Source organism: Streptomyces misionensis, assembly GCF_007896895.1.
GTDB lineage: Bacteria > Actinomycetota > Actinomycetes > Streptomycetales > Streptomycetaceae > Streptomyces > Streptomyces misionensis_A.
Map to the genome: position 1 here is coordinate 1 of NZ_VOGW01000161.1, position 55,383 is coordinate 55,383.

The 55,383-nt window shown below is 72.5% G+C and carries 57 protein-coding genes and 1 pseudogene (1 of these 58 only partly in view); 41 read left to right on the top strand and 17 right to left on the bottom strand.

The window, feature by feature from the left end; all coding sequences use genetic code 11:
* Nucleotides 1-318: pseudogene (locus FRZ03_RS26505) on the bottom strand (DUF3761 domain-containing protein); the annotation flags it as partial.
* Nucleotides 319-576: 258 nt separating this feature from the next.
* On the opposite strand from FRZ03_RS26505, the gene FRZ03_RS26510 reads away from it, so the two are divergent.
* From FRZ03_RS26510 to holA, 3 genes are all read left to right on the top strand, one after another.
* Entirely contained in the window at nt 577-1,458 is an 882-nt protein-coding gene (locus tag FRZ03_RS26510) for a YceI family protein (RefSeq protein ID WP_146467652.1), read from the top strand.
* Between the two features lie 41 nt (nt 1,459-1,499).
* Entirely contained in the window at nt 1,500-1,745 is a 246-nt protein-coding gene (locus tag FRZ03_RS26515) for a hypothetical protein (protein WP_146467653.1), read from the top strand.
* A gap of 75 nt (nt 1,746-1,820) precedes the next feature.
* Nucleotides 1,821-2,810, top strand: coding sequence for a DNA polymerase III subunit delta (gene holA / locus FRZ03_RS26520; protein WP_186785622.1), 990 nt, complete (start codon nt 1,821-1,823; stop codon nt 2,808-2,810).
* Between the two features lie 240 nt (nt 2,811-3,050).
* On the opposite strand, the gene rpsT is transcribed toward holA, so the two are convergent.
* The gene (gene rpsT / locus FRZ03_RS26525) at nt 3,051-3,317 is read right to left on the bottom strand and encodes a 30S ribosomal protein S20 (protein ID WP_070027045.1); all 267 of its coding nucleotides are present in this window, start codon (nt 3,315-3,317) and stop codon (nt 3,051-3,053) included.
* Nucleotides 3,318-3,542: 225 nt separating this feature from the next.
* Between rpsT and lepA the strand changes: the two genes are divergently transcribed.
* The 4 genes from lepA to hemW all read left to right on the top strand — a co-directional run bounded on the left by lepA (nt 3,543) and on the right by hemW (nt 10,877).
* Entirely contained in the window at nt 3,543-5,417 is a 1,875-nt protein-coding gene (lepA, locus tag FRZ03_RS26535; protein ID WP_146467656.1) for a translation elongation factor 4, read from the top strand.
* A 270-nt stretch (nt 5,418-5,687) separates the two neighbouring features.
* A complete protein-coding gene (locus FRZ03_RS26540; RefSeq protein ID WP_146467657.1) occupies nt 5,688-7,562 on the top strand; it encodes an AMP-dependent synthetase/ligase in 1,875 nt (624 codons plus the stop codon).
* Between the two features lie 218 nt (nt 7,563-7,780).
* A complete protein-coding gene (locus tag FRZ03_RS26545) occupies nt 7,781-9,601 on the top strand; it encodes a SpoIIE family protein phosphatase (protein ID WP_186785626.1) in 1,821 nt (606 codons plus the stop codon).
* Nucleotides 9,602-9,644: 43 nt separating this feature from the next.
* Nucleotides 9,645-10,877 (top strand): radical SAM family heme chaperone HemW, encoded by a 1,233-nt coding sequence (gene hemW, locus FRZ03_RS26550; RefSeq protein WP_146467658.1) that lies wholly within the window; start codon nt 9,645-9,647, stop codon nt 10,875-10,877.
* A gap of 21 nt (nt 10,878-10,898) precedes the next feature.
* Here the strand turns inward: hemW and FRZ03_RS26555 are convergent, their stop codons facing one another.
* Nucleotides 10,899-11,708, bottom strand: a complete 810-nt coding sequence (locus FRZ03_RS26555) for a DUF3097 domain-containing protein (RefSeq protein WP_146467659.1) — start codon at nt 11,706-11,708, stop codon at nt 10,899-10,901.
* A gap of 34 nt (nt 11,709-11,742) precedes the next feature.
* Nucleotides 11,743-12,465 (bottom strand): MBL fold metallo-hydrolase, encoded by a 723-nt coding sequence (locus FRZ03_RS26560; RefSeq protein ID WP_146467660.1) that lies wholly within the window; start codon nt 12,463-12,465, stop codon nt 11,743-11,745.
* 162 nt (nt 12,466-12,627) lie between these two features.
* On the opposite strand from FRZ03_RS26560, the gene hrcA reads away from it, so the two are divergent.
* The 16 genes from hrcA (at nt 12,628) to FRZ03_RS26640 (ending at nt 29,334) form a co-directional block, all read left to right on the top strand.
* The gene (gene hrcA / locus FRZ03_RS26565; RefSeq protein WP_146467661.1) at nt 12,628-13,644 is read left to right on the top strand and encodes a heat-inducible transcriptional repressor HrcA; all 1,017 of its coding nucleotides are present in this window, start codon (nt 12,628-12,630) and stop codon (nt 13,642-13,644) included.
* The gene (dnaJ, locus tag FRZ03_RS26570; protein WP_146467662.1) at nt 13,645-14,781 is read left to right on the top strand and encodes a molecular chaperone DnaJ; all 1,137 of its coding nucleotides are present in this window, start codon (nt 13,645-13,647) and stop codon (nt 14,779-14,781) included.
* A 212-nt stretch (nt 14,782-14,993) separates the two neighbouring features.
* Nucleotides 14,994-16,067, top strand: a complete 1,074-nt coding sequence (locus FRZ03_RS26575) for a nitronate monooxygenase (RefSeq protein ID WP_146467663.1) — start codon at nt 14,994-14,996, stop codon at nt 16,065-16,067.
* Nucleotides 16,064-16,810: a 16S rRNA (uracil(1498)-N(3))-methyltransferase gene (locus FRZ03_RS26580; protein ID WP_146467664.1), complete on the top strand. Its 747-nt coding sequence runs from the start codon at nt 16,064-16,066 to the stop codon at nt 16,808-16,810. Before FRZ03_RS26575 ends, FRZ03_RS26580 begins: the two co-directional genes overlap by 4 nt.
* A 19-nt stretch (nt 16,811-16,829) precedes the next feature.
* On the top strand, nt 16,830-17,222 hold the full coding sequence (locus FRZ03_RS26585; protein WP_146467665.1) for a VOC family protein: 393 nt from the start codon (nt 16,830-16,832) through the stop codon (nt 17,220-17,222).
* Between the two features lie 81 nt (nt 17,223-17,303).
* Nucleotides 17,304-17,858, top strand: coding sequence for a hypothetical protein (locus FRZ03_RS26590; protein ID WP_146467666.1), 555 nt, complete (start codon nt 17,304-17,306; stop codon nt 17,856-17,858).
* Nucleotides 17,859-17,903: 45 nt separating this feature from the next.
* Nucleotides 17,904-21,113, top strand: coding sequence for a S41 family peptidase (locus tag FRZ03_RS26595; RefSeq protein ID WP_146467667.1), 3,210 nt, complete (start codon nt 17,904-17,906; stop codon nt 21,111-21,113).
* A 73-nt stretch (nt 21,114-21,186) separates the two neighbouring features.
* Nucleotides 21,187-21,540: a histidine triad nucleotide-binding protein gene (locus FRZ03_RS26600; protein ID WP_146467668.1), complete on the top strand. Its 354-nt coding sequence runs from the start codon at nt 21,187-21,189 to the stop codon at nt 21,538-21,540.
* 6 nt (nt 21,541-21,546) lie between these two features.
* Nucleotides 21,547-22,452: a ribonuclease Z gene (locus FRZ03_RS26605; RefSeq protein WP_146467669.1), complete on the top strand. Its 906-nt coding sequence runs from the start codon at nt 21,547-21,549 to the stop codon at nt 22,450-22,452.
* 20 nt (nt 22,453-22,472) lie between these two features.
* Complete coding sequence (locus FRZ03_RS26610; RefSeq protein WP_146467670.1) at nt 22,473-23,462, top strand: adenosine deaminase; 990 nt, start codon at nt 22,473-22,475, stop codon at nt 23,460-23,462.
* Nucleotides 23,463-23,726: 264 nt separating this feature from the next.
* The gene (locus FRZ03_RS26615; protein ID WP_146467671.1) at nt 23,727-24,869 is read left to right on the top strand and encodes a carbohydrate kinase family protein; all 1,143 of its coding nucleotides are present in this window, start codon (nt 23,727-23,729) and stop codon (nt 24,867-24,869) included.
* A gap of 154 nt (nt 24,870-25,023) precedes the next feature.
* Nucleotides 25,024-26,103 carry a PhoH family protein gene (locus tag FRZ03_RS26620; RefSeq protein ID WP_146467672.1) on the top strand — a complete coding sequence of 360 codons (1,080 nt, stop codon included), beginning with the start codon at nt 25,024-25,026 and terminating at the stop codon, nt 26,101-26,103.
* 12 nt (nt 26,104-26,115) lie between these two features.
* Nucleotides 26,116-26,613, top strand: a complete 498-nt coding sequence (gene ybeY, locus FRZ03_RS26625; RefSeq protein WP_146467673.1) for an rRNA maturation RNase YbeY — start codon at nt 26,116-26,118, stop codon at nt 26,611-26,613.
* Between the two features lie 9 nt (nt 26,614-26,622).
* Nucleotides 26,623-27,918, top strand: coding sequence for a hemolysin family protein (locus FRZ03_RS26630; RefSeq protein WP_146467674.1), 1,296 nt, complete (start codon nt 26,623-26,625; stop codon nt 27,916-27,918).
* The gene (locus FRZ03_RS26635; RefSeq protein WP_146467675.1) at nt 27,915-28,274 is read left to right on the top strand and encodes an MmcQ/YjbR family DNA-binding protein; all 360 of its coding nucleotides are present in this window, start codon (nt 27,915-27,917) and stop codon (nt 28,272-28,274) included. Before FRZ03_RS26630 ends, FRZ03_RS26635 begins: the two co-directional genes overlap by 4 nt.
* A 40-nt stretch (nt 28,275-28,314) precedes the next feature.
* A complete protein-coding gene (locus FRZ03_RS26640) occupies nt 28,315-29,334 on the top strand; it encodes a S66 family peptidase (protein ID WP_146467676.1) in 1,020 nt (339 codons plus the stop codon).
* On the opposite strand, the gene FRZ03_RS26645 is transcribed toward FRZ03_RS26640, so the two are convergent.
* Nucleotides 29,319-30,773, bottom strand: coding sequence for an MFS transporter (locus tag FRZ03_RS26645; protein WP_146467677.1), 1,455 nt, complete (start codon nt 30,771-30,773; stop codon nt 29,319-29,321). The two genes, FRZ03_RS26640 and FRZ03_RS26645, sit on opposite strands and share 16 nt — an antisense overlap.
* 95 nt (nt 30,774-30,868) lie before the next feature.
* On the opposite strand from FRZ03_RS26645, the gene FRZ03_RS26650 reads away from it, so the two are divergent.
* The 5 genes from FRZ03_RS26650 to FRZ03_RS26670 all read left to right on the top strand — a co-directional run bounded on the left by FRZ03_RS26650 (nt 30,869) and on the right by FRZ03_RS26670 (nt 34,302).
* Nucleotides 30,869-31,747: a helix-turn-helix transcriptional regulator gene (locus tag FRZ03_RS26650; protein ID WP_146467678.1), complete on the top strand. Its 879-nt coding sequence runs from the start codon at nt 30,869-30,871 to the stop codon at nt 31,745-31,747.
* A gap of 38 nt (nt 31,748-31,785) precedes the next feature.
* Complete coding sequence (locus FRZ03_RS26655; RefSeq protein ID WP_146467679.1) at nt 31,786-32,139, top strand: cytidine/deoxycytidylate deaminase family protein; 354 nt, start codon at nt 31,786-31,788, stop codon at nt 32,137-32,139.
* Between the two features lie 137 nt (nt 32,140-32,276).
* On the top strand, nt 32,277-33,230 hold the full coding sequence (gene era, locus FRZ03_RS26660) for a GTPase Era (RefSeq protein ID WP_186785623.1): 954 nt from the start codon (nt 32,277-32,279) through the stop codon (nt 33,228-33,230).
* Nucleotides 33,231-33,277: 47 nt separating this feature from the next.
* A complete protein-coding gene (locus FRZ03_RS26665) occupies nt 33,278-33,787 on the top strand; it encodes a nuclear transport factor 2 family protein (RefSeq protein ID WP_146467681.1) in 510 nt (169 codons plus the stop codon).
* Between the two features lie 5 nt (nt 33,788-33,792).
* Complete coding sequence (locus tag FRZ03_RS26670; protein WP_146467682.1) at nt 33,793-34,302, top strand: hypothetical protein; 510 nt, start codon at nt 33,793-33,795, stop codon at nt 34,300-34,302.
* A gap of 28 nt (nt 34,303-34,330) precedes the next feature.
* Here FRZ03_RS26670 and FRZ03_RS26675 read toward each other — a convergent pair whose 3' ends face one another.
* Complete coding sequence (locus FRZ03_RS26675; protein WP_146467683.1) at nt 34,331-35,644, bottom strand: GH1 family beta-glucosidase; 1,314 nt, start codon at nt 35,642-35,644, stop codon at nt 34,331-34,333.
* 130 nt (nt 35,645-35,774) lie between these two features.
* Between FRZ03_RS26675 and FRZ03_RS26680 the strand changes: the two genes are divergently transcribed.
* Entirely contained in the window at nt 35,775-36,788 is a 1,014-nt protein-coding gene (locus FRZ03_RS26680) for a hypothetical protein (protein WP_146467684.1), read from the top strand.
* A gap of 49 nt (nt 36,789-36,837) precedes the next feature.
* Here the strand turns inward: FRZ03_RS26680 and FRZ03_RS26685 are convergent, their stop codons facing one another.
* Nucleotides 36,838-37,104, bottom strand: a complete 267-nt coding sequence (locus FRZ03_RS26685) for a protealysin inhibitor emfourin (RefSeq protein WP_146467685.1) — start codon at nt 37,102-37,104, stop codon at nt 36,838-36,840.
* Nucleotides 37,105-37,129: 25 nt separating this feature from the next.
* The gene (locus FRZ03_RS26690) at nt 37,130-38,200 is read right to left on the bottom strand and encodes a M4 family metallopeptidase (RefSeq protein WP_146467686.1); all 1,071 of its coding nucleotides are present in this window, start codon (nt 38,198-38,200) and stop codon (nt 37,130-37,132) included.
* Between the two features lie 342 nt (nt 38,201-38,542).
* On the opposite strand from FRZ03_RS26690, the gene leuA reads away from it, so the two are divergent.
* The 3 genes from leuA to FRZ03_RS26710 all read left to right on the top strand — a co-directional run bounded on the left by leuA (nt 38,543) and on the right by FRZ03_RS26710 (nt 42,419).
* A complete protein-coding gene (gene leuA, locus FRZ03_RS26700) occupies nt 38,543-40,264 on the top strand; it encodes a 2-isopropylmalate synthase (RefSeq protein WP_146467687.1) in 1,722 nt (573 codons plus the stop codon).
* Between the two features lie 183 nt (nt 40,265-40,447).
* The gene (locus tag FRZ03_RS26705; protein ID WP_146467688.1) at nt 40,448-41,143 is read left to right on the top strand and encodes a TerB family tellurite resistance protein; all 696 of its coding nucleotides are present in this window, start codon (nt 40,448-40,450) and stop codon (nt 41,141-41,143) included.
* Nucleotides 41,144-41,213: 70 nt separating this feature from the next.
* Entirely contained in the window at nt 41,214-42,419 is a 1,206-nt protein-coding gene (locus tag FRZ03_RS26710; protein ID WP_146467689.1) for a sialidase family protein, read from the top strand.
* Here FRZ03_RS26710 and FRZ03_RS26715 read toward each other — a convergent pair.
* Nucleotides 42,398-43,006, bottom strand: coding sequence for a ScbR family autoregulator-binding transcription factor (locus tag FRZ03_RS26715; RefSeq protein WP_146467690.1), 609 nt, complete (start codon nt 43,004-43,006; stop codon nt 42,398-42,400). The two genes, FRZ03_RS26710 and FRZ03_RS26715, sit on opposite strands and share 22 nt — an antisense overlap.
* Nucleotides 43,007-43,400: 394 nt before the next feature.
* Between FRZ03_RS26715 and FRZ03_RS26720 the strand changes: the two genes are divergently transcribed.
* Complete coding sequence (locus FRZ03_RS26720) at nt 43,401-44,084, top strand: HAD family hydrolase (RefSeq protein WP_146467691.1); 684 nt, start codon at nt 43,401-43,403, stop codon at nt 44,082-44,084.
* A 7-nt stretch (nt 44,085-44,091) separates the two neighbouring features.
* Here the strand turns inward: FRZ03_RS26720 and FRZ03_RS26725 are convergent, their stop codons facing one another.
* Nucleotides 44,092-45,018 (bottom strand): dihydrodipicolinate synthase family protein, encoded by a 927-nt coding sequence (locus tag FRZ03_RS26725; RefSeq protein ID WP_146467692.1) that lies wholly within the window; start codon nt 45,016-45,018, stop codon nt 44,092-44,094.
* A 280-nt stretch (nt 45,019-45,298) separates the two neighbouring features.
* On the opposite strand from FRZ03_RS26725, the gene FRZ03_RS26730 reads away from it, so the two are divergent.
* Genes FRZ03_RS26730 through FRZ03_RS26740 form a run of 3 tightly spaced genes read left to right on the top strand, consistent with a single transcriptional unit; the run spans nt 45,299 to nt 47,242 of the window.
* The gene (locus FRZ03_RS26730) at nt 45,299-45,721 is read left to right on the top strand and encodes an RlpA-like double-psi beta-barrel domain-containing protein (RefSeq protein ID WP_146467693.1); all 423 of its coding nucleotides are present in this window, start codon (nt 45,299-45,301) and stop codon (nt 45,719-45,721) included.
* A gap of 14 nt (nt 45,722-45,735) precedes the next feature.
* Nucleotides 45,736-46,344, top strand: coding sequence for a cell wall protein (locus FRZ03_RS26735; protein ID WP_146467694.1), 609 nt, complete (start codon nt 45,736-45,738; stop codon nt 46,342-46,344).
* 16 nt (nt 46,345-46,360) lie between these two features.
* On the top strand, nt 46,361-47,242 hold the full coding sequence (locus tag FRZ03_RS26740) for a MauE/DoxX family redox-associated membrane protein (protein ID WP_186785624.1): 882 nt from the start codon (nt 46,361-46,363) through the stop codon (nt 47,240-47,242).
* Nucleotides 47,243-47,315: 73 nt separating this feature from the next.
* On the opposite strand, the gene FRZ03_RS26745 is transcribed toward FRZ03_RS26740, so the two are convergent.
* The 3 genes from FRZ03_RS26745 to FRZ03_RS26755 form a co-directional block, all read right to left on the bottom strand.
* Nucleotides 47,316-47,999, bottom strand: coding sequence for a TetR-like C-terminal domain-containing protein (locus tag FRZ03_RS26745; RefSeq protein ID WP_146467695.1), 684 nt, complete (start codon nt 47,997-47,999; stop codon nt 47,316-47,318).
* 123 nt (nt 48,000-48,122) lie between these two features.
* Nucleotides 48,123-49,151 (bottom strand): zinc-binding dehydrogenase, encoded by a 1,029-nt coding sequence (locus FRZ03_RS26750; RefSeq protein WP_186785625.1) that lies wholly within the window; start codon nt 49,149-49,151, stop codon nt 48,123-48,125.
* A gap of 49 nt (nt 49,152-49,200) precedes the next feature.
* A complete protein-coding gene (locus FRZ03_RS26755) occupies nt 49,201-50,178 on the bottom strand; it encodes an aldo/keto reductase (protein ID WP_146467696.1) in 978 nt (325 codons plus the stop codon).
* 217 nt (nt 50,179-50,395) lie between these two features.
* On the opposite strand from FRZ03_RS26755, the gene FRZ03_RS26760 reads away from it, so the two are divergent.
* Nucleotides 50,396-51,307, top strand: a complete 912-nt coding sequence (locus FRZ03_RS26760) for a helix-turn-helix transcriptional regulator (RefSeq protein ID WP_146467697.1) — start codon at nt 50,396-50,398, stop codon at nt 51,305-51,307.
* On the opposite strand, the gene FRZ03_RS26765 is transcribed toward FRZ03_RS26760, so the two are convergent.
* From FRZ03_RS26765 to FRZ03_RS26775, 3 genes are read right to left on the bottom strand one after another with little or no spacing between them, the layout of a single operon-like run.
* A complete protein-coding gene (locus FRZ03_RS26765) occupies nt 51,308-51,520 on the bottom strand; it encodes a DUF397 domain-containing protein (RefSeq protein ID WP_146467698.1) in 213 nt (70 codons plus the stop codon).
* A 28-nt stretch (nt 51,521-51,548) separates the two neighbouring features.
* On the bottom strand, nt 51,549-51,761 hold the full coding sequence (locus FRZ03_RS26770) for a DUF397 domain-containing protein (protein WP_146467699.1): 213 nt from the start codon (nt 51,759-51,761) through the stop codon (nt 51,549-51,551).
* Nucleotides 51,743-52,576: a helix-turn-helix domain-containing protein gene (locus FRZ03_RS26775; RefSeq protein ID WP_146467700.1), complete on the bottom strand. Its 834-nt coding sequence runs from the start codon at nt 52,574-52,576 to the stop codon at nt 51,743-51,745. The genes FRZ03_RS26770 and FRZ03_RS26775 overlap by 19 nt, the downstream gene beginning before the upstream one ends.
* Before the next feature lie 115 nt (nt 52,577-52,691).
* Between FRZ03_RS26775 and FRZ03_RS26780 the strand changes: the two genes are divergently transcribed.
* From FRZ03_RS26780 to FRZ03_RS26795, 4 genes are all read left to right on the top strand, one after another.
* A complete protein-coding gene (locus FRZ03_RS26780) occupies nt 52,692-52,907 on the top strand; it encodes a hypothetical protein (protein ID WP_070025171.1) in 216 nt (71 codons plus the stop codon).
* Nucleotides 52,904-53,122 (top strand): hypothetical protein, encoded by a 219-nt coding sequence (locus tag FRZ03_RS26785; protein WP_146467701.1) that lies wholly within the window; start codon nt 52,904-52,906, stop codon nt 53,120-53,122. The genes FRZ03_RS26780 and FRZ03_RS26785 overlap by 4 nt, the downstream gene beginning before the upstream one ends.
* 118 nt (nt 53,123-53,240) lie before the next feature.
* Nucleotides 53,241-53,990 (top strand): DNA repair protein RecO, encoded by a 750-nt coding sequence (recO, locus tag FRZ03_RS26790; protein ID WP_070025173.1) that lies wholly within the window; start codon nt 53,241-53,243, stop codon nt 53,988-53,990.
* A 41-nt stretch (nt 53,991-54,031) separates the two neighbouring features.
* Nucleotides 54,032-54,871 (top strand): isoprenyl transferase, encoded by an 840-nt coding sequence (locus FRZ03_RS26795; protein WP_146467702.1) that lies wholly within the window; start codon nt 54,032-54,034, stop codon nt 54,869-54,871.
* A 136-nt stretch (nt 54,872-55,007) separates the two neighbouring features.
* Here the strand turns inward: FRZ03_RS26795 and FRZ03_RS26800 are convergent, their stop codons facing one another.
* Nucleotides 55,008-55,383 carry the 3' portion of a Fur family transcriptional regulator gene (locus tag FRZ03_RS26800; RefSeq protein WP_070025175.1) on the bottom strand. Its footprint extends 41 nt past the window's final position, so the window shows 376 of its 417 coding nt (coding positions 42-417); the start codon falls outside the window, past its right edge; its stop codon occupies nt 55,008-55,010.

Here is a 55,383-nt window from a genome sequence, read left to right on the forward strand (position 1 = left end):
CGCATGCGCGGTGACGGTCACCTCGACCTTCACCGTCTTCGTCGCGGTGACCGTGGGCGCGGGCTCGGGCGCCGCCGTCTCCGTGGCCGTCGCGGTCACCGTGGCGGTGGCGGTGACCGTGGCGGTCGGCCGCACCTTGGCGGCCGCCGGCTGCGCGTCGGTCCCGCCGCCCTGGCCGCCGGCGCCGGCTCCGATGCCGAGGCAGAAGGCGAGTCCGATCGCCGGCAGCACGTACCGCTTCCGCGCCCATCGCGCAGACGTGCGCACGGGCGGCCGGGGCGGTTGTGGCGGCATGGCGTACGGATACGGACTGCTCATGCGTTCCCCCAAGGTGAGTAGAAGGTAAGACAGTAGCTCCGGTCGTGATGTTCATGTGAAGTTTCCGTGAAGCAGTCGCCTGTTCGTGATGGAGTGGGGGTGGCGCTGCGAAACAGGCGTCGAACGGCCAAAGAGCGCAGTTCCGGCGCATGCGCCGGATTCCCGCGATGTGGGCCCGTGTTGCCTCGAAAGCCGCAACAGTGATCGAATGAACCTTCGACAGCAGAAGATGTCGAGGCGTACAGGGGTGTGTCGTAGATGTTCGGCCGCTGGCTGGGTGATCGGACGAACCGGATGCAGCAGGCGGGCCCCCTGGGGGCGGTTCGGACACCGCCCGGCGCGGGGGTGCTCGGCTGCCGGGTGGTCGACCCGGTCGACCACCCGGTCGCCGGGGCCGAGTTCACGGTGAGCGACCCGATGGGCCGCAAGGTGGTGGCGGGCGGCACGGACCCGTACGGGACGTTCCTGACGACCGTGCCGGCCGGGGAGTACCGGCTCGCGGTGTCCGCCGAGGGGTACGCGCCCTACCGGGCCACCGCGCTGGTCGCCGAGGGCACCCTCGCCTCGCTGGGCGACGTCACCCTCCAGCTCGCCCCGCCGCCCGAGCCGCCGGCGCCGGGCGAGTGGGAGGTGGACCCCGCGCACTCCTCGATCGCCTTCACCGCCCGGCACATCGGACTGGCCCGCGTCCACGGCCGGTTCGACTCCTTCGCGGGAGCCGTGCGGATCGCCGAGCGGATCGAGCGGTCGGCGATGCACGTGGTGATCGACGCGGCGTCCATCGACACCGGGGTCCGGATGCGCGACGACCACCTGCGCTCGGGAGACTTCCTGGACGTACAGCGGTTCCCGACGCTGGAGTTCTACAGCGACCGGTTCGCGCACAAGGGCGGCAACCGCTGGGCGGTCACCGGGGCGCTGTCGCTGCACGGCGTGACCCGCACGGTGACGCTCGACACCGAGTACCTGGGGGTCGGCAACGGCATCGAGGGCGAGACCCGGGCCGCCTGCCGGGCCACCACCGAACTGCACCGCGACGACTTCACGGTCAGCTGGCAGTCGATGCTGGCCCGGGGGATCGCGGTGGTGGGCCCGAGCATCCGCGTCGACCTGGACGTGCAGATAGTGCCCAAGGGCTGACCTGGCGAATCGCTCCCGGACGGGTGCCGGACAATGGCGGCGTGAGCGATGTGAGACACGTGCTGGTGCTGCCCGACCGGGACGCCGCCGAGGAGGCGGCCGAGGCGCTCGGGGAGCGGTTCGGCCTGGACGAGGAGCCCCGGCTGCTCCGCGACGCCCTGGCCGGTGAGGACGACGCCGAGGACGCGCAGTGGCTGGTCGTACTGGCCGACGAGGAGGAGCGGCTGGACCCCCGGGAGCTGGACGCCTTCGCGGGGGAGTGGGACGGCTGGCGCGAGGAGCCGTAGGCCGCCGGGGCCCCGGGGGCGCGGTGCGGACCGTGGCCGGGGGCGTTGTCGGTGGGGCGTGGGATGCTTGGTGCGATGGCCAGGAAGACTGCGAATGACGACCCTCTCGCCCCGGTGACCGTTGCCGTGGGCCAGGAGGACCTGCTGCTCGACCGTGCGGTGCGGGAGGTGGTGGCCGCCGCCCGGGCCGCCGACCCCGACACGGACGTCCGGGATCTGACCCCGGACCAGTTGCAGCCCGGCACCCTCGCCGAGCTGACCAGCCCCTCGCTGTTCGCCGAGCGCAAGGTCGTCGTCGTGCGCGGCGCGCAGGACCTGTCGGCCGACACCGTCAAGGACGTGAAGGCGTACCTCGGCTCGCCCGCCGAGGAGATCACGCTCGTGCTGCTGCACGCGGGCGGCGCCAAGGGCAAGGGCCTGCTGGACGCCGCGCGCAAGGCGGGGGCGCGCGAGGTGGCCTGCCCGAAGATGACCAAGCCGGCGGACCGGCTGGCGTTCGTGCGCGGGGAGTTCCGCACGGCGGGGCGGTCGGCGACCCCCGAGGCGTGCCAGGCGCTGTGCGACGCCATCGGCAGCGATCTGCGCGAGCTGGCGTCCGCCGTGACCCAGCTGGTCGCGGACATCGAGGGCACGATCGACGAGGCCGTCGTCGGGCGCTACTACACCGGCCGGGCCGAGGCCTCCAGCTTCACGGTCGCGGACCGCGCGGTGGAGGGGCGTACCGCCGAGGCGCTGGAGGCGCTGCGCTGGTCGCTGGCGACGGGGGTGGCCCCGGTGATGATCACCAGTGTGCTGGCCCAGGGCGTGCGGGCGATCGGGAAGCTGTCCTCCGCGCGCGGGGGGCGCCCCGCGGACCTCGCCCGGGAGCTGGGGATGCCGCCGTGGAAGATCGACCGGGTGCGCCAGCAGATGCGGGGGTGGACGCCGGACGGCGTCTCGGTCGCCATGCGGGCGGTCGCCGAGGCGGACGCGGGCGTGAAGGGCGGAGGGGACGACCCCGAGTACGCGCTGGAGAAGGCGGTCGTGGTGATCGCGCGGGCCGCCCGCTCGCGCGGCCGGGGATAGCCGCTTCCCCGCTCCGGAGGCCGAAAGCCGAAAACACCGGGTCGGAAACCGAGGGCCGAACGCCGAAAACCCCGCCACCCGCCCTGGGGAAGGGAAGGGTGCCGGGGTTTTCGGTGCAAAGCTGTCGAGCCCGTTCCCGCGTGGCGAACGCAGGCCGCGAACAGGCTCTGGGTGCCGGTCGGGAGCGGATGAGAGAGGGCCCGCTCTGGGTCCTTCCGGCGGTCAGATCAAAGGGAGAACTCAGCCCTTGAGGGTCGCGACCTTGGAAGCAAGCGCCGACTTCTTGTTGGCGGCCTGGTTCTTGTGGATGACGCCCTTGGAGACGGCCTTGTCGAGGGCACGCGCGGCGGCGCGCTGCAGCTCGGTGGCCTTCTCGAGGTCACCCGCGGCAGCGGCCTCACGGGCCTTGCGGATCGCGGTCTTCAGGGAGGACTTGACGGCCTTGTTGCGCAGCCGAGCCTTCTCGTTGGTCTTGATCCGCTTGATCTGGGACTTGATGTTCGCCACGAAGGAGCCTTTTCAGGTTCAGGCACGGGGCCGCACGGGTCCCGCACCGGTGATCCAAAATTTCTCTGACGTGCCTCGGCCGAGAGGGCATGAGGCACAGCCATCTACAGTACCAGTGGCCCCGCGACCGGCCCAAAACGCCCCTCGGTCCCTCCGCGTGGGACCATGGAGACTACGTATCGATCCGACCCGAGGCATAAGGCGCCTCAAGAGACAGGACCCTGCGTGCCCGCGACCCCTAACCATGTGCCCGAGCCGAGCCGTACCGACCCGGCTCTGATCCGCAACTTCTGCATCATCGCGCACATCGACCACGGCAAGTCCACGCTCGCCGACCGGATGCTCCAGCTGACCGGTGTGGTCGAGCAGCGGCAGATGCGTGCTCAGTACCTCGACCGGATGGACATCGAGCGCGAGCGCGGCATCACGATCAAGTCCCAGGCGGTGCGTCTGCCCTGGGCCCCGACCGAGGGCCCGGACCAGGGCACGACGCACATCCTCAACATGATCGACACCCCGGGGCACGTCGACTTCACCTATGAGGTCTCGCGGTCGCTGGCCGCCTGCGAGGGGACCATCCTCCTCGTCGACGCCGCCCAGGGCATCGAGGCGCAGACCCTCGCCAACCTCTACCTGGCGATGGAGAACGACCTCACGATCATCCCCGTGCTCAACAAGATCGACCTGCCGGCCGCCCAGCCGGAGAAGTTCGCCGAGGAGCTGGCGAACCTGGTCGGCTGCGAGCCGGACGACGTGCTCAAGGTCTCCGCGAAGACCGGTCTCGGCGTCGACGCGCTGCTCGACAAGGTCGTCAAGGAGATCCCGGCCCCGGTCGGCGTCGCCGACGCGCCCGCCCGCGCGATGATCTTCGACTCGGTCTACGACTCCTACCGCGGCGTCGTGACGTACGTCCGTGTCATCGACGGCCAGCTCAACAAGCGCGAGCGCATCAAGATGATGTCGACCGGCGCCACCCACGAGCTGCTGGAGATCGGCGTCAGCTCGCCCGAGATGCTGCCGGCCGACGGCCTCGGCGTCGGCGAGGTGGGCTATCTGATCACCGGTGTGAAGGACGTCCGTCAGTCCAAGGTCGGTGACACCGTCACCAGCCAGCACAAGGGCGCCACCGAGGCCCTCGGCGGCTACAAGGACCCCAAGCCGATGGTGTTCTCGGGCCTGTACCCGCTGGACGGCTCGGACTACCCGGAGCTGCGCGAGGCCCTGGACAAGCTCCAGCTCAACGACGCGGCCCTGGTCTACGAGCCGGAGACCTCCGCCGCCCTCGGCTTCGGCTTCCGCGTCGGCTTCCTCGGCCTGCTGCACCTGGACGTGATCCGGGAGCGCCTGGAGCGCGAGTTCGGCCTCGACCTGATCGCCACCGCCCCCAACGTGGTCTACCGCGTGGTCATGGAGGACGGCAGCGAGCACACGGTCACCAACCCGAGCGAGTTCCCCGAGGGGAAGATCGACGAGGTCTTCGAGCCGGTCGTGCGGGCGACGATCCTCGCGCCCACCGAGTTCATCGGCGCGATCATGGAGCTGTGCCAGACCCGGCGCGGCACCCTGCTCGGCATGGACTACCTCTCCGAGGACCGCGTCGAGATCCGCTACACCCTCCCGCTCGCGGAGATCGTCTTCGACTTCTTCGACCAGCTGAAGTCCAAGACCCGCGGCTACGCCTCGCTCGACTACGAGCCCACCGGCGAGCAGGCCAGCAGCCTCGTCAAGGTCGACATCCTGCTGCACGGCGACAAGGTCGACGCCTTCTCGGCGATCACCCACAAGGACCAGGCGTACGCGTACGGCGTGCGGCTCGTCGCCAAGCTCAGGGAGCTGATCCCGCGGCAGAGCTTCGAGGTGCCGGTGCAGGCCGCCATCGGCTCCCGGGTCATCGCCCGCGAGACCATCCGCGCCATCCGCAAGGACGTCCTCGCCAAGTGCTACGGCGGTGACATCTCCCGTAAGCGGAAGCTGCTGGAGAAGCAGAAGGAAGGCAAGAAGCGGATGAAGATGGTGGGTTCGGTGGAGGTTCCGCAGGAGGCCTTCATCGCCGTCCTGTCCAGCGATGACAGCGCGGGGTCGGGCAAGGGCAAGAAGTAACCGGGGCCGGTATCCGGTCAGCCGCCCAAAACGGACACCAGGGGGCCCGTCGTGCGAAAGCGCGGCGGGCCCCCGCGTGTACACGGCGTCACCCGGCGGGGCGAGCGCGGGGAAAGAGACAGGCCGAAGCCCCTTACGCAGCGGGCACTCGCGCCTTACCCTGATGCCTGCTCGATAGTTACTCGCGAGTTAAACAAGCCCGAACACCACCGTGAGTTAACCCAGCCGCACCGAGTACCAGCCGCGCTGTCGCGGGCCCCGGAGGATGTCGTGAGCGACACACAGACCCTGATCGAGAACCGTCCGCCGTCCGTCGCGGCCCTCTTCCTGGAGCGCGTGGCGGCCACACCGGACGCCGAGGCCTACCGCTACCCGGTGCCCCCCGCGTCCGGCCAGGGCCCCGACGACTGGAAGTCGCTGAGCTGGGCGGAGGCGGCCGAGCGGGTCCACGCCATCGCGGCCGGCCTGATCGAGCTGGGCATCCGGCCCGAGCAGCGGGTGGCGCTCGCCTCCTCCACCCGTGTGGAGTGGATCCTCGCCGACCTCGGCATCATGTGCGCCGGCGGCGCCACCACCACGATCTACCCGCAGACCAACGCCGACGAATCCGCGTTCATCCTCTCCGACTCCGAGAGCCGGGTGCTGATCGCGGAGGACGCCGCCCAGGTCGCCAAGGCCGCCGAGAAGCGCGCCGAGCTGCCCGAGCTGACCAAGGTCGTCGTCATCGACCCGGCGGGCGTGGAGGGCGACGACTGGGTGATCACCCTGGACGAGCTGGAGAAGCGCGGCGCGGCCCATCTGGAGCAGCACCCGCAGCTGATCAAGGAGCGGGTCGGCGCCCTCACCAAGGACCAGCTCGCCACCCTCATCTACACCTCCGGCACCACCGGCCGCCCCAAGGGCGTGCGCCTGCCGCACGACAACTGGTCGTACATGGCCAGGGCCATCTCCGCGACCGGGCTGCTCGGGCCCGACGACGTGCAGTACCTGTGGCTGCCGCTCGCGCACGTCTTCGGCAAGGTGCTCACCTCCGGGCAGATCGAGATCGGGCACGTCACCGCCGTGGACGGGCGCGTCGACAAGATCATCGAGAACCTGCCGGTGGTGCAGCCGACGTACATGGCCGCGGTGCCGCGCATCTTCGAGAAGGTCTACAACGGCGTCGCCGCCAAGGCCCGCGAGGGCGGCGCGGCCAAGTACAAGATCTTCCAGTGGGCCGCCGAGGTCGCCCGCGAGTACGCCAGGACGGAGCAGGACAACTTCCGGCGCACCGGCAACCGCGCCGTGCCCTTCGGCCTCGCCGCCAAGCACAAGGTCGCCGACACCCTCGTCTTCGCCAAGATCCGCGAGGCCTTCGGCGGCCGGCTGCGCGCCTGTGTCTCCGGCGCCTCCGCGCTCGCCCCGGAGATCGGCTACTTCTTCGCCGGTGCCGGCATCCACGTCCTAGAGGGCTACGGCCTCACCGAGTCCTCCGCGGCCTCCTTCGTCAACCCCGGCGAGGCCTACCGCACCGGCACGGTCGGCAAGCCGCTGCCCGGCACCGAGGTGCGCATCGCCGACGACGGCGAGATCCTGCTGCGCGGCCCCGGCATCATGCAGGGCTATCACAAGCTGCCCGACAAGACCGCCGAGGTGCTGGAGTCCGACGGCTGGTTCCACACCGGCGACATCGGCGAACTCTCGCCCGACGGCTATCTGCGCATCACCGACCGCAAGAAGGACCTCATCAAGACCTCCGGCGGCAAGTACGTCGCCCCGGCGGAGGTGGAGGGCCAGTTCAAGGCGGTCTGCCCGTACGTCTCCAACATCCTCGTGCACGGCGCCGACCGGAACTACTGCACCGCCCTCATCGCCCTCGACGAGATCGCGATCATGGAGTGGGCGAAGGAGAACGGCCTGGAAGGCAAGGCGTACGCCGAGGTCGTGGCCGCGCCGGCGACGGTCGAGATGGTCGACGGCTACGTCCAGCAGCTCAACGCCGGGCTCCAGCGCTGGCAGACCATCAAGAAGTTCCGGCTGCTGCCGCGGGACCTCGACGTGGAGCACGGCGAGATCACGCCGAGCCTGAAGCTGAAGCGGCCGGTGGTGGAGCGGGAGTACAAGGGGCTCATCGACGAGATGTACGCGGGGGCGCGGGAGAAGTAGCGGGCGCGGGAGCCGCCGGCGAGCGCGGGAGACGCGACGCGGCATGGGAGAGCCGCGGGACCCCGGACGGCCGCGGGGTCCGGGAGGCGCGGGGGAAGGGAGTGCTCGAAAGGCGTCGCCTTTCAGTCCTGTCGTAGCACGGTTCTCGGCCAGGAGTGGGCAGTTCGGTGACTTCACGCTTATGCGTGACACCCGTCTGTCACCCTGGCCGCATGGACATGGCGGCCATACCCACGCAGTGGGAGACCGAGGGCCGGGGCGCCGGGGCGCGCGGCCACGTCACGCTGCCCGGCAGCCCGCTCGCGCCGGGTTCGGCGCGGGCCCTGGTGCGGGCCGCGCTGACCGAGGTGCCCGGGGTCGCGCCCCGGCTGCTGGACGACGCCCTGGCCGTCGTCAGCGAGCTGGTCACCAACTCCGTGGTGCACGCCGGCACGGAGATGGACCTGGACTGGTGCCTGGAGGAGAGCGGCGCGTTCGTGGTCGAGGTCGGCGACCGGCACCCGGCCCGGCCGCCGCGGGACGCGACCGCGGGCGAGCCGCCGTACGAGATCCCCGAGTACGGCCGGGGGCTGCGGCTGGTCGGCGCGCTCGCCGAGTCCTGGGGCGTCACCTACCGCACCGGTGCCAAGTCGGTGTGGGCCAGACTGCCGCCGGGCGGCAGCGAGACCCCGCCCGGCCCCCGGGCACCGGACGCCCTGGAGGTGGCCGAGGACCTGGCCCCCCAGCCGCGGCGCGCCGGCGGCGACCGGGACTGGCTCGGCCGGGGCGCGCTGTCCTTCCTCGCCGAGGCCTCCGACCTGCTCGCCGGGCAACTGGACGAGAACCTGGTCACGGCCCTCACCGGCCAGCTGATCGTGCCCCGGCTCGCCGACTGGTGCGCGGTCTGGCTGGAGGACGAGGCGTCCGCGCGCGGCGGGTCGTACGACGGCCCCGCCCGGGTCTGGCACGCCAGCGAGAACCGCATCGAGGAGCTGCGCGGCGTGCTGGAGAAGGAGCCGCCGCGGACGGGGGACGGGCTGGGCTTCGGCCCCGAGCCGTACCCGTGGCCCGGCGCCGCGCTCGGCCCGCGGGACGCCGACGGCACGGCGCTGGCGTACCGGCTGGTCGCGGGCGGCCGGCCGCTCGGCACGCTGGTCATCGGGCGGTGCGGGCTCGCGCGCTTCCCCGACGAGATCACCGGGCTGGTCGAGGACCTGGCCCGCCGGGTGGCGCTCGCGATCGGCGCGGCCCGGCAGTACGCCCGCCAGGCCACCATCAGCGCGGTGCTCCAGCGGGGCCTGCTGCCCGGCGCGGTCGCGCAGATCCCCGGGATGAGCAGCGCGCTGGTCTACGAGCCCTGCGACAAGAGCGGACCCAGCGGCGACTTCTACGACCTGTTCCCGGCGGGTGACGGCCGCTGGTGCTTCGCCATCGGCGATGTGCAGGGCAAGGGCCCGGAGGCGGCGGTCGTCATCGGCCTGGCCCGGCCCTGGCTGCGGCTGCTGGCCCGCGAGGGCTACCGGGTGGCCGACGTGCTGGACCGCCTCAACCAGCTCCTCCTGGACGACGCCACCGAGGCCGCCGACGCCGCGGCCCGCGCGCTGGTGGCCGCCGACGGCCTGGCCGTGACGCCCGGGGACGGCCCGCAGACCCGCTTCCTGTCCCTGCTCTACGGCGAGCTGACCCCGTACGACGGCGGGGTCGGCTGCACCCTCGCCTCCGCCGGGCACCCGCTCCCGCTGGTCCTCGGCCCCGACGGCACCGTGCGCACCGCGGCCCGACCGCAGACGCTGCTCGGCGTGGTCGAGGACGAGACGTACGTCAGCGAGACGCTGGACCTGCTGCCCGGAGACAGCCTGCTGTGCGTCACCGACGGGGTGACCGAGCGGCGCTGCGGCTCCCGCCAGTTCGACGACGCGGACGGTCTCGCCGAGGCCCTCGCCTCCTGCGCCGGCCTCACCGCCGAGGAGATCGCGGAAAGGATCCGCCACCTGGTGCACACCTTCGGCGAGGCCCCGCCGGAGGACGACCTGGCACTGCTGGTGCTCCAGGCGGAGTGAGAGGGCGGCCGGGGGAGCGCGGCGGTGCTGGACAATGGGTCGTATGCCTTCCGCACTCCCCGACGGCGAGCCCGTCCCCGACGACGGCGCGCTGCCCGCGCACGCGCTCGCCGGGGCGCTGGAGCGTCCGCTCGGTTTCTACCTGCACGTGCCGTACTGCGCGACCCGCTGCGGCTACTGCGACTTCAACACCTACACCGCGACCGAGCTGCGCGGCACCGGCGGTGTGCTCGCCTCCCGCGACAACTACGCGGACACCCTCACCGAGGAGATCCGGCTCGCCCGCAAGGTGCTAGGCGACGACCCGCGCCCGGTCCGCACGGTCTTCGTCGGCGGCGGTACGCCCACGCTGCTGGCCGCCGGCGACCTCGTACGGATGCTGGCCGCGATCCGCGACGAGTTCGGGCTGGCGCCGGACGCCGAGGTCACCACGGAGGCGAACCCCGAGTCCGTGGACCCGGCCTACCTCGCCACCCTCCGGGAGGGCGGCTTCAACCGGATCTCCTTCGGCATGCAGAGCGCGAAGCAGCACGTGCTGAGGATCCTGGACCGCACCCACACCCCCGGGCGCCCCGAGGAGTGCGTGGCGCAGGCGCGGGCGGCGGGCTTCGACCACGTCAACCTCGACCTGATCTACGGCACCCCGGGCGAGAGCGACGACGACTGGCGGGCCTCCCTGGACGCGGCGATCGGCGCCGGCCCCGACCACGTCAGCGCCTACGCGCTCATCGTGGAGGAGGGCACCCAGCTCGCCCGCCGCATCCGCCGGGGCGAGGTCCCGATGACCGACGACGACGTGCACGCCGACCGCTACCTGATCGCCGAGGAGACCCTCTCCGCGGCGGGCTTCGCCTGGTACGAGGTCTCCAACTGGGCCACCTCCGACGCCGGCCGCTGCCTGCACAACGAGCTGTACTGGCGCGGCGCGGACTGGTGGGGCGCGGGGCCGGGCGCCCACTCGCACATGGGCGGCGTCCGCTGGTGGAACGTCAAGCACCCCGGCGCCTACGCCGCCGCCCTGGCCGCGGGCCGCTCCCCGGGCGCGGGCCGCGAGCTGCTGTCCGCCGAGGACCGCCGCGTGGAGCGCATCCTGCTGGAGCTCCGCCTGCGCGAGGGCGCCCCGCTGGACCTGCTGAAGGAGGAGGGCCTCGCGGCCGCGCGCCGGGCCGTGGCGGACGGACTCCTCCAGGAGGGCCCCTACGCCGAGGGCCGCGCCGTGCTCACCCTGCGCGGCCGGCTGCTCGCGGACGCGGTGGTACGGGACCTGGTGGACTGATCCGCCCGGACCCGCGGCGGGTCAGGCCCCGCCGCCCGTGACGAAGTCGATCAGCTCCTCCACCCGCCCCAGCAGCTCCGGCTCCAGGTCCTTGTAGGAGCCGACCCGCTTGAGGATCGCCTGCCACACCGCGCCGGTGTTGTCCGACGGCCAGCCGAGGGCGCGGCACACGCCCGTCTTCCAGTCCTGGCCGCGGGGGACGGCCGGCCAGGCGGCGATGCCCAGGCAGGCGGGTTTCACCGCCTCCCAGATGTCGATGTAGGGGTGGCCCACGACCAGCGCGTGCTCGCTGGTCACCGACTGGGCGATGCGCCATTCCTTGCTGCCGGGCACCAGGTGGTCCACCAGGATGCCGAGCCGGGCGTCGGGGCCGGGCGCGAAGTCGGCGACGATCGAGGGCAGGTGGTCCACGCCCTCCAGGTACTCCACGACCACGCCCTCGATGCGCAGGTCGTCGCCCCAGACCTTCTCGACCAGCTCGGCGTCGTGCCGCCCCTCGACGTAGATGCGGCCGGCGCGGGCCACGCGGGCGCGGGCGCCGGGCACCGCGACCGAACCGGAGGCCGTGCGGGCGGGGCGGGCCGGGGCGGCCGAGGGGCGTACGAGGGTCACCGGGCGGCCCTCCAGCAGGAAGCCGCGGGGTTCCAGCGGGAAGACCCGGTGCTTGCCGAAGCGGTCCTCCAGGGTGACCGTGCCCGCCTCGCAGCGGATCACCGCGCCGCAGAACCCGGTGCCGGGCTCCTCCACGACCAGGCCCGGTTCCGCGGGCACCTCCGGCACCGGCTGGGACTTCTTCCAGGGCGGGGTCAGGTCGGGGGAGTACTGGCGCATTCGGATGACGATAGGAGAAGAGCGGAGCGGGCGCTCACGACACGCCGAAACGCGCGGCCAGGGCGTCCCGTTGGCGCCGTACGAAGGCCGCGTCCACCACCGCACCGTGACCGGGCACGTACAGCGCGTCCTCGCCGCCGAGCGCCAGCAGCCGGTCCAGCGCGGCCGGCCAGCGGGACGGTACGGCGTCCGGGCCCGCCTGGGGCTCGCCGGACTCCTCGACCAGGTCGCCGCAGAACACCACCTCACGCTCGCCCGGCACCAGGACCACCAGGTCATGGGCGGTGTGACCGGGGCCGACGTTGGCCAGCAGCACCTGGCGGCCCCCGCCGAGGTCCAGGGTGCGCTCCCCGGAGACCAGGTGCCGCGGCGGGACCGGCGCCAGCGCCGCCTCCTCCGCGTCCGCCGCCGGCAGCCCGTGGTGGACGGCGTCGTGGCGCAGCGCGTCGCGCTCGCCGGCGAGCACCGCCTCCGCCCCCACCGCCGCGTACACCGCCGCCCCCGCGAACGCGGCGGCGCCGAAGACATGGTCGAAATGGGCGTGGGTCAGCGCGAGATGGGTCACACGGCCGCCCGCCAGCTCCTCCGCCGCCGCCCGCAGCCGCGCCCCCTCCGCCAGGCTCGACCCGGCGTCCACCATCAGGGCCGTGTCCGCGCCCAGGACCAGCCCCGCCGTGCAGTCCCAGCCCGGCAGCCGGCACCGTCCGACCCCCGTGGCCAGCCGCTCCCATCCCCGCTCTTCCCAAGTCACCGTCATACCGCGACGCTAGCCCCACGAGCGGTCACGGGGGCACCGACCTTGCCCGGTGCGTACCCCACGGCCGTACACTGGGCCGGGGACGCTGGCACTCGCACGCGAAGAGTGCCAGGCGGTCGAACCGAGGGCCAGAAGGGGACGACGTGCTGGAGGTGCGCGCGAATGCTGAGTGAACGCAGGCTTCAGGTGCTGCGCGCCATCGTCCAGGACTACGTCGGCACCGAGGAGCCGGTCGGGTCCAAGGCCCTGACCGAGCGGCACAACCTCGGCGTCTCCCCGGCGACGGTGCGCAACGACATGGCGGCCCTGGAGGACGAGGGGTTCATCGCCCAGCCGCACACCAGCGCGGGGCGCATCCCCACCGACAAGGGCTACCGGCTGTTCGTCGACAAGCTCGCGGGCGTCAAGCCGATGACCGCGCCCGAGCGGCGCGCCATCCAGAACTTCCTGGACGGCGCCGTCGACCTCGACGACGTGGTGGCGCGCACGGTACGGCTGCTCGCGCAGCTGACCCGGCAGGTCGCCGTCGTGCAGTACCCGTCCCTGACCCGGTCCACCGTGCGGCACGTGGAACTGCTCGCGCTCGCCCCGGCGCGCGTGATGCTCGTGCTGATCACGGACACCGGCCGGGTCGAGCAGCGGATGGTGGACTGCCCGGCGCCGTTCGGCGAGGCCTCCCTGGCGGATCTGCGCGCGCGGCTGAACAGCCGGGTCGCGGGCCGCCGGTTCACGGACGTGCCGACACTGGTCGAGGACCTGCCGGACGCCTTCGAACCCGAGGATCGCGGTACGGTCTCCACGGTGCTCTCCACCCTTCTGGAGACACTGGTCGAGGAGAACGAGGAGCGGCTGATGATCGGCGGCACCGCCAATCTCACCCGTTTCGGACACGACTTCCCCCTGACGATCCGGCCCGTCCTGGAGGCGCTGGAGGAGCAGGTCGTGCTCCTCAAACTCCTCGGCGAGGCGAAGGATCCGGGCATGACCGTGCGCATCGGGCACGAGATCGCCCACGAAGGACTCAACTCAACCTCCGTGGTGTCGGTGGGCTACGGTTCGGGCGGCGAGGCGGTTGCCAAGCTCGGCGTGGTCGGACCGACCCGCATGGACTACCCGGGAACGATGGGAGCGGTACGCGCAGTGGCACGGTACGTCGGACAGATCCTGGCGGAGTCGTAAGTGGCCACGGACTACTACGCCGTTCTCGGCGTGCGCCGCGACGCGTCGCAGGATGAGATCAAGAAGGCGTTCCGCCGGCTCGCGCGCGAGCTGCACCCGGACGTCAACCCCGACCCGAAGACCCAGGAGCGGTTCAAGGAGATCAACGCCGCTTACGAGGTGCTGTCGGACCCGCAGAAGAAGCAGGTCTACGACCTCGGCGGAGATCCCCTCTCGCAGTCCGGCGGCGCCGGCGCGGGCGGCTTCGGGGCCGGTGGCTTCGGCAACTTCTCCGACATCATGGACGCGTTCTTCGGTACGGCGTCGCAGCGCGGGCCGCGCTCGCGCACCCGGCGCGGCCAGGACGCGATGATCCGGATCGAGGTGGAACTGGACGAGGCGGCCTTCGGGACCACCAAGGAGATCCAGGTCGACACCGCGGTCGTCTGCAACACCTGCAACGGCGAGGGCGCGGCTCCGGGCACGTCCGCGCAGACGTGTGACATGTGCCGGGGCCGCGGCGAGGTCTCCCAGGTCACCCGGTCCTTCCTGGGCCAGGTCATGACCTCGCGGCCGTGCCCCCAGTGCCAGGGCTTCGGCACCGTGGTGCCGACCCCGTGCCCGGAGTGCGCCGGCGACGGCCGCGTCCGCTCGCGGCGCACGCTGACGGTGAAGATCCCGGCCGGTGTGGACAACGGCACGCGGATCCAGCTCGCCGGGGAGGGCGAGGTCGGCCCCGGCGGCGGCCCGGCCGGCGACCTCTACGTCGAGATCCACGAGCTGCCGCACTCGACCTTCCAGCGCCGCGGCGACGATCTGCACTGCACGGTGACGATCCCGATGACCGCGGCGGCCCTCGGCACCAAGGTGCCGCTGGAGACGCTGGACGGCATGGAGGAGGTCGACATCCGGCCCGGCACCCAGTCCGGCCAGTCGATCCCGCTGCACAACCGGGGCGTCACGCATCTGCGCGGCGGCGGCCGGGGCGACCTGGTCGTCCACGTCGAGGTCCAGACACCGACCAAGCTGGACCCCGAACAGGAGCGCCTGCTGCGCGAACTCTCCAAGCTGCGCGGCGAGGAACGCCCCCAGGGCCAGTTCCAGCCGGGCCAGCAGGGGTTGTTCTCGCGGCTGAAGGACGCGTTCAACGGGCGGTGACGCCGCCGGCCGGAGCCGTGGCCGCCGGCCCGGGGGCCGTCCCCCGGACCGGCGCGGCCGGCCGGGTCGGCAGGGGTTGTTCTCGCGGCTGAAGGACGCGTTCAGCGGGCGTGGTGGCGGGTGTCCGCGGCGCGCTGACCGGGCGCTTGGCGGAATATGCCGATGGGAATACCCGATTCGGACTTGTTCGCAGGACGTGACACCATGCGGTCATGTCCTCCGCACTGACCGATCTTCTCCTCCATCCGATCGTGCAGGCCCCCATGGCGGGCGGCGTCTCCGGCCCGGAGCTCGCCGCCGCGGTGTCCGAGGCCGGTGGGCTCGGGTTCCTGGCGGCCGGGTACAAGACCGCCGACGGCATGTACCAGGAGATCAAGCGGCTGCGGGGACTCACCGACCGCCCCTTCGGCGTCAACGTGTTCATGCCGCAGCCGGAGCACGCGGAGAGCGGCGCGGTGGAGGTCTACGCCCACCAGCTCGCCGGCGAGGCCGCCTGGTACGAGACCGAGCTGGGCGACCCGGACAGCGGCCGCGACGACGGCTACGACGCCAAGCTCGCCGTGCTCCTGGACGACCCGGTGCCGGTGGTCTCCTTCCACTTCGGTGTGCCGGGCCGGGAGGTGCTGGAGCGGCTGCACCGGGCCGGGACCCGCACGCTGGTCACCGCCACCACCGTCGAGGAGGCCCTCGCGGTGGAGGCGGCCGGCGCCGGCGCGGTGATCGCCCAGGGCGTGGAGGCCGGCGGCCACCAGGGCACCCACCGGGACGTCGCGGAGCACGACGGCACCGGCATCGGCCTGCTGTCGCTGGTCACGCAGATCCGCGAGGCCGTGGGCATCCCGGTCGTGGCCGCGGGCGGCATCATGCGCGGCGCCCAGATCGCCGCCGTCCTCGCGGCGGGCGCGAGCGCGGCCCAGCTGGGCACCGCGTTCCTCGCCACCCCCGAGTCCGGCGCCCCGGACGTGCACAAGGAGGCGCTGACCAACCCGCTGTTCGCGCGTACCGAGCTGACCCGTGCGTTCTCCGGGCGCCCGGCACGCGGACTGGTCAACCGCTTCCTGCGCGAGCACGGCCCGTACGCGCCCGCCGCCTACCCCGAGGTCCACCACCTCACCTCCCCGCTGCGCAAGGCCGCCGCCAAGGCGAAGGACGCGCAGGGCATGGCGCTGTGGGCGGGCCAGGGCCACCGGCTGGCCCGGGACCTGCCCGCCGGACGGCTGGTCGAGGTGCTGGCGGCCGAACTCGCCGAGGCCCGCGCCGCGTCGGCGAAGGGCGGTGCCCGGTGACCGCGCCCGTCTTCGTCGTGCCCGACTTCCACGCGGACGGCGGCCGGTACGTCCTGGACGGCCCCGAGGGCCGGCACGCGGTCTCCGTGAAGCGGCTCCAGCCCGGCGAGGAGGTCGTGCTCACCGACGGCGCCGGGCGCTACGCGGTGTGCGAGGTGATCGGCAGCGAGGGCAAGGACCGGCTGGTCGTCCACATGAGCGGGATCAGCGAGGAGGCCGCGCCCAACCCCCGGATCACCGTCGTCCAGGCCCTGCCCAAGGGCGACCGGGGGGAGCTGGCCGTCGAGACGATGACCGAGGTCGGCGTCGACGCGATCGTGCCGTGGCAGGCCGCGCGGTGCATCACGCAGTGGAAGGGCGACCGGGGCCTCAAGGCGCTCGGCAAGTGGCGGGCCACCGCGCGCGAGGCCGGCAAGCAGTCCCGGCGGGTGCGCTTCCCCGAGGTCGCGGACGCGGCGACGACCAGGCAGGTGGCCGCGCTGCTGGCCGGGGCGGACTTCGCCGGGGTGCTGCACTCCGACTTCGAGCACGTCAGCGAGCCGCTGGCCACGGCCGAACTCCCCGCCGAGGGCGAGATCGTACTGGTCGTCGGGCCCGAAGGGGGCGTCTCCCGCGACGAGTTGACGCTGTTCGAGGAGGCGGGCGCGAAGGCGTACGTGCTGGGCCCCAGCGTGCTGCGCACCTCCACCGCCGGCACCGCCGCGGCGGCCCTCCTGCTGGGACGCACCGGCCGCTGGTCCTGAACCTCACCTGGGAGACCCCGTGGAACTCGCCCAAGTACGCCTGCTGGTCACCGACTTCGCCGCCTGCTACCGCTTCTACGCGGACGTCCTCGGCCTCACGCCGCAGTCCGGCGCGTCCGAGGGGCCGTACGAGAAGTTCAGCCCGCACACCGGCTCGGCCGGCATCGCCCTTCAGGACCGCGCCATGATGGCCGACGTCCTGCCCGAACTGGCCGGCTCCACGACGGGCCACCGCTCCCTGGTGGTCCTGCGGGTGGACGACCTCGACGCCTACTGCGCCGGCCTCGTCTCCCGGGGCGCCGCCCTCCTGCACGGGCCCGCCCCGATGACCGACCGCATGCGCGTGGCCCACCTCAAGGACCCCGAGGACAACCTGGTCGAACTCCAGGAGTGGCTGCTGCTGCGCGGCTGACACCCGGGCCGGGCCGCCGAACGGGTGAGTGGCGCCGTGCGGGCTTCCCGTGCGGCCGGCCGCGGTGGCACTCTGCCGTGCATGGGGGCATTCCTGTGGATTCGGGCCCGGTGCCGGGCGGTTGGCGTCGCCGGGCTCGTGCTCGCGGGCGCGGGCGTCCTGGTGGCCTGCGAGCCCGATCAGCTCGGGCCGGCGACCGTCGCCTACACCACCGACGGCACGGCGACCGCGGAACTGACCCGGCAGCACGTGGACGTCGGCTGGCTGACCTGCGGCGGTGACCGGGGCGGCGGTACCGTGGCGGCGTCCGCGCCGGGCGCGAGCGCCGTGGTCGCCGTCGACTGCCAGGGCGAGACCAGGGACCGCCGGAGGATCACCGTCAACGGAGAGGTGACCAGGGCCGTCGACGGGGTCTGCGTGCGCGGGGACCTGCGGGCCAGGGTGGGCGGCAGACAGGTGTTCCACGTCAGCGGGCTCGGCGACTGCGGCGCCACCCCCGGCCCGGCGTACCGGCCGTCCGGGCGCGCCCCCGCCGCTCGTGCACCCGCCGTCCCCCGCCCCGTCGTGACGGTCACCGTCACCCGCACCGTCTGGTGCACGGGCGATCCCGCCTGCCCGCCGGCCCAGGGCAAGTGATCGGAAAAGGACCCGTGGACGGCGTGCGCTGCGTATGGTGACGGGGTGACTCAGGGCGCTTCGACAGGAACCTCCGGCTACCTCCGATTCCCGCACCTGCACGGCGACTTGGTGACCTTCGTCGCCGAGGACGACGTCTGGCTGGCCCCCCTCGACGGGGGCCGCGCCTGGCGGGCCAGTGCGGACAACGTGCCCGTGGACCACCCCCGCATCTCGCCCGACGGCACCACCCTCGCCTGGACCTCCACCCGCGACGGCGCCCCCGAGGTGCACATCGCCCCCGTCGCCGGCGGACCCGCCGAACGCCTGACGTACTGGGGCAGTCCGAGGACCCAGGTGCGCGGCTGGACCCCCGAGGGGCAGGTCCTCGCCCTGAGCACCGCCGGCCAGCCCAGCCTGCGCCGCACCTGGGCCCGCGCCGTCCCGCTCGACGGCGGACCCGCGGCCACCCTGCCGTACGGCCCCGTCGGCGACGTCGCGTACGGCCCGCACACCGTGCTGCTGTCCGCCCCCATGGGCCGCGAGGCCGCCTGGTGGAAGCGCTACCGGGGCGGCACCGCGGGCAAGTTGTGGATCGACCGGGAGGGGAGCGGCGAGTTCGTCCGGCTGCACGAGGAGCTGGACGGGAACATCGAGCACCCCGGCTGGGTCGGCGACCGCATCGCCTTCCTCAGCGACCACGAGGGCACCGGCGCCCTGTACTCCTCCCGTGCCGACGGCTCCGACCTGCGCCGCCACTCGCCGCTCGGCGGCTTCTACGCCCGCCACGCCACCACCGACGGCACCCGCGTCGTCTACTCCAGCGCCGGCCGGCTCTGGCTGCTCGACGACCTCGACGGCGCCGACCCGCGCCCCCTGGACATCCGCCTCGGCGGCCCCCGCGTGGACCTCCAGCCCTTCCAGGTGGGCACCTCCCGCTGGTTCGGCTCGGCCGCGCCCGACCACACCGCCCGCGGCAGCGCGGTCGCCCTGCGCGGCACCGTCCACTGGGTCACCCACCGCGCCGGCCCGGTGCGCGCCCTCGCCGCCGAACCCGGCGTCCGCGCCCGGCTGCCCCGCACCTTCCGCGCCGACGGCGAGGAGTGGGTGGTGTGGGTGACCGACGCGGAGGGCGAGGACGCCCTGGAGTTCGCGCCCGCCACCGGCCTCGCCCTCGGCGCCACCCCGCGCCGGCTGGCCGCCGGACGGCTCGGCCGGGTCCTCTCGCTCGCCATGGCGCCCGACGGCAGCCGCGCCGCCGTCGCCTCCCACGACGGCCGGCTGCTGCTGGTCGAACGGGAGACCGGCGACGTCCGCGAGGTCGACCGCAGCGAGGACGGCGACGTCCGCGACCTCACCTTCTCGCCCGACTCCGCCTGGCTCGCCTGGAGCCACCCCGGCCCGCGCCCGCTGAGCCAGCTGCGCCTCGCCCACACCACCGACCTGACCGTCAGCGAGGCCACCCCGCTGCGCTTCCAGGACCACGCGCCCGCCTTCACCCTCGACGGCAGGCACCTCGCCTTCCTCTCCAACCGCTCCTTCGACCCGGTCTACGACGAACACGCCTTCGACCTGGCCTTCGTGGAGGGCACCCGCCCCTACCTGATCACGCTCGCCGCCACCGCCCCGTCCCCGTTCGGACCGCAGCGCCACGGCCGCCCCTTCGAGACCTCCGACAAGGAGGAGACCCCGGACAGCGAGGGCGTGCCCACCACCCGGATCGACCTCGACGGGCTCGCCGACCGCATCGTGCCCTTCCCGGTGGAGACCGCCCGCTACTCCCACCTGCGCGCCGCCAAGGACGGCGTGCTCTGGCTGCGGCACCCGCTGCGCGGCGTCCTCGGCGTCTCCCGCGCCACCCCGGACGACCCCGACCCGCACACCGAGCTGGAGCGCTACGACCTCGTCCAGCAGCGCCTGGAGCACCTGGCCGCCGACGCCGACCGGATCGAGGTCAGCGGCGACGGCAAGCGGGTGCTGCTGTGGACCGACGGCAAGCTGAAGGTCGTCCCCAGCGACCGGCGCGCCTCCGCCGACGAGGACAGCGACTCGAACATCACCGTCGACCTCGGCCGCATCCGGCAGACGATCGACCCCGCCGCGGAGTGGCGGCAGATGTACGAGGAGACGGGCCGCATCATGCGGGACAACTTCTGGCGGCCCGACATGGGCGGCGTCGACTGGGACGGCGTCCTCGACCGCTACCGCCCCGTCCTCGACCGCCTCGCCACCCACGACGACCTGGTGGACCTCCTGTGGGAGGTGCACGGCGAACTCGGCACCTCGCACGCCTACGTCATCCCGCGCGGCGGCTACGGCGGCGGCCCCCGCCAGGGCCTGCTCGGCGCCGACATCTCCCGCCACGAGGACGGCAGCTGGCGCGTCGACCGCATCCTGCCCGGCGAGACCTCCGACCCCGGCGCGCGCAGCCCGCTCGCCGCGCCCGGCGTCGCCGTACGCCCCGGCGACGCGATCCTCGCCGTCGCCGGCCGCCCGGTCGATCCGGTGACCGGCCCCGGCCCGCTGCTGACCGGCACGGCCGGGCGCCCCGTGGAACTCACCGTCTCCCCCTCCGGCGGCGGCGAGGCCCGCCACGTCGTCGTGGTCCCGCTCGCCGACGAGGAGCCGCTGCGCTACCACGCCTGGGTCGCCGGGCGCCGCGCCCACGTCCACGAGCGGTCCGCCGGCCGCCTCGGCTACCTCCACGTGCCCGACATGCAGGCGCCCGGCTGGGCCCAGCTCCACCGCGACCTGCGCGTCGAGGTCGCCCGCGAGGGCCTGATCGTGGACGTGCGCGGGAACCGGGGCGGCCACACCTCCCAGCTCGTCGTGGAGAAGCTGGCCCGCCGGATCATCGGCTGGGACCTGCCCCGCGGCATGCGCCCCGAGAGCTACCCGAGCGACGCCCCGCGCGGCCCCGTCGTCGCCGTCGCCAACGAGTTCTCCGGCTCCGACGGCGACATCGTCAACGGCGCGATCAAGGCCCTCGGCATCGGCCCGGTCGTCGGCACCCGCACCTGGGGCGGTGTCATCGGCGTCGACAGCCGCTACCGCCTGGTCGACGGCACCCTGGTCACCCAGCCCAAGTACGCCACCTGGCTGGAGGGCCAGGGCTGGAACATGGAGAACCACGGCGTGGACCCGGACGTGGAGGTCGTCCAGCGCCCCCAGGACTGGGCGCGGGACACGGACACCCAGCTGGACGAGGCGATAAGGCTGGCGCTCCAGGCGCTGGCGGCCTCGCCCGCGAAGACACCGCCGGCCCTGCCCGACTGACCGGCCACCCCGCGCGCGTCACCCGAACGACTACCATGCCCCCGTAACGATCACCGGCACAGAGGAGCGGCGCATGCCCGGAGAACCGCAAGACGACTGCCTGTTCTGCGAGATCGTCGCGGGTCGCGTCCCGGCGACCATCGTCCGCGAGACGGACACCACCGTCGCCTTCCGGGACATAAACCCCCAGGCGCCCACCCATGTCCTGGTGATCCCCAAGGCCCACTACGCGAACGCCGCCGAACTCGCCGCGGGCGCCCCGGAGATCGCCGCCGACGTGCTGCGCGAGACCAAGGCCGTGGCCGACGAGGAGAAGCTCGACAGCTACCGCCTCGTCTTCAACACCGGCAGCGGCGCCGGCCAGACCGTCTGGCACGCCCACGCGCACGTCCTCGGCGGCCGTGGTCTGCAGTGGCCGCCCGGATAGACAGCCGTGTCCGTCCGTGAACTGGTGGTGCTCGGCACCGCCAGCCAGGTCCCGACCCGGCACCGCAACCACAACGGCTATCTGCTGCGCTGGGACGGCGAGGGCATCCTGTTCGACCCCGGCGAGGGCACCCAGCGGCAGATGCTGCGCGCCGGGGTCGCCGCCCACGACCTGAACCGCCTCTGCGTCACCCACTTCCACGGCGACCACTCCCTCGGCCTCGCCGGGGTCATCCAGCGGATCAACCTGGACCAGGTGCCGCACGAGGTCACCGCGCACTATCCGGCCTCCGGGCAGCGCTTCTTCGACCGGCTGCGGTACGCCACCGCCTACCGGGAGACGGTCCGCCTCACCGAGGCCCCGGTGGCCGCCGACGGCACCCTCGCGGTGACGCCCTCGTACACCCTGGAAGCCCGGAAGCTGTCGCACCCGGTGGAGTCCTACGGCTACCGGCTGACCGAGCCCGACGGGCGCCGGATGCTGCCCGAGCGGCTCGCCGCGCACGGGATCAAGGGCCCGGACGTGGGCGTGCTCCAGCGCGAGGGACGGCTCGGGGACGTGACACTGGAGCAGGTCAGCGAGGTACGGCGCGGACAGCGGTTCGCGTTCGTCATGGACACCCGGCTCTGCGAGGGCGTGCACGCGCTCGCCGAGGGCTGCGACCTGCTCGTCATCGAGTCCACCTTCCTGGACGAGGACGAGCGACTGGCCGTGGAGCACGGGCACCTGACGGCCGGTCAGGCCGCGGCCGCGGCGCGCGACGCGGGGGTGCGGCACCTGGTGCTCACCCACTTCAGCCAGCGCTACCCGGAGCCGGAGGAGTTCGAGCGGCAGGCGCGGGCCGCCGGCTTCGCGGGGGAGCTGACCGTGGCGTACGACCTCCAGCGAGTGCCGGTTCCGAAACGACGGTGAAGGGCCCGTACCATGCTCGGATGCCCCTCCCGAAAGCAGAACTGCACCTCCACATCGAAGGCACGCTGGAGCCGGAGCTGGCCTTCGAGCTGGCCGCCCGCAACGGCGTGGAGCTGGCGTACGCCGACACCGACGAGCTGCGCGAGGCGTACCGGTTCCAGGACCTCCAGTCGTTCCTGAACCTGTACTACGAGCTGATGGCCGTGCTGCGCACCGAGCGCGACTTCGAGGACCTGGCCAACGCCTATCTGGCCCGTGCCGCCGCGCAGGGCGTGCGGCACGCGGAGATCTTCTTCGACCCGCAGGCCCACCTCGCCCGCGGCCTGACCATGGGCACGGTCGTGGAGGGGCTGTGGCGGGCGCTCGGCCGCAGCGAGGAGAACCACGGTGTCTCCACCCGGCTGATCCTGTGTTTCCTGCGCGACGAGTCGGCCGAGTCCGCGCTGGAGACCCTGCGGGCCGCGCGGCCGTACCTGGACCGGATCACCGGCATCGGCCTGGACTCCGCCGAGGTCGGGCACCCGCCGGTGAAGTTCCGCGAGGTGTACGAGGCCGCCGCCGCGCTCGGGCTGCGCCGGGTGGCGCACGCCGGCGAGGAGGGGCCGCCGGAGTACATCACCGAGGCCCTGGACGTGCTCGGCGTCGAGCGCGTCGACCACGGGCTGCGCTGCATGGAGGACCCGGCGCTGGTGGAGCGGCTGGTGCGGGAGCGGATTCCGCTCACCCTGTGCCCGCTGTCCAACGTCCGGCTGCGCGCCGTGGACAACCTGGCCGACCACCCGCTGCCGGCCATGCTGGACGCCGGGCTGCTGTGCACGGTCAACTCCGACGACCCGGCCTACTTCGGCGGGTACGCCGACGACAACTTCCGGGCCGTGGACGAGACCCTGGGCCTGGGCGAGGACCGGCTGCGCGAACTGGCCCGCAACTCCTTCCTCGCCTCCTTCCTGGAGGACGACGAGGAGCGCCGCGCCCACTGTCTCGCCGAGGTCGCGGACTACGTGTTCTGAGCGGTCCCCGGCATGGGATATGCTTGATCATGTCGAGGTCGCCGGGGCAACTCCCGGAGCCCGGCAATGCGTTGGTGGTCCAAGGAAAGACGCCCCACTTCCTGTGGGGAGATGCAGGTGCAAGGCCTGCCCGGCGCTCGAACGAGCCCCATCCCGCTGTGTGCGGGGTGGGGCTCTTGCCGTGCGCGGACCCGGCCGTATGCCCGTGCGCGACGCCCGCCGTGGTGCACACTGGCCAGATCCGCACACGTCAGGGAGCGCACCGTGACCTCGTCGCACACCCTCACCGGAGAGGAACCCGAACACCTCACCCAGGCCGGACGCAGGCAGGCCCAGGTCGATCCGCTCGCCGCGCTGCGCGAGCCCGGCGACCCGCCCTGGGACGTCTACCTCACGGGCACCGTCTTCCTCGACATCATCTTCACCGGCCTGGACTCGGCGCCCGTGCGCGGCACCGAGTCCTGGGCCCGCGGCATGGGCTCCAGCCCCGGCGGCGTCGCCAACATGGCCAGCGCCCTGGCCCGCCTCGGGCTGCGCACCTCGCTCGCCGCGGCCTTCGGGGACGACCACTACGGGGAGTACTGCTGGGACGCGCTGGCCCAGGGCGAGGGCATCGACCTCGCCGCGTCGCGCACGGTGCCCGGATGGCACTCGCCGGTGACGGTCTCCATGGCGTACGAGGGCGAGCGGACCATGGTCTCGCACGGGCACGAGCCGCCGCCGGAGGAGCCGGCCCCCGACTGCCCGCCGCGCGCCCGGGCCGCCGTCGCCTCGCTCACCCCGGGGCGGCGGGCGCCGTGGATCGCGCAGGCCGCGCGGGAGGGCACCCGGATCTTCGCCGACGTCGGCTGGGACGAGACCGGCGCGTGGGACCTCGCCGGGCTGCCCGACCTGGAGCACTGCGAGGCGTTCCTGCCCAACGCGGAGGAGGCCAAGCGGTACACCGGCGCCGACTGCCCGCGGCTCGCGGCGCACGCGCTGACCGAGTACGTGCCGGTGGCCGTGGTCACCCTCGGGTCCGAGGGGGCGTACGCGGTGGACCGGCGCACCGGGGAGGCGGCGGAGGTGCCCGCCATCGCGGTGGAGGCGCTGGACCCCACGGGCGCGGGCGACGTGTTCGTCGCCGGGTTCGTGACCGGGTCCCTGGCGGGGTGGCCGCTGGCGGACCGGCTGGCGTTCGCGGGGCTGACGGCGGCGCTGTCGGTGCAGGAGTTCGGGGGGTCCCTGTCGGCGCCGGGGTGGTCGGAGATCGGGGCGTGGTGGCGCCGGGTGCAGTCCGTGGAGGGGCAGGACCGCGCGGCGCTGCGCCGGTACGCCTTCCTCGACCGGCTGGTGCCCGAGGAACTGGACCGGCCCTGGCCGCTGCGGCGGGCGGTGCCCACGATCGGGTTCCGCCGCTCCGGCTGACGGGGCCCCGGGGAGGGGGCCGGCCGGCCCGGAAGGCACACGCCAGAAAAGTCCTACGGGCTTGTCAGCCGTCCGGCGTACCCTTGAGACGACGAGGCCGCCCTGCGTTGTGCGGCCGTGATCAGGAGGAAGCGCAGGCCTTCAGCGCCGGCCCATGACACAGACACCCACAGCTCACACCCCCGCGCAGGAGCAGGCGAGAGCGCAGTTCACCGTCCCCGCCCAGCACCCCATGGTGACCGTGCTGGGTTCCGGTGACTCCCTCCTGCGCGTGATCGAGAGGGCCTTCCCGGCGGCCGACATCCACGTCCGGGGCAATGAGATCAGCGCGGTCGGCGACCCCGTCGACGTCGCCCTGATCTCACGCGTGTTCGACGAGATGATGCTGGTGCTCCGCACCGGGCAGCCGATGACGGAGGACGCAGTGGAACGCTCGATCGCCATGCTCAAGGCGAGCGAGAACGGTACGAGCGACGGACCGGAGACCCCGGCCCAGGTGCTGACGCAGAACATCCTGTCCTCGCGTGGCCGCACCATTCGCCCGAAGACCCTCAACCAGAAGCGCTACGTCGACGCCATCGACAAGCACACCGTCGTCTTCGGCATCGGCCCCGCCGGTACCGGCAAGACCTACCTGGCCATGGCCAAGGCCGTGCAGGCCCTCCAGTCCAAGCAGGTCAACCGGATCATCCTGACCCGTCCGGCGGTCGAGGCGGGCGAGCGGCTCGGCTTCCTGCCCGGCACGCTCTACGAGAAGATCGACCCGTACCTGCGCCCGCTGTACGACGCGCTGCACGACATGCTCGACCCGGACTCCATCCCGAAGCTGATGGCCTCCGGCACCATCGAGGTCGCGCCGCTGGCGTACATGCGCGGACGCACGCTCAACGACGCCTTCATCATCCTGGACGAGGCCCAGAACACGAGCCCCGAGCAGATGAAGATGTTCCTCACCCGGCTCGGCTTCGACTCGAAGATCGTGATCACGGGTGACGTGACGCAGGTCGACCTGCCGAACGGGCAGAAGTCGGGTCTGCGGCAGGTGCAGGAGATCCTGGAGGGCGTCGAGGACGTCCACTTCTCCCGGCTGTCGTCCCACGATGTCGTCCGGCACAAGCTGGTGGGCCGTATTGTCGACGCGTACGAGAAGTACGACAGCAAGAACGGCACCGAGAACGGCACCCCCAAGGGCGGCCGTGGCAGGACCGGCGCCAAGGGCACCCAGGGGAAGTAGACCGGCACGAGCATGTCGATCGACGTCAACAACGAATCCGGCACCGAGGTCGACGAGCAGGCGATCCTCGACATCGCCCGCTACGCGCTCGCGCGGATGCGCATCCACCCGCTCTCCGAGCTCTCGGTGATCGTCGTGGACGCCGACGCCATGGAGCAGCTGCACATCCAGTGGATGGACCTGCCCGGGCCCACCGATGTCATGTCCTTCCCGATGGACGAGCTGCGTCCGCCGGGCAAGGACGACGACGAGCCGCCGCAGGGGCTGCTCGGCGACATCGTGCTGTGCCCGGAGGTCGCCGCCAAGCAGGGGGCCGACGCGCCCACCAAGCACTCCATGGACGAGGAGCTCCAGCTGCTCACCGTCCACGGTGTGCTGCACCTGCTCGGCTACGACCACGAGGAGCCCGACGAGAAGGCCGAGATGTTCGGGCTCCAGGCCGCCATCGTGGACGGCTGGCGGGCCGAGCAGGGCCTGACCGGGCCGTCCCCGGCGCCGACCGTCTCGTAAGCGAGCCGTATGTCCCCGCAGATCGTGATCGGCGCGGTCGCGCTGGTCGTCGTCGCCTGGCTCGCCGCCTGCGCGGAGGCGGGCCTCGCCCGCGTCTCCAGCTTCCGGGCGGAGGAGGCCGTGAAGTCCGGGCGGCGCGGCGGCGCCAAGCTGGCGCAGGTCGCCGCCGACCCCACCCGCTACCTGAACGTGGCCCTGCTGGTCCGCGTCGCCTGCGAGATGGCGGCCGCGGCCCTGGTCACCTACGCCTGCCTCGCGGCCTTCGCGGCCACCTGGCAGGCCCTGCTGGTCGCCATCGCCGTGATGGTCCTGGTGTCGTACGTCGCCGTCGGCGTCTCGCCGCGCACCATCGGCCGCCAGCACTCGCTGAACACCGCGACCGCCGCCGCGTACGTCCTGGTGCCGCTGGCCCGGGTGATGGGCCCGATCCCGTCGCTGCTGATCCTCATCGGCAACGCGCTGACCCCCGGCAAGGGCTTCCGGCGCGGCCCGTTCGCCTCCGAGGCGGAGCTGCGCGCGCTGGTCGACCTCGCCGAGAAGGAGTCGCTGATCGAGGACGAGGAGCGCCGTATGGTGCACTCCGTCTTCGAGCTGGGCGACACCCTGGTGCGCGAGGTCATGGTGCCGCGCACCGATCTGGTGACCATCGAGCGGTTCAAGACCATCCGGCAGGCCCTCACCCTCGCCCTGCGCTCCGGGTTCTCCCGCATCCCGGTGACCGGCGAGAGCGAGGACGACATCGTCGGGATCGTGTATCTGAAGGACCTGGTCCGCAAGACGCACATCAGCAGGGAGGCGGAGAGCGACCTGGTGTCCACCGCGATGCGCCCCGCCGTGTTCGTGCCCGACACCAAGAACGCCGGCGACCTGCTGCGCGAGATGCAGAAGGAACGCAACCACGTCGCCGTCGTCATCGACGAGTACGGCGGCACCGCGGGCATCGTCACCATCGAGGACATCCTGGAGGAGATCGTCGGCGAGATCACCGACGAGTACGACCGGGAACTCCCGCCCGTCGTCGACCTCGGCGACGACCGCTACCGGGTCACCGCCCGCCTCGACATCACCGACCTCGGCGAGCTGTACGGCCTGGAGGAGTACGACGACGAGGACGTGGAGACCGTCGGCGGACTGCTCGCCAAGGCCCTCGGCCGGGTGCCCATCGCGGGCGCGTCCGCACAGGTCGAACTCCCCGACGAGCGGCGGCTGAAGCTGACCGCGGAGGCGTCGGCCGGACGCCGGAACAAGATCGTCACGGTCCTGGTGGAACCCGCCGGGGCCGACGAGGAGGAGAAGCCCGAGTGACCCCCGGAGAGCTGCGCGCCTTCTGCCTGTCCTTCAACGCGGCGGTGGAGGACTTCCCGTTCGACACGCAGACCTCCGTCTTCAAGGTGCTGGGCAAGATGTTCGCCCTGACGAACCTGGGCGCGCGGCCCCTGACGGTCAACCTCAAGTGCGACCCGGAGGACGCGGTGCGGCTGCGCGCCGACCACGAGGGCCTGATCGTCCCCGGCTGGCACATGAACAAGCGCCACTGGAACACCGTCACCGCCGACGGCCCCCTGCCGGACCGGCTGCTGCGGGAGCTGGTCGAGGACTCCTACGACCTCGTCGTGGCGGGACTGCCGAGGGCGGAGCGGCTGCGGCTGGACCGGCCGTAATCCCGTTGTCCGGGGCGGTCGTTCTCCGGGAGCATTCCGTATGACCATTCGCTACCCGCGCCCCCTGCGCCCCGGTGACCGTGTCGGTGTGACCTCTCCGTCCTCGGGCGTGGCCGGCCCCCTCAGGGCGCGCCTCGACGCCGCCATCAAGGTGATCGAGGCGCACGGCTACGAGGTGGTCGTCGGCCGGTGCATGGACGGCGCCACCCACATCAGCGCCCCGGCCGCCGAACGCGCCGCCGAGCTGACCGGGATGCTGACCGACCCCGCCGTCCGGGCCGTGGTGCCCCCGTGGGGCGGCGAGACGGCGATCGACCTCATGCCCCACCTGGACTTCGAGGCGATCGGCCGGGCCGAACCCACCTGGCTCGTCGGCTACTCGGACATGTCGACCGTGCTCGCCCCGCTGACCCTGCTGACCGGGATGGCGACCGTGCACGGCAACTGCCTCATGGAGACCCCGTACCGGACGCCCGAGGGGCTGCTGTCCTGGCTGGACATCGTGGCCGCGCCCCAGGGCGGGCCGTTCGCCCAGACCCCGCCCGGCCGGCACTACGCCGGCGGCCGGCCCGACTGGGTCGGCGACCCCGGGATGCGCGAACTGCCCCTGGAGGGCAAGGGCGGCTGGCGGCGGCTCGACGGCGACGGTGACGTGGACGTCGAGGGACGGCTGATCGGCGGCTGCATCGAGACCGTCGCCCCGCTCGCCGGCAGCCGCTACCTCGACACGGCGCGCTTCGCGGCCGACGAACCGCTGCTCGTCTACGTCGAGGCCTGCGAGGACGACGCGCTCGTCATCGCCCGCCATCTGCACGGCATGCGCCTCGCCGGGTTCTTCGACCGCGCCGCCGCCGTCCTCGTCGGCCGCACCCGCGCCCCCGACGCGCCGACCCTCACCCAGGACGAGGCCGTCCTCGACGCCCTCGGGCCGCTGGGCGTGCCCATCGTCGCCGACGTCGAGTGCGGGCACGTGGCGCCGTACCTTCCGTTGGTCAACGGCGCGCGCGGCCGTGTCCGTCACACGGCCGCGCGCAGCGAGGTCGTTCAGACCCTGGACTGACCGCGGCGCAGCCCCAGCCCGATCAGCGCCGCGGCGGCGAGGACGATCGCCGCGTCCAGGGCGACCACGGTGTGCACGCCGGACAGCAGGTCGCCGGAGGTGGTGGCCAGTACGCCCAGCAGCGGGATGCCGATCGTGATGCCGACCTGCTGGGTGGAGGTCACCAGGCCGGTGGCCAGGCCCTGTTCCTCGTCCGGGACGCCCGAGGTGACCGTCAGGCCGTAGGAGATGATCGCGCCCAGGTGGCACATGCTGGCCAGGGCGACCGCGGCGGTGGCGAGCCATGCCGACCAGCCGTGGGTGTCCAGCAGGAGCAGGGTCGCGATCAGGGCGCCCTGGCCGGTCAGTGAGCAGACCAGGGTGCGGCGGGCGCCGAGGCGGCCGATGACCTTCGGCGCGAGCGTGCCGGCCACGACGGACAGCAGGCCCTGGACGCCGAAGACCAGACCGGTCTCGAAGGCGGACAGATGCAGGATCTCCTGGAGGTACAGGGTCAGGACGAAGACGATGGTGGACATCATCGAGAAGGTGACCAGACCGCCCAGGTTGCCCCACGCCACCGTGCGCCGGCGCAGCATCGGCAGCGAGACCAGGGGCGCGGCCGAGCGGGACTCCACGATCGCGAACGCGGTCATCAGCACCGCACCGGCGATCAGGGCCGTGATGACGTCGGCGCGCCCGAAGCCGTGGTCGGCGGCCGTGGACAGGGCGTAGATCAGGGACAGCAGGCCGGTGGTGACGGTGACCGCGCCGGGCACGTCCAGGCGCGGGCGCTCCGGGGCGGGGGCGCCCGTGACGCCGTGCGGGCCGTGCGGGAGGGACTTCGGCAGCAGGCCCGGCGCCGACGGCAGCACGATCAGCGCGAAGACCGTCAGCAGGGCCATCGTGGAGCGCCAGCCGAAGGCGTCGGTGAGGGTGCCGCCCGCGACCATGCCGATGGTGAAGCCCAGCGACAGCAGGGTGCCGGAGATGCCGAGGGCGCGGTCGCGGGCCGGGCCCTCCGGGAAGGTGGTGGTCAGCAGGGACATGCCGGTCGGTACGATCGCCGCCGCGCCGATCCCCTGGAGGGCGCGCCCGGCGAGGAAGGAGGCCGGGTCCCAGGCGAGGGTGGACAGCAGCGAGGCCGCGCCGAACAGGGCCAGGCCGGCCAGGAACAGTCCGCGGCGCCCGAACAGGTCGCCGACGCGTCCGAACAGCAGCAGGAAGCCGCCGGAGGGCAGCGCGAACGCGGTGACGGCCCACTGGAGCGCGGACTGGCTCATGCCGAGGTCGCGGCCGAGGTCGGGCAGCGCCACGTTGAGTACGGAGAAGTCCAGCGCGACCATGAACTGGGCCGCGCACAGCACGAACAGGACGAGCTTGTCACGCGTCGACAGCCGGGGGACGCCGGGTGGGGTGGCCGTCGCGGGGGAGGTCTTGGTGGTGGTGTCGATCGCCATGGCAAGAGCTTCGGCCGGGCGGAATACCGGTGGGGAGTCGCAACTTATGGTGGTGGTGGCACCACCAGACAGCACCGACGGGGGAGGGGCGCTCGATGCCCGCTGCTGAGGCGACGCGCAGTCACCGGCGTGACGAACTGCGGGAGTTCCTGATGAGCCGGCGCGCCCGGGTCAGTCCCGAGGAGGCCGGGCTCCCGGCCGGCGGCGGCAGGCGCCGTACGCCCGGACTGCGCCGGGAGGAGGTCGCGGTGCTCGCCGGGGTGGGCGCCTCCTGGTACCAGTGGCTGGAGCAGGGGCGGGAGATCTCCGTCTCGCCGCAGGTGCTGGACGCGGTCGCCCGGGTGCTGCGGCTCAGCGACGCCGAGCGGCGGCATCTGTACCTGCTGGCCGGGATGAACCCGCCCGCGCCCCAAGTGGCGCCCGGCAAGCGGGACATGTGCGACGGCCTGCGCAGGCTGATCGACACCTGGATGCCGTACCCGGCGCACATCATGGACCTCTACTACAACTGCGTGGTGTACAACGACGCGGCCGCGATCGTGCTCGGCATGCGCCCCGGCATCACCCAGAACTGCCTGCTCGACTTCTTCACCGACCCGCTCTACCGGGAGCGCAGCCACAGCTGGGAGCGCAACGCGCGCACCGTCGTGGCGCAGTTCCGGGCCGCGTGCGCGGCGCGCCCCGAGGACGAGGGCTTCCGGGAGGTGCTCGCGCGGGCGAGGGCCGCCAGCGAGGAGTTCGCGGCGCTGTGGGCCGAGCGGGACATCGAGGACCAGGGGCAGGTGCGCAAGGAGCTCTCGCACCCGCTGGCCGGGCTGCTGGTCGTGGAGTCGACGGTGCTGAAGGTCCCCGCCCGGCCCGATCTGATGATCGTGTTGCACGCCCCGCTGGACGAGGCGAACACCGCGGAGAAGCTGGAGTGGCTGGCCTCCCCGGAGGGCCGGCGGGGCGCGATGTACCCCGTGGCGGGGTGAGCGTCGTACGCCGTGGTACGGCTTCGTATGCTCGGGGCATGACCGAGAGCAGCGCGCTTGACCCCGAGGACCGCAAGATCGTGACCCTGGCCCGTTCCGCGCGGGCCCGCAACGGTGTGCCCGAGGGCGCGGCCGTACGGGACGACACCGGGCGCACCTACGTCGCCGGGACGGTGGACCTGGCCTCCCTGAAGCTCAGCGCGCTGCGCACCGCCGTCGCCATGGCGGTGGCGTCCGGGGCGGCCTCGCTGGAGGCGGCTGCCGTGGTCGGCGACGCGGAGTCGGTGCCGGCCGAGGACCTGGCCGCGGTGGCCGACCTCGGGGGCGCGGGCACGCCGGTGCTGCTCGCGGGCGCGGACGGCGCCGTGCGGGCCACCCTCGCCGCGGGCTGAGCCACCGGACCGGGACCGGTGTTCCTGGTGCCCCCGCCGGTCGTCGGGGCGGTGCGTCCGCGTGTCGGCTCGGCGACGCTGCGTCACCGGATGTCCGCGGTACGGCGGGGGCTTCGGGATCAGGGACAATGAACGGCATGAGCGTTCGCACCCAGTCATCCGAGCAGCCGGCGGAAACCGTCCACCGCGCCGGCTTCGCCTGCTTCGTGGGCCGCCCCAACGCGGGCAAGTCCACCCTCACGAACGCTCTGGTCGGGCAGAAGGTGGCGATCACCTCGAACCGGCCGCAGACCACCCGGCACACGGTGCGGGGCATCGTGCACCGGCCGGACGCCCAGCTGATCCTGGTCGACACCCCCGGGCTGCACAAGCCGCGCACGCTGCTGGGCGAGCGGCTGAACGACGTCGTGCGCACCACGTGGGCCGAGGTCGACGTGATCGGGTTCTGCCTGCCGGCCGACCAGAAGATCGGGCCCGGCGACCGGTTCATCGCCAAGGAACTGGCCGGGATCAAGAAGACGCCCAAGGTCGCCGTCGTCACCAAGACCGACCTCGTGGACTCCAAGACCCTCGCCGAGCAGCTGATCGCCATCGACCAGCTGGGCAAGGAGCTGGGCATCGAGTGGGCGGAGATCGTGCCGGTGTCGGCGGTCGGCGACAAGCAGGTGGAGCTGCTGGCCGACCTGCTGGTCCCGATGCTGCCCGAGGGGCCCGCGCTCTACCCCGAGGGCGACCTCACGGACGAGCCCGAGCAGGTGATGGTCGCCGAGCTGATCCGCGAGGCGGCGCTGGAGGGCGTGCGCGACGAGCTGCCGCACTCCATCGCGGTGGTCGTCGAGGAGATGCTGCCGCGCGAGGACCGGCCGGCGGACCGGCCCCTGCTGGACATCCACGCGAACGTCTATATCGAGCGCCCCAGCCAGAAGGGCATCATCATCGGGCCGAAGGGCAAGCGGCTCAAGGACGTCGGGATCAAGTCCCGCAAGCAGATCGAGGCGCTGCTGGGCACGCCGGTCTTCCTCGACCTGCACGTCAAGGTGGCGAAGGACTGGCAGCGGGACCCGAAGCAGCTGCGCAGGCTGGGCTTCTGACGCCTGCCGCTTGACCTCGAGCGGGCTTGAGGAAGCAGCCTTCCGGCATGGACACCGAAGAGATGCGGCGACAGCTGCGGACCCTGACCGACCGTGCCGAGATCACCGATCTGCTCGGCCGCTACCTGCGCTCCCTGGACGACGGCGTCCTCGACGAGGAGTGGGCGCGCGCGTTCCACACCGAGGACGTCACCGCGCAGATGCCCATCGGCACCGTGCACGGCCGCGACGCCCTGCTGGCCCGGGTCCGGCGGGGCATGGCGCTGTTCGACCGTACCGTGCACCTGGGCACCAACGCCGTCATCGAGGTCGACGGAGACCGGGCCACGGCCCGTGGCGCCCAGTTGAGCACCCACGTCCTGGCGGACGGCGCGGGCGGCGTCTTCGTCTCCGCCGGCCACGCCGACACGGAACTGGCGAGGACGGCCGACGGCTGGCGGATCTGTGCGACGGCGCTGCGGGTGGTGTGGACGCAGGGCACCCCGCCGCGGCTGCCGGACGAGTTCACCGCCGTCGCGGCGGGCGGTGCAACCGGCGAGGCCGCCGGAGAGTCGTAGGCGGCATGACGTATCCCCGCGCACGGCGCGCGCTCGGTGCCTCCATGCTCGTCGTGGCCTCGGCGGCACTGCTGCTCTCCTGCTCCGCCGGTACCGGCACGGCCCCGAGCGCGTCGGCGCCGCCCGCCCGCGCCGTGCGTACGCCGGCGCCCGTCCCCACCACCGAGGAGCCGGCCGCCCCGGACACGGCGGCGCCCTCACCGGGCCCGGAGAAGGTCCGCGACGCCTTCGCCGAACTCCAGGCCACCTACCACGACGGCTGCACCACTCCCGGGAACTGCGCGTACTTCCTGGGCCGCGTGCGCGACAACCTCGACGGCCTCGACGCCGCGATGAAGGCGGACCCCCAGGGCCCCGCGCACTTCGAGCGGCCCCTCGCCTGGATCGCGGGACTGCGCCGCGAACTCGGCGACGACCGCTCCTTCGAGAACCTCAAGAAGCACCAGGACCGGCTCACCGGAGTCCGGGACGAGATCAACGCCTGGATGCAGGGGCACCCGGAGGACTATCGCTGACCGGGACCGCCCGGCCGCCGCGCCCCCGTCAGCCCTGCGCCCGCAGCACGTCCCGGAACCACCGGTACGACGCCTTCGGGGTGCGCTCCAGGGTGTCGTGGTCCACGTGCACCAGCCCGAAGCGGCGCGCGTACCCCTCGGCCCACTCGAAGTTGTCCAGCAGGGACCAGACGAAGTAGCCGCGCACGTCCACGCCCGCCTCCAGTGCGGCGTGCAGCGCGCGCAGATGGGCGTCCAGGTAGGCGATGCGTTCCTGGTCGTCCAGGCCCTCGTAGGAGCAGCCGTTCTCGGTGATGACGACCGGCGGCAGCCGGTCGCCGTAGCGGTCGCGGAAGCCGCACAGCAGCTCGGTCAGCCCCTCCGGGACCACCGGCCAGCCGAAGTCGGTCAGCGGACGGCCCTCGATCTCCCTGACGGAGAAGGGCAGTTCGGCGGGGATCGGCAGACCGCCGAACTCCGACCCCGTGCCCAGCGGGGCGCCCACCCGGGTCGGCGCGTAGTAGTTGACGCCGTACCAGTCGAGCGGCTCCGCGATCACCCGCAGATCGGCGGCGACGTCGCCGGGCATCGACTCGCCCAGCCCGTCCGGGTACTCGCCGAGCAGCACCGGCTCCGCGAAGAGGCGGTTGAGCAGCGTGTCGTAGAAGCCCGCGGCCGCCACGTCGTCCGGGTCGCCGGAGGCCGGCCAGGTGGGCCCGTGGGAGTTGGCGATGCCGATGTCGCGGGCGCCCGCCGCGCGCAGCGCCCGGACCGCGAGGCCGTGGGCGAGGAGCTGGTGGTGGGCGACCGGGAGGGCGTCGAACAGCAGCCGCCTGCCGGGGGCGTGGGCGCCCAGGGCGTGGCCCAGGAGGGTGTGTTCGGCGGGCTCGTTGAGGGTGATCCACTTGGTGACCCGGTCGCCCAGCCGGCCGGCGACCACCGCCACGTGGTCGGCGAAGCGGTCCGCCGTGTCCCGCTCCAGCCAGTCGAGGCCGGCGGGCAGGTCCCAGTGGAACAGGGTCGGCACCGGCCGTACGCCCGCCGCGCACAGCGCGTCCACCAGCCGGTCGTAGAAGTCCAGGCCGCCCGGGGAGGCGACCCGGGGCCAGGAGACCGAGAACCGGTAGGCGTTCACGCCGAGACCGGCGAGCAGGGCCACGTCCTCGGGGTAGCGGTGGTAGTGGTCGCAGGCCACCGCCGCCGTGGAGCCGTCCTTCACCCGGCCCGGCTCGGCGGTGAACTCGTCCCACACGGACGGCCCGCGCAGCTCGGCCGCCCCCTCGATCTGATGGGCGGAGGTGGACACACCCCACAGAAAGCCGGCCGGGAACCGGGGGAGCGGATCGCCCGTGTCAGTCGCCATGGCCGGATCATCCGTACCCCCGGTAACGAAGTCAACGGCCGTGCACGGCACGGTTCCAGAGCGCATCGGTGTGGGCCGCTTGGCCCAATCGACTGGCATGCGGAGGCACGCCGTTCCGAGACTGTCCCGCATGACTCTCCATCAGCTGACCACCGGGAGCCGCGGACGCCTGCTCGCCGTGCTCGCGGCCTGCCTGTTCGCCGTCCTGGGCACCGCACCGGGCGCGCTCGCCGACGCCCGCCCGGCCGGGGCGGCCGACTGCGTCTCCACCCCGGCCGAGTACCGGGCCGCCTGGGACGCGCGCGAGGTGCGCTGTGTGGCGCCGACCCTGTTCGGCACCACCCACACCCGGGGCGACACCACCCTCTACCCGAGCGGCTTCTGGTACGCGTGGGCCGGCTCGAACACCAATCTGGAGCGGTATCTGCAACTGCGCAGCCGGTACGGGGACCAGCCGCCGAAGACCGGGGTCGGCGTGCTGTCCTTCGTCGGCTACCCCGGCCTCGACGGCTGGGACACACCGACCGACCTCGCCGTCTACACCGTGCCCCCGGGGGTCCGGGCGCAGGTGCCCGCCTTCGAGACCTGGTTCCGGCTGCTGGACGAGGAGTTCGGGAACACCGGCGCCTATCCGCTCGCCGCGCAGCGGGACCTGGTGCTCGCCTACTCGCGCCTGCGCAAGGGGGAGGACGTGGTCGGCGCCTTCCAGGACGTGACCGGGTGCAGGCGCGCCCAGCTCCTGAAGGGGGCGGCGCCCTCGGCGGCGATCGGCTGCAACCGGTCCTTCCTCGACGCGCTGGCCGCCGCCGGACCCTCCCCGTACGACGGCGCCTCCTCGCTGGACTGCTTCGCCCGCTTCCAGTCCCGCTACACCGGCCCGCGCGACGCCGCCGCGCTGCGGGCCGCGCTGTACCAGTGCCAGGACGCCGGGTTCCTCAACACCGGCGTGGGGCTGGGCTACAACACGTACGCCAACCCGTTCGTGTGCCGGCCCGCCGCCGCGCAGACGGTCCGGCAGCGGTACACCGGGCGGGAGTTCATCCTCCCGAACGCGTCCTTCGCCGATCTGCCGAGCCATGTGGACATCCCGCTCGACCTCGGCACGCCGGGCCGACGGGCCTTCCTCACGAGGGGCTACTGCTAGTGCTGCGCCCGGACTTTCCAGCCACAGCACTAGGCGCGGAGGACACCCGCTAGGCGCCCTCCTTGAGCACCCGGGAGACCAACTCCCGCTGCTCGTCGGTCAGTCGGGGGTCGGCCGCGTACACCGTGCGGCCGTCCACCGTGATCTCGTAGCCGAAGCCGTCCGGGACACCGGCCGGCGGGGTGTCCTGGCCGGACGCGAGCACGCGCGTGGCCAGGGCCTCCCAGTCCGGGGCGTCGGGCCGGGCCGAGGTGTCCACCTCGGCCCGGCGCTCGATGCCGGCGAAACCGCCTGTGCGCCTCACCTGAATCCGCATGGGTCCAGTGTCGCAGTGCGCGGCGCTAGCGTGTGTGCACCCCGACCTGTTCCCAGGCCTTCTGGACGGCCTCCAGTTCGTCCCCGCCGCCGTAGCGGTGGCGGGCCGCCTTCAGGGTGAGCTTGGCGAAGTCGGCGAACTGGGCGTCGGACTTCAGGTCGCCGCCGGTCACCGTGTCGTACCAGATCTGCCCGGCCTTCTCCCAGGCGTGCCCGCCGAGGGCCTTGGCGGCCAGGTAGAACGCGTGGTTCGGGATGCCGGAGTTGATGTGCACGCCGCCGTTGTCGCGGCCGGTGCGCACATAGTGGTCCATGCTGCCCGGCTGCGGGTCCTTGCCGAGGTTCGGGTCGTCGTACGCGGTGCCCGGCGCCTTCATCGAGCGCAGCGCGGTGCCGTGCACGCCCGGGGCGAGCAGTCCGGCGCCGATCAGCCAGTCGGCCTCGGCGGCGGTCTGGCCCAGCGCGTACTGCTTGATCAGCGAGCCGAAGACATCGGAGATCGACTCGTTGAGCGCGCCGGACTGGCCGAAGTACTCGAGGTTCGCGGTGTGCTGGGTGACGCCGTGGGTCAGTTCGTGGCCGATGACGTCGACGGGGATGGTGAAGTCCTGGAAGATCTTGCCGTCCCCGTCGCCGAACACCATCTGCTCGCCGTTCCAGAAGGCGTTGTCGTAGCCCTCGCCGTAGTGCACGGTGGCGTCGAGCGGGAGGCCGTTGCCGTCGATGGACCGGCGGCCGTAGACCTTCAGGTACAGCTCGAAGGTGGCGCCGAGGCCGGCGTAGGCGCGGTTGACGGAGGCGTCCGGGCCCGGGTCGGAGCCCTCCTCGCGGACCTTGGTGCCGGGCAGGTCCTGGGTGTGGTGGGTGTCGTAGACGGTGCGGTGCGGACGGTCGGCGGCGGCACCCTCCGGCGGGGCGACGGCGGTCGCGCCCAGCACCGTGGTCAGGCGGCGCCGGGTGCGCTGGGCGGCGTCGTGCTCCAGGGAGCGGCGGGCGGGTGCCGACAGGTCCGGGTCCTCGGCCTGGGATAGCCGGTCGAGTACGTGCGGCGGGACGATCGTGCAGAAGACGGGCTCGAAGCCCCCGTTCGTCGTCATGTACCGACCATCGCACTGAGTGACGTCGATGTCACTACTCGCAACCATCATTGGTGAAATACCGGGACAGTGGGCGCGACGCGGCGTGACGATGTGGTAGGGCGATGTGATGCGCTGCACTTTTTGTCCCTATTAATCCCTCGGTCCCGCATACTGGAACGCGTCCCCGGATGCTGGAAGGCATCGGCTAGGCTGCGCTGCATCATGCGTTTCGGGCTGCTTCTCCTTAGCTGCCGCGGCGAGGGTCTGTAGTCGAGGCCGACTCCCTCCCCGCGGAGCTTGGCGTCGCGTCGTCGGCCGTCCAGTCGGACATCTGCCAGACCCATCGAGGAGCCACGCACCATGGCCAACCGCCAGCAGCCCAGTTCCATGCCGGTCCACAAGTACGGCCGCTACGACCAGGTGGACATCCCGGACCGCACCTGGCCGAACCAGCGGATCACCGTCGCCCCCCGCTGGCTCTCCACCGACCTGCGGGACGGCAACCAGGCCCTGATCGACCCCATGTCGCCCGAGCGCAAGCGCCGGATGTTCGACCAGCTGGTCAAGATGGGCTACAAGGAGATCGAGGTCGGCTTCCCCGCCTCCGGCCAGACCGACTTCGACTTCGTGCGCTCGATCATCGAGGAAGAGGGCGCGATCCCGGAGGACGTGACGATCTCCGTGCTGACCCAGGCCCGCGAGGACCTGATCGAGCGGACCGTGGAGTCCCTGAAGGGCGCGCGGCGCGCCACCGTCCACCTCTACAACGCCACCGCCCCGGTCTTCCGCCGGGTCGTCTTCCGCGGCTCCAAGGACGACATCAAGCAGATCGCCGTCGACGGCACCCGCCTGGTGACGGAGTACGCCGAGAAACTGCTGGGTCCCGAGACCGAGTTCGGCTACCAGTACTCGCCGGAGATCTTCACCGACACCGAGCTGGACTTCGCGCTGGAGGTCTGCGAGGCGGTCATGGACGTCTACCAGCCCGGTCCCGGCCGCGAGATCATCCTCAACCTGCCCGCCACGGTGGAGCGTTCGACCCCGTCCACGCACGCGGACCGCTTCGAGTGGATGCACCGCAACCTGTCCCGCCGCGAGTACGTCTGCCTGTCCGTGCACCCGCACAACGACCGCGGCACGGCGGTGGCGGCGGCCGAGCTGGCGCTGATGGCCGGCGCCGACCGCGTCGAGGGCTGCCTGTTCGGGCAGGGCGAGCGCACCGGCAACGTCGACCTGGTCACCCTGGGCATGAACCTGTTCTCCCAGGGCGTCGATCCGCAGATCGACTTCTCCGACATCGACGAGATCCGTCGTACGTGGGAGTACTGCAACCAGATGGAGGTCCACCCGCGCCACCCGTACGTGGGCGACCTGGTCTACACGTCCTTCTCCGGCTCCCACCAGGACGCCATCAAGAAGGGCTTCGACGCCATGGAGGCCGACGCCAGGGCCAAGGGCGTCACGGTGGACGACCTGGAGTGGGCGGTGCCGTACCTGCCCATCGACCCGAAGGACGTCGGCCGTTCCTACGAGGCGGTCATCCGCGTCAACTCGCAGTCCGGCAAGGGCGGTGTCTCCTACGTCCTGAAGAACGACCACAAGCTGGACCTGCCGCGCCGGATGCAGATCGAGTTCTCGAAGATCATCCAGGCGAAGACGGACGCCGAGGGCGGCGAGATCACCCCGAAGGAGATCTGGTCGGTCTTCCGGGACGAGTACCTGCCCAACCCGGAGAACCCCTGGGGCCGCATCCAGGTCAGGACGGGCCAGTCGACCACCGACAACGACGGCGTGGACACGCTCACCGTCGATGCCACCGTGGACGGCGAGGACCGCGTGCTGACCGGTTCCGGCAACGGTCCGATCTCGGCCTTCTTCGACGCCCTGCACGCCATCGGCGTCGACGTACGCCTGCTGGACTACCAGGAGCACACGATGAGCGAGGGCGCCTCCGCGCAGGCCGCCTCCTACATCGAGTGCGCGATCGACGGCCAGGTCCTGTGGGGCATCGGCATCGACGCGAACACGACGCGTGCCTCGCTGAAGGCGGTCGTCTCGGCCGTCAACCGAGCCGCCCGCTGACCCGTCTCCACCGGCGGTTTCCCGGCCCCGGTCGCCTCGCACGGCGGCCGGGGCCCCGTCGTTTCTCGGCCACAGGGCCGGACAGGTCACGGATTGGTCTCGTACGGGGTACTGACTCCGCCGCGCGATGTGGCTAACATCACGCCAGCGCGGCGATGGTGCCGTGCTCTAGGGAGGTGCGACGTGCTGCCAGTACGGGGACGAGACGGCCGTGACTCCAGGGCTCTGCGCGTCCTGGGCACCCGCACCGCATGGACTGCCGTGGGCGACGGCGAGTTCTACTGCCCGGGCTGCGGGGGCGACCGCAACTACCAGCGGCTCACCGGGCGCCGCAGGCTCACCGTGTTCGGGGTGCCCGTGCTGCCGCGCGGGACGACCGGGCCCGTGGTGGAGTGCGCCGACTGCGGCCACCACTACGGCACCGAGGTCCTCGACCACCCCACCACCCGCCGCTTCTCCGCGATGCTCCGCGACGGTGTGCACACCGTGGCCCTCGCGGTGCTCGCCGCGGGCGGCACCGGTTCCCGGGCGCCTCTGGAGACGGCCTGCGCGGCGGTCCGCGCGGGCGGCGTGGACGACTGCACGGAGGAGCAGCTCGCCGCGCTCGTCGACGCCCTGGCCGCCGACACCGGCCGGGTGCTGGGCGAGCCCTGCGGCGCCAGCCTGACCATAGAGCTGCACGAGGCGCTGGACCCGCTCGCCCCGCACCTCGCCCCGGCGGGGCGCGAGGCCCTGCTCCTCCAGGGCGCCCACATCGCCCTCGCCGACGGCCCCTACACCCCCGCCGAGCGCGACGCCCTCACCACGGTCGGCGCGGCCCTGACCCTCCCTGCCGACGACGTCACCCGGCTGCTGGCGGCCGCCCGCACGCCCTCCTGAGCACCGGGGCGCCGGATCATTGGCTCGAACGGAGTAAGGCGCACCCGTCCCGGGCGGGCAGCATCACGGCGTGACCCTGCCGCGCCGCGCCCTCCTCACCGGCCTCCCGCTCCTCACCGGCCTCATGACCCCGGCACCCGCCCACGCCAGGCCCCCCGAGCCCGCCGCGAGCACCTCCTCGCGGCCCTACGTCTCGGGCCGAGGCGGTTACGCCGCCTACCGCATCCCCGCACTGGCCCGCACCCGGCGCGGCACGGTCCTCGCCTTCGCCGAGGGCAGGCGCGACGGCCCCGGCGACAGCGGGGACATCGACGTGGTGCTGCGCCGCTCCGCCGATGGTGGCCGCACCTGGGGCCCGCTCGCCGTGGTGGCCGCGGGGCACGGGAACACCCGGGGCAACCCGGCGCCCGTCGTCGATCCGCGTACCGGTGACATCATCCTGGTGACCTGCGGGAACGCCGGGGATGTGACGGAGGCGCAGATCATGCGCGGCGAGGTGCCGGCGGCGCGGGGCCGCCGGGTGTACGTGCAGCGCAGCACGGACGACGGCCGCACCTTCACCCCGCCGCGGGACATCACGGACGCGGTCAAACGGCCCGGCTGGCGCTGGTACGCGACCGGGCCCGGTCACGCCGTCGCCCTCACCCGGGGCCCGCACCCCGGCCGCCTCCTGGTCCCCGCGAACCACTCCACCGCCCCGGCCGAGGGCTCGAAGGACACCGGCAGGGAGGCCCGGCACTACGCCGGTCACGCCCTCCACAGCGACGACGGCGGCACCACCTGGCACCTCGGCTACCAGGCCACCGGCCCCGCCGGGACCGTCAACGTCAACGAGACCAGTGCCACCCAACTCCCCGACGGGCGCGTCTACTTCAGTGCCCGCGATCAGAACGGCAGCGCCCCCGGCAACCGCCTCGACAGCTACTCCTCGGACGGCGGCGCCACCCTCGACCGCCCCTACGGCCCCCAGCCCACCCTGAAGGACGTGCCCGTGGTCCAGGGCAGCGTGCTCCAGCTCCGGGGGGCCGGCGCCCCGCTGCTGTTCTCCGGGCCCTCCGTGCCGACCGCCCGCCGCGCCATGGCGCTGTGGTCCAGCGCCGACGCCGGCCGCACCTTCACCCGCCTGGCCACCCTGTCCGAGGGCCCGGCGGCCTACTCCGACCTGGTCCAGCTCGGCCCCGGCACGGTCGGCGTCCTGTTCGAGACGGGGCCCTACGACGCCCTGGAGTTCCGCCGGGTGACCGGGATCGGCGCTCACTCTCCCGGCGGCCGGTGAGCCCCGGGCGCGGGCCGCAGCGAGGGCAGGGTCAGCTGCCACCAGTCGGTGAGCCGGTCGGTGACGGTGGCCGCGCCCTCCAGCGCCTCGGTGAGCGAGCACAGGCCGAAGAAGGCGCGCACCAGGGCCCGCGCGGTGGCGGCGGGCCGGACGTGCGCGGCCACCTGGCCGGCCAGCCGGGCCTCCGCCAGCAGCCGGGTGGCGGCGGCGGTCCAGAGCGCGAACGGGTCGGGCAGCGGGGCGTCGATGACGGCGCGCTCGGCCCACAGCCGTGCGCCGGCGCGGGTCACCGGGTCCTCGGCGAGGGCGCGGGCGATGTCGTAGCTGAGGGCGACCAGGCGCTCCACCGGCGGCACCGCCCGGTCCGCGTACGCCGGGGTGAGCTGCGGCCAGGTGGCGAACCGGTCCCGGACGACGGCGAGCGCGATGCCCTCCTTGCTGGCGTAGTGGAAGTAGACCGCGCCGCTGGTCCGGCCCGACCGGGCGCTTATGTCGTTGACGCTGGTCCCCGCGTAGCCCTGTTCCGCGAAGAGCTGGGCCGCCGCCTCCAGGAGTGATCTGCGGGTTGCCTTGGCCCGTTTCTGCACCGTTTCCCGCCCGCCCTCGTTCGGCTCTTCTGACTGCCACGAATGTAATGCGCCCGCGTACGCCCGGAGCAAACAGGAACCACCCTCGTGCGGTAATTACGTATTTCTTTCGAGGGTGAACGCGGTCGAGTGGTAAAGGGCGTGCGCCGCGGGGGCGTCGCATGTCTCGCGCATATGCGCCAACTGCCGTGCGAACAAGTCGATTTGGCGACACCCGGGGGTCTGTGCGGCCGTGCTGCCATACACCTGAAAGCGCTCGCAGTCGAGTCGCTCTATGGGGTTATTGCCTGACTTACCGCCGCGAAAATAACGTAGTCATCGCTATCTTTCCGCTTCTTGCGGACAGCCGGGAATGTCGCACATCCCTTTCAAGCGAGGTGCATAGGAGGCCACTGTGACCACCACGGCCCAACTGCTCGACTGGTCGCCGCGAGCCGTCGTCTTCGACTGCGACGGCACCCTGATGGACAGCGAACGTCATTGGCAGGAAGCCCGAAACCTGGCCTTCCGGGAATTCGGGCTCCAAGCTCCACCCGGCTTCGCGGAACAGGCCAAGGGAGTGCACTACGCGGACTGCGGCCGGCTGATGGCCGAGTCGGTGCACAAGCCCGAGCTGACGGACGGCCTGACGGCGGCGCTCCTCGACCACTTCCTGGAACTGGTCACCGACGACCCGGTGACCATGCCGGGCGCCGCCCACCTCGTCCGGCTGCTGGCCGGCCGGATGCCGCTGGCGGTGGCCAGCAACTGCCCGATGGTCGTGGTGGAGGGGAGCCTGGAGCGGGCCGGGCTGCGCGCCTACTTCCAGCACATCGTCGTCCCGGACACGGGGGACGCGGAGGTGCGCCCCAAGCCGTGGCCGGACGTCTACGCCCTCGCGGCCCGCCTGTGCGGTGTCCCGCCGGAAGAGACGCTGGCCGTCGAGGACTCCCTGACCGGCGTCGAGGCGGCCCGCACCGCCGGACTGCGGGTGCTCGGAGTCGGCCCCCGCCCACCCGGCGACGGCGCCGAGCGGGCCGACCTGTGGCTGCCCTCGCTGCACACCCCCGAGCTGCTGACCTGGGCAGAGGCGCACTGAAGCGGGGTCACAGCAGCCCGGCGCAGGCGAGGAACTTGGCGACCTTCTCCGTCTCCTCGCCGGACAGCGGCACCTGCGGCTCGGCCGTGACCGGACAGTCGATCACGCCCCGCAGGTGCAGGGCCGCCTTGAACGCGCCGAGCGCCGAGGAACCGGCGCCCATCCGCGCCGGATCACCGACCGCCGTCAGCCCGAACAGGGCGCACAGCCGCTCCTGTTCGGCCCGCGCCCCCTCCCAGTCGCCCGCCCGGCACTGCCGGTACAGCCGTACGTACCCGTGCGGATCGACATTGGCGAGCCCCGGCACCGCCCCGTCCGCGCCCAGCGCCAGCGCGGCGTCGGCGATCAGCTCCGAGCCGGTCAGCACGCCGAAGCCGGGGTGGGCGCGGGCACCGGTGACCAGCTCCCGGAAGGCCGCCAGGTCCCCGCTGGAGTCCTTGATCCCGGCCAGCACCCCGTCCCCGGCGAGGCCGAGGACCAGCTCGGCCGGGAGCTTGGTGTGCACGGCGACCGGGATGTCGTAGGCGATCACCGGCACCGGGCTCAGGGCCGCGATCCGCCGGTAGTGGTGCACGATCTCCGAGGGGTGGGTGCGGGCGTAAAACGGCGCGGTGACCACCACCGCGTCGGCTCCGGCCGCCGTGACCGCCCGGACGTGGTCGAGGACCCGGGGGGTGGTCATGTCGATGGCCCCGGCCAGCACCGGCAGCTGCCCGCCCAGGTGCCCGGCGACCGTCTCCACCACCCGCCGCCGCTGCGCGTCCGTGAGGAAGGCCGCCTCCGATGTCGAGCCGAGCACGAACAGCCCGTGCACTCCCGCCCCCACCAGATGGTCCACCAGCCGCAGCAGCGAGGGCGCGTCCACCTCGCGCTCGGGCGTCAGGGGCGTGCAGACGGGCGGGACGACTCCGGTGAGCGGCGCGGGGAAGGTCATCGACGGCTCCTGCGGGGTGGGTCGGGGTCGGGGGTCCTCGTGTCCAGGATGGTGACAGCGGCGGCGGTGTGCCGGGTGCGACGCGGCCGACCGCACGGGACGGGCTCGTCAACCCACCCCTCTCCCGCCCCCTGGCCAACGCGCGTAGAAGCGAGCATCATTGGCAGGCGCCAACGCGCGATCCCCGCACCGTTTCGTTCGTCGTTTTGTCATGTGCGTGTCATGTCGCACCACGCGTCCGTGGTGCCTGCGATCTCCCCGTCGACGAAGGGACACAGCAATGGCTTGCGGATCCACCAGTCTTTGGGCAGGAGAGACCTCCTGGTTCTGCTGCGGCAGTTCCTGGGGCCCCTGCGGCAGCACCGGAACCGGCGCCTGCGGCACCTGCCAGTCCGGCAAGAACATGGCCGCCTGGCCCAATCTCTCGGCGGCCTGCTGGAGCGTCACCAACCCGGCGGCCTGCGGCGAGAACATGCCCAGACGCGGCTGCGGTTCGGTCGTCAACGTCAAGCACCAGTGCTCCGGCGCCACGGTCTGCGTCACCCTCGCCGACTGCGGCCCCAACACCCAGATGTGGTGCAGCGAGCAGACCTGCTGCAACGGCGCCTGCCGCACCCACCGGGTCCTCGACCTGACCCCCGCCGCCTACTCCGCCATCGGCAGCCTCAGTTCCGGCCTGCTTCCCGTCTACATCTACGAGTGAGGAGGAACCCCGTCATGAGCGAACGCAACGGACTCGGCCGGCGCCGTCTGCTGACCAGCGCGGCACTCGGCGGTGCCACCATCGTGGGCGCCTCCGCGCTCGGCGGCCTGGACGCGGACGCCGCCTTCGCCGCACCGATGCCCTCCCTCGACCCGGCGGTCTCCACCTCGGTGTTCGTCGACGGCCGCGTCGGCCAGATCAGACGCGGCGTCCTCGACGTCGTCGAGGCGGACGGCACGCACAAGCTGATCCAGCTCACCAACGCGACCAGCATCTGGAAGCTGGAAACCGTCACCGCCGAGGCCGTCGAGGTCGGCGACGGCCTGTACGCGCGCGGTGTGCAGATGCCCGACGGCAGCGTGGCCGCCGACGCGGTCTGGGTGAACATCGTCAACCTCTACGTCACCATCCGCGGCATCGAACGCTCCCGGCTGCACCTGAGCCACGGCCGCAACGCCATGGTCGGCAACATCGTGGAGAAGAAGACCACCGCCTCCTTCCGGGGCGGCGCCCTCACCTCCAACCTCTCCCAGCTGCGGATCGGGCACCACGCCCAGGTGCTCGGCGCCTGGCGGCCCGCCGACGACAGCGTGGACATCGCCCGTATCAGCGTCGGGCACTGAGACAGGGGGTACGGAAGTGAGCGCATCGCTCGCCATGAACCTCGCCCCGCTGCTGCTGGGCGTCCTGCTCGCCGGCACCGGGGCGGCCAAGGCGTTCGGCCGGCAGGTCGCGGGGCAGGCGGCCGGCACCGTGCTGGTCCGCGTCCTGAACGACGGCCGTCGTGCCACGCTCGTCCTGCGGGCCACCGGAGTGCTCGAACTCGCCGTCGCCGGGGGCCTGTTGGCAGCCCCGACCACCCCGGTACCCGGCGTCGCCGCCCTGGTCCTGGGCGTCGGCTTCCTCGGTTACCTCGGGTACGCCCGGGTCACCGCCCCGCAGTCGTCCTGCGGGTGCACCGCCCGCGGCAACGGCCCGATCACCTGGCGGGCCTTCGTCCGCGCGGGGCTGGTCGCGGTGGGCGGTGCCACGGCGGCCGGGGCCCGAACGGCCTGGTGGGGCCAGGTGGTCCGGGACCCGGTGGCGTCGGTGCTCCTCCTCGCCGCCGTCACCGCCGTCCTCGTCGCGGTCTCCAGCGACCTCGACCACCTCTGGCTGGTCCCGCTGCGCCGGACGCGGCTGAAGGTCTTCGGGCACCCGCTCGTGCCGGGCCGGGACGACGAGGTACCGGTGGCCGCCTCCGTCGAACTGCTGGAGCGCTCGCTGGCCTGGGTGGCCGCCGCCCCCGTCGTCCGCTCCGGGCTGATCGACCACTGGGAGTCCGACGGCTGGCGCTTCCTCCAGTACGCGGGCGTCCACGACCCGGAGGGGGCGGCGCGTCCGGTCACCGTGCTGTTCGCGGTGGACCCGCGCCAGACCAGGGACACCACCGACAACCCGGCGATCCGCGTCACCCTGATCGACGACCGGACCGACGAACCGGTGGCGGCCGACCTGCTCGGCGCCCTGCCCACGGGCTGAGCCGCGAGGCGCCGTCGGGCGCGACCGCACGGGCCGCCCGCCTCCGACGCCGGAAGCGGGCGGCCCCCGCGGGTCAGTGGGGCAGGCCGATGTACTGGCCCATGGCCGTCGCCGCGTGCGTGAAGAAGGCGGCCGGGTCCGCGGCCACGCCCGCGATGTGGCCGTTGACCTCGAAGCCGACCATGCCGTGCAGCTGGGTCCAGATGATCAGCATGCGGGTGATGACGGGGGTGGGCAGGCCGCTCAGCATGCCCTGGGACAGCGGCTCGATCGTGCGGGCCATGCCCTCGGACAGCTCCGGCATGGGCACGTGGTCCACCGCGAGCCGTCCGGCCGCGAGCGCCTCGCGCACCAGGCCGAGCAGGACGAGCACGGTACGGGCGCCCGCGACCATCGTCTCCGGCGGGGCGTCGTAGCCGGGCACGGGCCGGCCCCAGATCAGCACGTACTCCTCCGGGTGGGCGAGCGCCCACGCGCGTACGCCCTCGCACGTGGCGACCCAGCGGCCCAGCAGGTCGGCGCCCGCCTTCTCCGCCTCGGCCGCGGCCCGCTCCGCGCTGTCGCCCATGGCGTTGTAGGCGGCCAGGACGAGATCGGTCAGCAGGCTGTCCCGGTCGGGGAAGCGCTCGGTTATCGACGCCGGGTCGAGCCCGGCGTCCCGGGCCAGTCCGCTCGGGTCGAGATCGACCTGGTGACGAGCCGCCAGGCGACGGCCCGCCTCGGTCTTCAGGAGGTCGTGAGCATCGGAAGTCGTCATGATCCCGACCCTGCCAGAGGTCTTCGGGCGCGTCGATTACGTCCGGGGTAATGCGGCGCGAATGCGCCCAGTTCTGGCCGGTGCCGGGACCAGCGGGCGGTGGCCGGCGGCGAGGGCGGATGGTCAGGGACGGATGAGGGCCTTGAGGACCTGGCGGTCGGCCATGGCCCGGTAGGCGTCCGGGGTCTGGTCGAGGGGGAAGGCCCGGTCGAAGACGCGGCCGGGGGTGATGGTGCCGTCCAGGACGTCGGCGAGCAGTTCCGGGATGTAGGCGCGGGCGGGGCAGGCGCCGCCGGTCAGGGTGAGGTTGCGCAGGAACTGCGCCGGGCCGATCGGACCCTGCTCGTACTGGGGGACGCCCAGGCGGCTGATGGTGCCGCCGTCCAGGACCGCGCCGAGCGCGGTGTCGAGGGCCTGGCGGGTGCCGACGGCCTCGATGACCTTGTCCACGCCGCCGGTCAGCTCGCGGATGCGGGCGATGCCCTCCTCGCCGCGCTCGGCGACCACGTCCGTGGCGCCGAACTCGCGGCCCAGACCGGTGCGGGCCTCGTGACGGCCGGCGAGCACGATCCGCTCGGCGCCGAGCCGCTCGGCGGCGATGACCGCGCACAGGCCGACCGCGCCGTCCCCGAGGACCAGGACCGTGTCGCCGGTGCCGACGCCGGCGGTGACGGCGCCGTGGTGGCCGGTGGCCATCACGTCGGAGAGGGCCAGCAGCGACGGCAGCAGCGCGGAGTCGGCGGCCACCGGCAGCTTCACCAAGGTGCCGTCCGCGTGAGGGACGCGAACGGCTTCGCCCTGGCCGCCGTCGACACCGTCGAAGCCGTACCGCCCGCCGTCGCGGCACGAGAAGTGCAGGCCCTTGGCGCAGTAGTCGCAGGTGTTGTCGCTGTAGGTGAACGGGGCGACGACCAGATCACCGGCCTTCAGGCCGGTCACGTCCGCGCCGGTCTCCTCGACGACGCCGAGGAACTCGTGGCCCATGGGGCGACCGGTGTCGATTACGGGCATGGACGCGTAGGGCCACAGGTCGCTGCCGCACACGCACGCGGCCAGCGTGCGCACCACCGCGTCGGTGGGCCGGGCGATCTTCGGATCGGGCCGGTTCTCGACGCGGACGTCGCCGGCTCCGTACATCACTGCTGCGCGCATGAGGGTGCTCCTCCCCACGAGGATCGTGGCGGGGTCGGGACGACGAGGGTCAGCGTTCGAGCATGCGGGCCTGGGCCTCGCTGTGCGTGTCGCCCGAGGCGGGCGGCAGACCGCTCAGCTTGTCGAGCTGTTCGGCGGTCAGCGTGACGGCGTCGGCGGCGGTGTTCTCCTCGACCCGGGTCACGCGCTTGGTGCCGGGGATCGGAGCGATGTCGTCGCCCTGGGCGAGCAGCCACGCGAGCGCCACCTGCGCGGGCGTGGCGCCGACCTCGGCGGCCAGGGCCCTGACCTCGTCGACGAGCGCCAGGTTGCGCTGGAAGTTCTCGCCCGTGAAGCGCGGGGTGCCGCGCCGGAAGTCGCCTTCGTCGAACTGGTCGGTGGAGCGGATGGCGCCGGTCAGGAAGCCGCGTCCGAGCGGGGAGAACGGCACGAGGCCGATGTTCAGCTCCCGCAGGACGGGCAGCACGCGTTCCTCGATCCCGCGAGTGAACAGGGAGTACTCGGACTGCACCGCGGTGACCGGCTGGACGGCGTGGGCGCGGCGGATCGTGTCCGGGCCCGCCTCGGAGAGGCCGAAGGCGCGGACCTTGCCCTCGGCGATCAGCTCGCCCACGGCGCCGGCGGTCTCCTCGATCGGTGTGTCCGGGTCCACCCGGTGCTGGTAGTACAGGTCGATGTGGTCGGTGCCCAGCCGCTTGAGGGAGCCCTCGACCGCGGTGCGGATGTTGGCCGGGCCGGAGTCCAGGTTCCAGACACCGTCGCCGGCGTGCGAGACCAGGCCGAACTTGGTGGCGAGCACCACCTGGTCCCGGCGGCCCTTCAGTGCCCGCCCGAGCAGTTCCTCGTTGGTGTAGGGGCCGTAGATCTCGGCGGTGTCGATGAGCGTGACGCCCAGCTCCAGCGCCCGGTGCACGGTCCTGATCGACTCCGCGTCATCGGTGCCCGAGCCGGTGTAGCCGTGGGACATGCCCATGGCGCCCAGCCCGATCCGGGAGACCTCCAGGTCACGCAGCTTGATGTACCGCATTTCGTCTTCTTCCGATCGTGAGGTCTCGCCCGGTCTCTCACCTTGCCCGGCCCGGAGGGGCGTGCCGACGCGGTCCGGGCGGTGGTGAAAGGGTCCGGCGTCTTCCTCATCGACCTTCGCCCGGATCGCTCCGGTGTGGCAGGGCGGGCTCTTCGGGGGTAATGACAGGGCCCCCCTCCCGCCCGCGAAGCCGGTGCCCGGGGGTGAGACTGGAGTCATGGCATCGACGAGCGCGCACAGCGAGGGCGCCGAGCTGGGCCGTTTCCTGCGCGCCCGCCGCACCCAGACCAGTCCCGAACACGTCGGCCTCACCGTCGGCACCGGCATCCGCCGCACCCCCGGCCTGCGCCGTGAGGAGCTGGCCACCCTCGCCGGGATCAGCATCGACTACTACGTGCGCCTGGAACGCGGCAAGGAGACCCGCCCCAGTCCCGCGGTCCTCGACTCGCTCTCCCGCGCCCTGCGCCTGGACGACCAGGAGCACCACCATCTGCGTGAGCTGGCCGCACGCGCCGCCCGCTACGCGCCCGAGCCACCGCCGGCCCCGAGCCGCACCGTGCGCCCCCACCTGAAGCTGCTGCTGGAGTCGCTGCGGCCGAACCCGGCCTACGTCATCAGCCGCAGCATGGACATGCTCGCCTGGAACCCCGGCGGTCTCGCCCTGTACGCGGGCCTGGAGGACTGGCCGGCCAAGCACCGCAACCTGGCCCGCTACCTCTTCCTCCACCCGGCCGCGCGGGACCTCTTCGACGACTGGGACCGCCGGATCACCGGCTGCGTCGCCCGGCTGCGCGCCGTCGCCGGCACCGCGCCCGACGCCCCTGACCTGACCAGCCTCGTCGGCGAACTCCTGCTCAAGAGCCCCGACTTCGCCCGGCTGTGGGAACGCTACGAGGTCACCGGCCGCAAACCCGCGCAGAAGACCTTCCAGCACCCCCGCGTCGGCACGGTCACGCTCACCTCCCAGTCCATGCACCTGGAGGGCACCCCCGGCCAGCGCATCGGCGTCTACACCGCCGAACCCGGCACACCCGACCACGACGCCATGCTGCTGCTCGACATGACCGCGCCCGTAGCCGCGTCGGGCCAGGAAATCCCGCACGGTGTCCGGAACGAGCAGCCGACGTGATCAGGGCCGGGAGCTCGTCTCTCCGACGGCGCCGATGAAGCGCGTCCACGCCGCCGGACCGATGAGCAGCACCGGCCCGGCGGCCAGCTTGCTGTCGCGGACGGGGACGATGTCGGGGACTCCGTCGGCGACCTCGACGCATTCATTCGAGCTGTCACCGCTGCTGTAGCTGCTCTTGCGCCAGCGGGCGTTCGTCAAGTCGTGGTCGTGCATGGTCTGGAGACCTCCGTCGCCGACGCGATCAGGACTGGGAGTTCATGGCTCCGATGGTGTCGATGAAGTGCGTCCACGCGTCCGGGCCGATGAGCAGCACCGGCCCGGCGGCCAGCTTGCTGTCGCGGACGGGGATGACACCGGGGACTCCGTCGGCGACTTCGACACAATCCTCGCTGGCGTCGCCGGTGCTGTAGGTGCTCTTGCGCCAATGTGCTTTGGTCAGCTCGTACTCACGCATCGTCTGTAATCCTCCGCCGCCGACTCGATCAGGGCCAGGGACGCCTCCGGTGACAGCGCGGCGGCCCTGATGTGATCGTAAGACGCCCAGGTCCGCCTAACCAGCGTCGGATCGTCCAGGAGACTTCCCGAAGCCACGCCTTCTGTATAGATAGTTGGCGGGGCGTCCTCGAAGTTCATCAGCTTCATCATCTTGCCCATGCGGGGGTGCGCCCCTGCCGCGAAGGGCAGCACCTGCATCGCCACCTTGCGCTCCCGCATCAGAGACGCGATGTACTCCAACTGGTGTGCCATGACCGCCGGGCCGCCGACTGGGATGCGCAGGGCCGTTTCGTGGAGCACCGCCCAATACTTCGGGCGTGTAGCGTCCTTCAGGAGCCGTGTCCGGTCCATTCGTACGTTGACCAGATCCTCGATGTACTCGTCGGTGGCGAACGGATTGCCCGCCAGGAACACGGCTCGTGCGTACTCGGGGGTCTGGAGGAGTCCCGGGATCACCGTCGGTGCGTACTCGTAGATTTCCGTCGCGAGTCGCTCCAGCTCAACCACGTGTGCGAAGTAAGCCGCGTACGGCTGCTCCTTGATGAGCTTCTTCCACAGCCGATCGAAAAAGCCGTCGGTTTGTAGGATCTCGTCGATCCGCTGGGCCACGTCCAACTGTGGTTTCCTGATCGCCTGCTCGAACTGGCCGATGTAGCCGCCGGAGACGAATACCCGCGCTCCCAGCTCCGCCTGGGTGAGCGCCGCGTTCTCCCGCCGCCGTTTCAGTTCCGCGCCGAAGAACTCCCATGCCGCCTGCCGTGAACCGTTGGCCATGGCCAACCCCCTTTGACTGACTCGTACTTGTAGGGCCCGGATGGTCGCCGAGTGTAGAGCCGGAGCGTCACCATGGATGTGCGAAGCGTGAAATCCGAAAGAAAAGGGGAGCGATATGGCGAAGCATTCGGCGATGTGTGTCCAGGAGGCGGAGGACGCAGTGCAGGAATTGCGGGGCGCGCTCGCGAGCGCCGGGATTGTGTTGCCGTCGCTCGGTCTCGACCCGGTGATGCTCGCCCGGGAGTCGCCCTGCCCGCTGGTGGAACTGGGACGGTGTTCCGTGGACGTCGCACGGCGGCTCGCCGTCGTGGTCGCGGGGGTGGCGGGGTGAAACTGCCGCCGGTCGGGAGCCACGCCGTCGACACCGGGTCCGGACGGGTGGGGATCGTGATGGCGTACGAGGGGGCCGGCGTGTGGCTGCGGCCCTACGGGGGCGGACGGGAGTGGGAGGCCGAGGTGGGAGCCGTGCGGGCGGCCAGTCCCGCTGAGCGCATCCGGACGGAGACGGCGTACGTCAACGCCCGCAGCCGGGGCGAGGTGCCCTGATCCGCGCCCGCGCGCTCACCCCGGGGAAGAGGCGATCCGGCTCCCCGGCCCGCCGCGCGGGCGCCCGGCACCGCCACCGGCGGCCGGGCGCCCGCGCCCCATGGGGGAGAATGGGGGCATGAGTCTGTTCCGCGACGACGGCATCGTGCTGCGCACCCAGAAGCTGGGCGAGGCGGACCGGATCATCACCCTGCTCACGCGGGGGCACGGGCGGGTGCGGGCCGTGGCGCGGGGCGTGCGGCGCACGAAGTCGAAGTTCGGGGCCCGGCTGGAGCCCTTCTCCCACGTGGACGTGCAGTTCTTCGCGCGCGGCAGCGAGCTGGTCGGACGCGGGCTGCCGCTGTGCACGCAGAGTGAGACCATCGCCCCCTACGGCGGCGGGATCGTCACCGACTACGCGCGCTACACCGCCGGCACGGCCATGCTGGAGACCGCCGAGCGGTTCACCGACCACGAGGGGGAGCCGGCCGTGCAGCAGTACCTGCTGCTGGTCGGCGCGCTGCGGACGCTGGCCCGCGGCGAGCACGCCCCGCACCTCGTGCTCGACGCCTTCCTGTTGCGCTCGCTCGCGGTCAACGGGTACGCGCCGAGCTTCGGCGACTGCGCCAAGTGCGGCATGCCCGGTCCGAACCGGTTCTTCTCGGTCGCCTCCGGCGGCTCCGTGTGCGCCGACTGCCGGGTGCCCGGGAGCGTCGTACCCTCGCCGGGGACCCTGGTACTGCTGGGCGCGCTGCTTACGGGAGACTGGGAGACGGCCGACGCCGCCGAGGCGCGGTACGTCCGCGAGGGCAGCGGACTCGTCTCCGCGTACCTGCACTGGCACCTGGAGCGCGGGCTGCGGTCGCTGCGCTACGTGGAAAAGTCCTGAAGGCCGTAGAGAGTCACACGTCGTAAGGGGAGTCGGAGCACATGGTGGTACGCGGGATCCTGGGGCGCCAGCGGCGCGAGTACACGGCACCGGAGCCGCACCCCTCGGGCGCCCGTCCGCCGAAGCTGCCCGACGAGCTGGTCCCGGAGCACGTGGCGATCATCATGGACGGCAACGGACGGTGGGCCAAGAAGCGGGGCCTGCCGCGCACGGAGGGGCACAAGGTCGGCGCCGAGCAGGTGCTCGACGTGCTCCAGGGGGCGATCGAGATCGGCGTGCGCAACGTCTCGCTGTACGCCTTCTCCACCGAGAACTGGCGGCGCTCGCCCGAAGAGGTCCGCTTCCTGATGAACTTCAACCGCGACTTCATCCGCAAGAGCCGGGACCAGCTCGACTCGCTGGGCGTGCGGGTGCGCTGGGTCGGCCGGATGCCCAAGCTGTGGAAGTCGGTCGCGAAGGAGCTCCAGGTCGCGCAGGAGCAGACGCGGGACAACGACCGGATCACGCTGTACTTCTGCATGAACTACGGCGGCCGGGCCGAACTCGCGGACGCGGCACGGGCGTTGGCCGAGGACGTGAAGGCCGGCCGGCTGGACCCGTCCAAGGTGAGCGAGAAGACGATCCAGAAGTACCTGTACTACCCGGACATGCCGGACGTCGATCTCTTCCTGCGGCCCAGCGGCGAGCAGCGGGTGTCCAACTACCTGCTGTGGCAGAGCGCCTATGCCGAGATGGTCTTCCAGGACGTGCTGTGGCCGGACTTCGACCGGCGCGACCTGTGGCGCGCCTGCGTCGAGTTCGCCTCCCGCGACCGGCGGTTCGGCGGGGCCATCCCGAACGAGGAACTGCTGGCGATGGAGGGCAACACCCCCGAGTCGTAGGGGTGTCGCCGGGGGCGCGGCCGGGACAGGGTCTTTCGTTTGGATCAGGCCGGATCAGGGAGCGGGGTCGCGGCAGATGTGCGTGCCGGGCTTCGCGAGCCCGGCCTGATCCGAGCGAGAGGTCCTAGTAGAGGTCCTAGTCGCTCCGGTCCGCGCACTCCGCGCACGTACCGAAGATCTCGACCGTGTGGGCCACGTTCACGTAGCCGTGTTCGGAGGCGATCGCCTCGGCCCACTTCTCCACCGCCGGGCCCTCCACCTCGACCGCCTTGCCGCAGGTCCGGCAGACGAGGTGGTGGTGGTGCTCGCCGGTGGAGCAGCGGCGGTAGACGGACTCGCCGTCGGACGTGCGCAGGACGTCGACCTCGCCGGCCTCGGCGAGGGACTGGAGGGTGCGGTAGACCGTCGTGAGGCCGACGGAATCGCCCTTGTGCTTGAGCATGTCGTGGAGCTCCTGCGCGCTGCGGAACTCGTCCACCTCGCCCAGCGCCGCCGCCACTGCTGCCCGCTGC

Coding starts and splice junctions, on each gene's coding strand:
- FRZ03_RS26730 (WP_146467693.1), top strand. CDS start 45,299: ATGGCTTGCGGATCCACCAGTCTTTGGGCAGGAGAGACCTCCTGGTTC.
- FRZ03_RS26675 (WP_146467683.1), bottom strand. CDS start 35,644: ATGGCGACTGACACGGGCGATCCGCTCCCCCGGTTCCCGGCCGGCTTT.
- FRZ03_RS26735 (WP_146467694.1), top strand. CDS start 45,736: ATGAGCGAACGCAACGGACTCGGCCGGCGCCGTCTGCTGACCAGCGCG.
- FRZ03_RS26620 (WP_146467672.1), top strand. CDS start 25,024: ATGACACAGACACCCACAGCTCACACCCCCGCGCAGGAGCAGGCGAGA.
- FRZ03_RS26630 (WP_146467674.1), top strand. CDS start 26,623: ATGTCCCCGCAGATCGTGATCGGCGCGGTCGCGCTGGTCGTCGTCGCC.
- FRZ03_RS26575 (WP_146467663.1), top strand. CDS start 14,994: ATGTCCTCCGCACTGACCGATCTTCTCCTCCATCCGATCGTGCAGGCC.
- FRZ03_RS26795 (WP_146467702.1), top strand. CDS start 54,032: ATGGTGGTACGCGGGATCCTGGGGCGCCAGCGGCGCGAGTACACGGCA.
- FRZ03_RS26755 (WP_146467696.1), bottom strand. CDS start 50,178: ATGCGGTACATCAAGCTGCGTGACCTGGAGGTCTCCCGGATCGGGCTG.
- FRZ03_RS26665 (WP_146467681.1), top strand. CDS start 33,278: ATGGACACCGAAGAGATGCGGCGACAGCTGCGGACCCTGACCGACCGT.
- FRZ03_RS26670 (WP_146467682.1), top strand. CDS start 33,793: ATGACGTATCCCCGCGCACGGCGCGCGCTCGGTGCCTCCATGCTCGTC.
- FRZ03_RS26590 (WP_146467666.1), top strand. CDS start 17,304: ATGGGGGCATTCCTGTGGATTCGGGCCCGGTGCCGGGCGGTTGGCGTC.
- FRZ03_RS26650 (WP_146467678.1), top strand. CDS start 30,869: ATGCCCGCTGCTGAGGCGACGCGCAGTCACCGGCGTGACGAACTGCGG.
- FRZ03_RS26760 (WP_146467697.1), top strand. CDS start 50,396: ATGGCATCGACGAGCGCGCACAGCGAGGGCGCCGAGCTGGGCCGTTTC.
- hrcA (WP_146467661.1), top strand. CDS start 12,628: ATGCTGAGTGAACGCAGGCTTCAGGTGCTGCGCGCCATCGTCCAGGAC.
- holA (WP_186785622.1), top strand. CDS start 1,821: ATGGCCAGGAAGACTGCGAATGACGACCCTCTCGCCCCGGTGACCGTT.
- FRZ03_RS26680 (WP_146467684.1), top strand. CDS start 35,775: ATGACTCTCCATCAGCTGACCACCGGGAGCCGCGGACGCCTGCTCGCC.
- FRZ03_RS26770 (WP_146467699.1), bottom strand. CDS start 51,761: ATGCGTGAGTACGAGCTGACCAAAGCACATTGGCGCAAGAGCACCTAC.
- FRZ03_RS26765 (WP_146467698.1), bottom strand. CDS start 51,520: ATGCACGACCACGACTTGACGAACGCCCGCTGGCGCAAGAGCAGCTAC.
- hemW (WP_146467658.1), top strand. CDS start 9,645: ATGCCTTCCGCACTCCCCGACGGCGAGCCCGTCCCCGACGACGGCGCG.
- FRZ03_RS26690 (WP_146467686.1), bottom strand. CDS start 38,200: ATGACGACGAACGGGGGCTTCGAGCCCGTCTTCTGCACGATCGTCCCG.
- ybeY (WP_146467673.1), top strand. CDS start 26,116: ATGTCGATCGACGTCAACAACGAATCCGGCACCGAGGTCGACGAGCAG.
- FRZ03_RS26560 (WP_146467660.1), bottom strand. CDS start 12,465: ATGACGGTGACTTGGGAAGAGCGGGGATGGGAGCGGCTGGCCACGGGG.
- FRZ03_RS26725 (WP_146467692.1), bottom strand. CDS start 45,018: ATGACCTTCCCCGCGCCGCTCACCGGAGTCGTCCCGCCCGTCTGCACG.
- FRZ03_RS26640 (WP_146467676.1), top strand. CDS start 28,315: ATGACCATTCGCTACCCGCGCCCCCTGCGCCCCGGTGACCGTGTCGGT.
- FRZ03_RS26655 (WP_146467679.1), top strand. CDS start 31,786: ATGACCGAGAGCAGCGCGCTTGACCCCGAGGACCGCAAGATCGTGACC.
- FRZ03_RS26775 (WP_146467700.1), bottom strand. CDS start 52,576: ATGGCCAACGGTTCACGGCAGGCGGCATGGGAGTTCTTCGGCGCGGAA.
- FRZ03_RS26510 (WP_146467652.1), top strand. CDS start 577: ATGTTCGGCCGCTGGCTGGGTGATCGGACGAACCGGATGCAGCAGGCG.
- FRZ03_RS26610 (WP_146467670.1), top strand. CDS start 22,473: ATGCCCCTCCCGAAAGCAGAACTGCACCTCCACATCGAAGGCACGCTG.
- recO (WP_070025173.1), top strand. CDS start 53,241: ATGAGTCTGTTCCGCGACGACGGCATCGTGCTGCGCACCCAGAAGCTG.
- FRZ03_RS26750 (WP_186785625.1), bottom strand. CDS start 49,151: ATGCGCGCAGCAGTGATGTACGGAGCCGGCGACGTCCGCGTCGAGAAC.
- FRZ03_RS26745 (WP_146467695.1), bottom strand. CDS start 47,999: ATGACGACTTCCGATGCTCACGACCTCCTGAAGACCGAGGCGGGCCGT.
- FRZ03_RS26600 (WP_146467668.1), top strand. CDS start 21,187: ATGCCCGGAGAACCGCAAGACGACTGCCTGTTCTGCGAGATCGTCGCG.
- leuA (WP_146467687.1), top strand. CDS start 38,543: ATGGCCAACCGCCAGCAGCCCAGTTCCATGCCGGTCCACAAGTACGGC.
- FRZ03_RS26780 (WP_070025171.1), top strand. CDS start 52,692: ATGGCGAAGCATTCGGCGATGTGTGTCCAGGAGGCGGAGGACGCAGTG.
- FRZ03_RS26545 (WP_186785626.1), top strand. CDS start 7,781: ATGGCGGCCATACCCACGCAGTGGGAGACCGAGGGCCGGGGCGCCGGG.
- FRZ03_RS26555 (WP_146467659.1), bottom strand. CDS start 11,708: ATGCGCCAGTACTCCCCCGACCTGACCCCGCCCTGGAAGAAGTCCCAG.
- era (WP_186785623.1), top strand. CDS start 32,277: ATGAGCGTTCGCACCCAGTCATCCGAGCAGCCGGCGGAAACCGTCCAC.
- FRZ03_RS26645 (WP_146467677.1), bottom strand. CDS start 30,773: ATGGCGATCGACACCACCACCAAGACCTCCCCCGCGACGGCCACCCCA.
- FRZ03_RS26685 (WP_146467685.1), bottom strand. CDS start 37,104: ATGCGGATTCAGGTGAGGCGCACAGGCGGTTTCGCCGGCATCGAGCGC.